The 56188-nt window shown below is 68.2% G+C and carries 58 protein-coding genes and 1 pseudogene (2 of these 59 running past the window's edge); 45 read left to right on the top strand and 14 right to left on the bottom strand.

Features of this window, described 5'->3' with window-relative positions; all coding sequences use genetic code 11:
- Positions 1-917 carry the 5' portion of a helix-turn-helix transcriptional regulator gene (locus LXM88_RS23955; protein ID WP_262544931.1) on the bottom strand. The gene continues 259 nt to the left of window position 1, outside the view, so 917 of the gene's 1176 nt are visible here — the first part of the coding sequence; its start codon is at positions 915-917; the stop codon falls past the left edge of the window.
- A gap of 224 nt (positions 918-1141) precedes the next feature.
- Between LXM88_RS23955 and LXM88_RS23950 the strand changes: the two genes are divergently transcribed.
- The gene (locus LXM88_RS23950) at positions 1142-1522 is read left to right on the top strand and encodes a DUF4377 domain-containing protein (RefSeq protein WP_262544929.1); all 381 of its coding nucleotides are present in this window, start codon (positions 1142-1144) and stop codon (positions 1520-1522) included.
- Between the two features lie 9 nt (positions 1523-1531).
- On the opposite strand, the gene LXM88_RS23945 is transcribed toward LXM88_RS23950, so the two are convergent.
- A complete protein-coding gene (locus LXM88_RS23945; RefSeq protein ID WP_262544928.1) occupies positions 1532-2920 on the bottom strand; it encodes a DHA2 family efflux MFS transporter permease subunit in 1389 nt (462 codons plus the stop codon).
- A gap of 232 nt (positions 2921-3152) precedes the next feature.
- Positions 3153-3503: a VOC family protein gene (locus LXM88_RS23940; RefSeq protein ID WP_262544926.1), complete on the bottom strand. Its 351-nt coding sequence runs from the start codon at positions 3501-3503 to the stop codon at positions 3153-3155.
- A 260-nt stretch (positions 3504-3763) separates the two neighbouring features.
- On the opposite strand from LXM88_RS23940, the gene LXM88_RS23935 reads away from it, so the two are divergent.
- The 30 genes from LXM88_RS23935 (at position 3764) to infA (ending at position 35144) form a co-directional block, all read left to right on the top strand.
- Positions 3764-4903, top strand: a complete 1140-nt coding sequence (locus LXM88_RS23935) for an LLM class flavin-dependent oxidoreductase (RefSeq protein WP_129515035.1) — start codon at positions 3764-3766, stop codon at positions 4901-4903.
- A gap of 165 nt (positions 4904-5068) precedes the next feature.
- On the top strand, positions 5069-6262 hold the full coding sequence (locus LXM88_RS23930) for an acyl-CoA dehydrogenase family protein (protein ID WP_262544924.1): 1194 nt from the start codon (positions 5069-5071) through the stop codon (positions 6260-6262).
- A 10-nt stretch (positions 6263-6272) separates the two neighbouring features.
- On the top strand, positions 6273-8030 hold the full coding sequence (locus LXM88_RS23925) for an FAD-dependent oxidoreductase (RefSeq protein WP_262544923.1): 1758 nt from the start codon (positions 6273-6275) through the stop codon (positions 8028-8030).
- Positions 8030-8548 carry a flavin reductase family protein gene (locus LXM88_RS23920; protein WP_262544922.1) on the top strand — a complete coding sequence of 173 codons (519 nt, stop codon included), beginning with the start codon at positions 8030-8032 and terminating at the stop codon, positions 8546-8548. Before LXM88_RS23925 ends, LXM88_RS23920 begins: the two co-directional genes overlap by 1 nt.
- Before the next feature lie 39 nt (positions 8549-8587).
- Complete coding sequence (locus LXM88_RS23915; RefSeq protein WP_262544921.1) at positions 8588-8815, top strand: hypothetical protein; 228 nt, start codon at positions 8588-8590, stop codon at positions 8813-8815.
- A 10-nt stretch (positions 8816-8825) separates the two neighbouring features.
- A complete protein-coding gene (locus tag LXM88_RS23910) occupies positions 8826-9869 on the top strand; it encodes a ferredoxin--NADP reductase (RefSeq protein ID WP_262544919.1) in 1044 nt (347 codons plus the stop codon).
- A 41-nt stretch (positions 9870-9910) separates the two neighbouring features.
- Entirely contained in the window at positions 9911-11497 is a 1587-nt protein-coding gene (locus LXM88_RS23905; RefSeq protein ID WP_318654714.1) for a FadD3 family acyl-CoA ligase, read from the top strand.
- A gap of 32 nt (positions 11498-11529) precedes the next feature.
- Complete coding sequence (locus LXM88_RS23900) at positions 11530-12303, top strand: SDR family NAD(P)-dependent oxidoreductase (protein WP_262544918.1); 774 nt, start codon at positions 11530-11532, stop codon at positions 12301-12303.
- Positions 12304-13379: 1076 nt separating this feature from the next.
- Positions 13380-13616, top strand: coding sequence for a FitA-like ribbon-helix-helix domain-containing protein (locus LXM88_RS23895; protein ID WP_262544917.1), 237 nt, complete (start codon positions 13380-13382; stop codon positions 13614-13616).
- The gene (locus LXM88_RS23890) at positions 13603-14019 is read left to right on the top strand and encodes a type II toxin-antitoxin system VapC family toxin (protein WP_262544916.1); all 417 of its coding nucleotides are present in this window, start codon (positions 13603-13605) and stop codon (positions 14017-14019) included. Before LXM88_RS23895 ends, LXM88_RS23890 begins: the two co-directional genes overlap by 14 nt.
- Before the next feature lie 268 nt (positions 14020-14287).
- A complete protein-coding gene (locus tag LXM88_RS23885) occupies positions 14288-15184 on the top strand; it encodes a VOC family protein (RefSeq protein WP_262544915.1) in 897 nt (298 codons plus the stop codon).
- A 9-nt stretch (positions 15185-15193) separates the two neighbouring features.
- The gene (locus LXM88_RS23880; RefSeq protein ID WP_262544914.1) at positions 15194-16087 is read left to right on the top strand and encodes a CoA transferase subunit A; all 894 of its coding nucleotides are present in this window, start codon (positions 15194-15196) and stop codon (positions 16085-16087) included.
- Between the two features lie 10 nt (positions 16088-16097).
- Positions 16098-16895: a CoA-transferase subunit beta gene (locus tag LXM88_RS23875; protein ID WP_262544913.1), complete on the top strand. Its 798-nt coding sequence runs from the start codon at positions 16098-16100 to the stop codon at positions 16893-16895.
- Positions 16896-16903: 8 nt separating this feature from the next.
- Positions 16904-17824 carry an enoyl-CoA hydratase gene (locus LXM88_RS23870; RefSeq protein WP_262544912.1) on the top strand — a complete coding sequence of 307 codons (921 nt, stop codon included), beginning with the start codon at positions 16904-16906 and terminating at the stop codon, positions 17822-17824.
- Positions 17821-18909 (top strand): NAD(P)H-dependent flavin oxidoreductase, encoded by a 1089-nt coding sequence (locus tag LXM88_RS23865; RefSeq protein WP_262544911.1) that lies wholly within the window; start codon positions 17821-17823, stop codon positions 18907-18909. Before LXM88_RS23870 ends, LXM88_RS23865 begins: the two co-directional genes overlap by 4 nt.
- A 25-nt stretch (positions 18910-18934) precedes the next feature.
- The gene (locus LXM88_RS23860; RefSeq protein WP_262544910.1) at positions 18935-19738 is read left to right on the top strand and encodes an enoyl-CoA hydratase family protein; all 804 of its coding nucleotides are present in this window, start codon (positions 18935-18937) and stop codon (positions 19736-19738) included.
- A complete protein-coding gene (locus tag LXM88_RS23855) occupies positions 19735-20904 on the top strand; it encodes an acyl-CoA dehydrogenase family protein (protein WP_262544909.1) in 1170 nt (389 codons plus the stop codon). Before LXM88_RS23860 ends, LXM88_RS23855 begins: the two co-directional genes overlap by 4 nt.
- Positions 20905-20939: 35 nt before the next feature.
- Positions 20940-22010: an acyl-CoA dehydrogenase family protein gene (locus LXM88_RS23850; protein ID WP_262544908.1), complete on the top strand. Its 1071-nt coding sequence runs from the start codon at positions 20940-20942 to the stop codon at positions 22008-22010.
- Positions 22007-23158 (top strand): acetyl-CoA C-acetyltransferase, encoded by a 1152-nt coding sequence (locus LXM88_RS23845; protein WP_262544906.1) that lies wholly within the window; start codon positions 22007-22009, stop codon positions 23156-23158. Before LXM88_RS23850 ends, LXM88_RS23845 begins: the two co-directional genes overlap by 4 nt.
- Positions 23159-23191: 33 nt before the next feature.
- Positions 23192-24070, top strand: coding sequence for an SDR family oxidoreductase (locus LXM88_RS23840; protein WP_262544904.1), 879 nt, complete (start codon positions 23192-23194; stop codon positions 24068-24070).
- A 3-nt stretch (positions 24071-24073) separates the two neighbouring features.
- Positions 24074-25411, top strand: coding sequence for an acyl-CoA dehydrogenase family protein (locus tag LXM88_RS23835; RefSeq protein ID WP_262544903.1), 1338 nt, complete (start codon positions 24074-24076; stop codon positions 25409-25411).
- A complete protein-coding gene (locus LXM88_RS23830) occupies positions 25408-26610 on the top strand; it encodes an acyl-CoA dehydrogenase family protein (RefSeq protein ID WP_262544901.1) in 1203 nt (400 codons plus the stop codon). Before LXM88_RS23835 ends, LXM88_RS23830 begins: the two co-directional genes overlap by 4 nt.
- Entirely contained in the window at positions 26607-27407 is an 801-nt protein-coding gene (locus tag LXM88_RS23825; protein WP_262544898.1) for an SDR family oxidoreductase, read from the top strand. Before LXM88_RS23830 ends, LXM88_RS23825 begins: the two co-directional genes overlap by 4 nt.
- Positions 27407-27892, top strand: a complete 486-nt coding sequence (locus LXM88_RS23820; protein ID WP_262546903.1) for a MaoC family dehydratase — start codon at positions 27407-27409, stop codon at positions 27890-27892. The genes LXM88_RS23825 and LXM88_RS23820 overlap by 1 nt, the downstream gene beginning before the upstream one ends.
- Before the next feature lie 17 nt (positions 27893-27909).
- Positions 27910-29115 (top strand): acetyl-CoA C-acyltransferase, encoded by a 1206-nt coding sequence (locus LXM88_RS23815; RefSeq protein ID WP_262544896.1) that lies wholly within the window; start codon positions 27910-27912, stop codon positions 29113-29115.
- 149 nt (positions 29116-29264) lie between these two features.
- Complete coding sequence (locus LXM88_RS23810) at positions 29265-30224, top strand: WD40/YVTN/BNR-like repeat-containing protein (RefSeq protein WP_262544894.1); 960 nt, start codon at positions 29265-29267, stop codon at positions 30222-30224.
- Between the two features lie 88 nt (positions 30225-30312).
- The gene (locus tag LXM88_RS23805; RefSeq protein ID WP_262544893.1) at positions 30313-32772 is read left to right on the top strand and encodes an efflux RND transporter permease subunit; all 2460 of its coding nucleotides are present in this window, start codon (positions 30313-30315) and stop codon (positions 32770-32772) included.
- Positions 32773-32840: 68 nt separating this feature from the next.
- Complete coding sequence (locus tag LXM88_RS23800; RefSeq protein ID WP_047903162.1) at positions 32841-33920, top strand: Rieske 2Fe-2S domain-containing protein; 1080 nt, start codon at positions 32841-32843, stop codon at positions 33918-33920.
- A gap of 282 nt (positions 33921-34202) precedes the next feature.
- The gene (locus tag LXM88_RS23795; RefSeq protein WP_006483056.1) at positions 34203-34406 is read left to right on the top strand and encodes a cold-shock protein; all 204 of its coding nucleotides are present in this window, start codon (positions 34203-34205) and stop codon (positions 34404-34406) included.
- 474 nt (positions 34407-34880) lie between these two features.
- Positions 34881-35144, top strand: a complete 264-nt coding sequence (gene infA / locus LXM88_RS23790; protein ID WP_034180178.1) for a translation initiation factor IF-1 — start codon at positions 34881-34883, stop codon at positions 35142-35144.
- On the opposite strand, the gene LXM88_RS23785 is transcribed toward infA, so the two are convergent.
- Entirely contained in the window at positions 35141-35719 is a 579-nt protein-coding gene (locus LXM88_RS23785) for an alpha/beta fold hydrolase (protein WP_262544834.1), read from the bottom strand. The genes infA and LXM88_RS23785 overlap by 4 nt on opposite strands.
- A 141-nt stretch (positions 35720-35860) precedes the next feature.
- Between LXM88_RS23785 and LXM88_RS23780 the strand changes: the two genes are divergently transcribed.
- Positions 35861-37108, top strand: coding sequence for an alkaline phosphatase family protein (locus tag LXM88_RS23780; protein ID WP_262544833.1), 1248 nt, complete (start codon positions 35861-35863; stop codon positions 37106-37108).
- Positions 37105-37353, top strand: a complete 249-nt coding sequence (locus LXM88_RS23775) for a hypothetical protein (protein ID WP_262544831.1) — start codon at positions 37105-37107, stop codon at positions 37351-37353. The genes LXM88_RS23780 and LXM88_RS23775 overlap by 4 nt, the downstream gene beginning before the upstream one ends.
- Positions 37354-37510: 157 nt before the next feature.
- Here the strand turns inward: LXM88_RS23775 and dmpG are convergent, their stop codons facing one another.
- From dmpG to LXM88_RS23745, 6 genes are all read right to left on the bottom strand, one after another.
- Positions 37511-38542, bottom strand: coding sequence for a 4-hydroxy-2-oxovalerate aldolase (gene dmpG / locus LXM88_RS23770; protein ID WP_175032380.1), 1032 nt, complete (start codon positions 38540-38542; stop codon positions 37511-37513).
- A gap of 16 nt (positions 38543-38558) precedes the next feature.
- A complete protein-coding gene (locus tag LXM88_RS23765; protein ID WP_262544829.1) occupies positions 38559-39458 on the bottom strand; it encodes an acetaldehyde dehydrogenase (acetylating) in 900 nt (299 codons plus the stop codon).
- A gap of 10 nt (positions 39459-39468) precedes the next feature.
- Positions 39469-40251: a 2-oxopent-4-enoate hydratase gene (gene dmpE / locus LXM88_RS23760; protein ID WP_262544827.1), complete on the bottom strand. Its 783-nt coding sequence runs from the start codon at positions 40249-40251 to the stop codon at positions 39469-39471.
- 94 nt (positions 40252-40345) lie between these two features.
- Positions 40346-41728: a DUF1329 domain-containing protein gene (locus LXM88_RS23755; protein ID WP_262544826.1), complete on the bottom strand. Its 1383-nt coding sequence runs from the start codon at positions 41726-41728 to the stop codon at positions 40346-40348.
- Positions 41729-41769: 41 nt separating this feature from the next.
- Complete coding sequence (locus tag LXM88_RS23750) at positions 41770-43335, bottom strand: DUF1302 domain-containing protein (protein WP_262544825.1); 1566 nt, start codon at positions 43333-43335, stop codon at positions 41770-41772.
- Positions 43336-43489: 154 nt separating this feature from the next.
- Positions 43490-44269: an SDR family oxidoreductase gene (locus tag LXM88_RS23745; protein ID WP_262544824.1), complete on the bottom strand. Its 780-nt coding sequence runs from the start codon at positions 44267-44269 to the stop codon at positions 43490-43492.
- Between the two features lie 138 nt (positions 44270-44407).
- On the opposite strand from LXM88_RS23745, the gene LXM88_RS23740 reads away from it, so the two are divergent.
- The 11 genes and pseudogenes from LXM88_RS23740 to LXM88_RS23690 form a co-directional block, all read left to right on the top strand.
- Entirely contained in the window at positions 44408-45244 is an 837-nt protein-coding gene (locus LXM88_RS23740; protein WP_262544823.1) for an alpha/beta fold hydrolase, read from the top strand.
- A gap of 85 nt (positions 45245-45329) precedes the next feature.
- Entirely contained in the window at positions 45330-46118 is a 789-nt protein-coding gene (locus tag LXM88_RS23735) for an SDR family NAD(P)-dependent oxidoreductase (RefSeq protein ID WP_262544822.1), read from the top strand.
- 38 nt (positions 46119-46156) lie between these two features.
- Complete coding sequence (locus LXM88_RS23730; RefSeq protein ID WP_262544821.1) at positions 46157-46906, top strand: electron transfer flavoprotein subunit beta/FixA family protein; 750 nt, start codon at positions 46157-46159, stop codon at positions 46904-46906.
- Between the two features lie 16 nt (positions 46907-46922).
- Positions 46923-47867, top strand: a complete 945-nt coding sequence (locus LXM88_RS23725; protein WP_262544820.1) for an electron transfer flavoprotein subunit alpha/FixB family protein — start codon at positions 46923-46925, stop codon at positions 47865-47867.
- Between the two features lie 2 nt (positions 47868-47869).
- Entirely contained in the window at positions 47870-48397 is a 528-nt protein-coding gene (locus tag LXM88_RS23720; protein ID WP_262544819.1) for an acyltransferase, read from the top strand.
- A 233-nt stretch (positions 48398-48630) separates the two neighbouring features.
- Positions 48631-48879, top strand: coding sequence for a hypothetical protein (locus LXM88_RS23715; RefSeq protein ID WP_262544818.1), 249 nt, complete (start codon positions 48631-48633; stop codon positions 48877-48879).
- A 309-nt stretch (positions 48880-49188) separates the two neighbouring features.
- Complete coding sequence (locus LXM88_RS23710) at positions 49189-49488, top strand: hypothetical protein (RefSeq protein ID WP_262544817.1); 300 nt, start codon at positions 49189-49191, stop codon at positions 49486-49488.
- 179 nt (positions 49489-49667) lie between these two features.
- Complete coding sequence (locus LXM88_RS23705; RefSeq protein WP_262544816.1) at positions 49668-50312, top strand: DUF1326 domain-containing protein; 645 nt, start codon at positions 49668-49670, stop codon at positions 50310-50312.
- Positions 50309-51100 carry a DUF2182 domain-containing protein gene (locus LXM88_RS23700; RefSeq protein ID WP_262544815.1) on the top strand — a complete coding sequence of 264 codons (792 nt, stop codon included), beginning with the start codon at positions 50309-50311 and terminating at the stop codon, positions 51098-51100. The genes LXM88_RS23705 and LXM88_RS23700 overlap by 4 nt, the downstream gene beginning before the upstream one ends.
- A gap of 374 nt (positions 51101-51474) precedes the next feature.
- Positions 51475-52650, top strand: a complete 1176-nt coding sequence (locus LXM88_RS23695) for a collagen-like triple helix repeat-containing protein (RefSeq protein WP_262544814.1) — start codon at positions 51475-51477, stop codon at positions 52648-52650.
- Positions 52651-52690: 40 nt separating this feature from the next.
- Positions 52691-52798: pseudogene (locus LXM88_RS23690) on the top strand (IS5/IS1182 family transposase); the annotation flags it as partial.
- A 17-nt stretch (positions 52799-52815) separates the two neighbouring features.
- Here the strand turns inward: LXM88_RS23690 and LXM88_RS23685 are convergent.
- Both LXM88_RS23685 and LXM88_RS23680 read right to left on the bottom strand, forming a co-directional pair.
- Positions 52816-53478 carry a DUF4410 domain-containing protein gene (locus LXM88_RS23685; protein WP_262544813.1) on the bottom strand — a complete coding sequence of 221 codons (663 nt, stop codon included), beginning with the start codon at positions 53476-53478 and terminating at the stop codon, positions 52816-52818.
- Positions 53479-53888: 410 nt separating this feature from the next.
- Positions 53889-54350 (bottom strand): Lrp/AsnC family transcriptional regulator, encoded by a 462-nt coding sequence (locus LXM88_RS23680; RefSeq protein WP_262544812.1) that lies wholly within the window; start codon positions 54348-54350, stop codon positions 53889-53891.
- A gap of 116 nt (positions 54351-54466) precedes the next feature.
- Between LXM88_RS23680 and LXM88_RS23675 the strand changes: the two genes are divergently transcribed.
- Complete coding sequence (locus LXM88_RS23675) at positions 54467-55099, top strand: LysE family translocator (RefSeq protein ID WP_262544811.1); 633 nt, start codon at positions 54467-54469, stop codon at positions 55097-55099.
- Here LXM88_RS23675 and LXM88_RS23670 read toward each other — a convergent pair.
- Both LXM88_RS23670 and LXM88_RS23665 read right to left on the bottom strand, forming a co-directional pair.
- Entirely contained in the window at positions 55096-55518 is a 423-nt protein-coding gene (locus tag LXM88_RS23670) for a DUF6331 family protein (protein WP_262544810.1), read from the bottom strand. The two genes, LXM88_RS23675 and LXM88_RS23670, sit on opposite strands and share 4 nt — an antisense overlap.
- A gap of 19 nt (positions 55519-55537) precedes the next feature.
- On the bottom strand, positions 55538-56188 hold the 3' portion of the coding sequence (locus tag LXM88_RS23665; protein WP_262544809.1) for an alpha/beta hydrolase. Its footprint extends 345 nt past the window's final position; the window shows 651 of its 996 coding nt (coding positions 346-996); the start codon falls outside the window, past its right edge; it ends in the stop codon at positions 55538-55540.

Here is a 56188-nt window from a genome sequence, read left to right as displayed (position 1 = left end):
GCGCACGCCGGCCGGCGCGGATTGTCCTCCGACCATTCGCTCAACGGGACCGCGCGGATCAGCACGCCGAGCCGCGCCTTGCCGGACGGGCGCGGCACCGCGATCGCCTGCACGACCGACGGCACGCCGCCCGCGCGTTCCGCGAGTACCTGGCGGATCAGCTTCTGCAGCTTGCGGTCCTCCAGCGGATACGACGCCTCGAGCGCGCCGCCGCGCACGCGCAGGCCGTCGCATTCGGCGAAGATCTCGTCCGCGACGGAATTGGTCTTCATGATCGTGCCGCGCTCGTCGAGAATCGCGGTGCCGACGAGCATGCGGTCGATCGTGCTCGCGTACAGCGTGCGCTCGGATTCGACCATCCCGAACTTCGCATGCAGCCGCACCGCGCGCTTCAGGTGCGGCAGCAGCGCGTTGCAGGCGGCCTTGTCGGTCGCCGAGAACGCATCGCCGCGATGCGGACGGCACACGCGGAAACGGCATTCGATGCCGTCGTGCGTGCGCAGGTCGGCGCCCATCAGATAACCGACGTCGTGCGGTTTCATGAACTCGCGATACATGGTGCTGCTGCGCCATACGCCCAGGCCGAGCAGCTCGTCGACGGTGACGACGTGGTCGGTCGGCAGGTTCACGAACGGATCGAGCGCGTAGTAATAATTGTTGTACGACGCGACGCCTGTCAGCGGCGCACTGTGCTCGGACGCATTGATCATCAGCCCCGCGTGGCCGCTGGCCGGCCAGCGCAGGATCATCGTCACGTAGTTCGCGTGCAGGTGCACGCGGATCTGCTCGAGCGCGCCACCCCACGGCACGTCTTCCAGCGGGCCTTCGTAAATGGTCGTGAGGAGCGCGTCGAACTGCTCGAGCGTCAGTTTCGATCGGGCGAGGTGCGGCGGAAGGGCCGGGGGCGCCGTGGTCATTCGGGTTGTCTCCTGTTGCGGCCGCCGGATCGCGAGGCGCCCGGCGTGCATGTGCGGACCGCCGGCGGCGATGCGCGCGGCTGAACCGGAACACGGTAACGTGTCGGCGCACGCGCGACATCGCACGAATGAGGGTGGCGGATCGCCTTCTGTAAGCTATTTGTGAACTTTCCCGGCGCGCTGTCCGTCTAAACGCCCCTCGAACGCTTCCAGAGGAACATCAGATGATTCGCCAATCCAGAACGTTGCTCGGCGCCGCCGTCATTGCCGGCAGCACGCTCCTCGCCGGATGCCAGACCGACGCGGCCGTCACGGCTCCGAACGCGGCCCGCCCGTCCGACGGCCGGCCGGTGACGAAGACCGTCTATGTCGCGCCGCAATCCGCGCGCTGCACGGGCGTCGTGCCGATGGAATGCCTGCAGGTGCGCAGCAGCCCGGGCGAGCCGTGGAGCCTGTGGTACGCGGGCATCGAGGGCTTCGCGTACCAGCCCGGTTACCTGTATACGCTCGAAATCGACGAATACCGCGTCGCGCAGCCGCCGGCCGACGGTTCGTCGATCCGCTGGGTGCTCAAGCGCGTCGTCGAGCGCCGCCAGACGAACTGACGGCCGCGCTCACGCGGACGATCGCGCCGCCGCACCAGCCGGCGGCGCGGCCGTATCGATCCGCCGGAACACGACGGACGACAGCAGCGTGACGGCGCCCATGCACGCGAACGACAGCATGAACCCGCGCCCCATCGAGCCCCACCACGCGGCGAACAGGTTGACGAGCCCGCCGCCGATCGACACGCCGAGCCCCATCGCCAGCATCTGCATCATCGTGAACAGGCTGTTGCCGCTGCCGGCGTCGGCATGCGACAGCCCCTTCAGCGTCACGCCGTTCATCGCCGCGAACTGCATCGAGTTCGCCGCGCCGAACACGACCAGCAGCACGATCTCCAGCACCGGCGCGGGCCGTACCGACACCAGCGCGAACCCCGCGATCGCACCGCCGACGATTCCCGTATTCACGACCAGAAACGTCGCGTAGCCGAAGCGCTTCACGAGCGGCGCGATCCAGCGTTTCGCGATGACGCCCGCGATCGCGGCCGGCAGCATCATCAGCCCCGACTGCAGCGGCGTATAGCCGAGCTGCACCTGCATCAGCAGCGGCAGCATGAACGGCACCGCGCTCGTGCCGATCCGGCACAGCAGGTTGCCGAGCAGCCCCGAACCGAAGTTCGGCTCGCGGAACAGCCCGAGCCGGAACAGCGGCTGCGCGCGCCGCCGCGCATGCGGCAGGTACGCGAGCGCGCTCGCCAGGCCCAGCACGGCGAGCCCGGCCGCCCAGGCGGCGCGATGCGCGGGCATCGGCGGGTCGATCGCGAGCGACAGCGCGATCATCGCGACCGACAGCAGCGCACAGCCGACGAAGTCGAACGGCGGCGGCTGCTTCGCCTGGTCGTGCGGCAGGTAGCGCTGCACCGCGATGAAGCCGACCACGCCGACCGGCACGTTGACGATGAACACCCAGTGCCACGAAATCGCCTGCGTGAGCCAGCCGCCGAGCGTCGGCCCGACGATCGGGCCGAGCTGGCCGGCGATCGACACGAACGCGATCGCCGCGACGTACTGTTCGCCCGGCACGCGGCGCAGCACGGCGAGCCGCCCGATCGGCAGCAGCATCGAGCCGCCGATGCCCTGCACGGCGCGCGCGACGACGAGCTGGCCGAGCGTATGCGATGCCGCGCAGCCGATCGACGCGAGCACGAACACGAGAATGGCGACCGAGAACACGCGGCGCGTGCCGAACCGGTCGGCGAGCCAGCCGGACGCCGGCGTGAGCATCGCCATCATCAGCGTGTAGGCGACCACGACGGGCTGCATCGCGAGCGGCGACGCATGCAGGCTTTGCGCGATCGAAGGCAGGGCGGTATTGACGATCGTCGTGTCGAGCGCCTGCATGAAGAATGCAGCGGCGACGATCCAGAGCAGCGCGGAGTGTGTGGGTTCCCGGGACATGGCGAAATGGTGGTGCGAAGGCCCGGCGCGGGCGGCGCCGGTGCGCGGTCGCACGGCGCCTGCCGGTCTTCAGGCACTCGATGGTACCGATTCCGGTGGTCATCGGGAAGCTGCCTGAAGACGTTTGCTGCCATCGGCCACGCCGACGACTATGCGCGATGCTCGATCCCGTCCGGCGTAGCGCACCCGCCACGCGTGATGCGCCCGCATCCTGCAAGCGCACCACGCTCCGTCATGCGGACCGTTTCTGCGAAAGCACGAGCAGCGCGCCGTTCCTGTCCTCCAGCACCGCGCGGTACTCGTGCGGGCCGGCCTGCACGGGCACGCGCACCGACGCGCCGGCCTTCACGACCCGCGCCATCGCTGCATACAGGTCGTCGTCCTCGTCGACGCGCAGCGTGAGCGCCGCGCGCTCGACGATCTGCTCGTCGCCGGCGACCAGCGCGATCGTCAGCGGGCCGCCGTCGAGCGCGCAATAGCGGTCGCCGTCGCGGAACTTCACGTTCAGGCCGAGTCCGTCGACGAACAGCGGCAACGCCGTGTCGATGTCGTCGACCGGATACAGCAGCATCGATACCTTCATCCCGGTTCTCCCTTGTCTTGATGTGGGCGGCGTGCAACGTGCCGCCGTTCGATGCTAGCGCGCCGTTCGCGCGCTCACGCAGTCCGATCGGATGACCGTGAAACCCCTCTGTCCCCGCAGGCCTGCCGTTACTCCAAACAGACGATGCCCGCGCCCGCCCGCGCGCCGACACTCCCATTCGTGGACCGTCGCTATTCGTCCGTATCGTGCGGGCGGGCCGCACGACCCCGACTCGTCCAACAAACATGGAGACGCACGCAATGAAGTTTTCCCTTATCTACGAAGCCCAGACCACCGACGCGTCGCGCGAGGGCGACCACCGGGTGTTCAAGGAGACGGTCGAACAGGCGTTGCTCGCCGAGCAGGTCGGCTTCGACACGATCTGGTGCGTGGAGCACACGTCGCTGACCAACTATGCGCACATGAGCGCGCCGGAAACCTTCCTTGCGTACCTGGCCGGCCGTACGACGCGCATCGGCCTGGGCCATGGCGTCGTGTGCCTGCCGCCGGCGATGAATCACCCGATCAAGGTCGCCGAGCGCGTCGCGCTGCTCGACATCCTGTCGGGCGGCCGCGTGCATTTCGGCGTCGGCAAGGGCGGCAGCCAGCAGGAAGCCGGCGCGTTCGGCTACGACCTCAACGAACTGCAGCCGATGATCGACGAATCGATGTACCTCGTGCCGAAGATGTTCGTGCAGGACGAGATCGAGCACGACGGCAAGTACATCAAGATCCCGAAGCGCCCGATCCACCCGAAGCCGTTCCAGGATCCGCACCCGCCGATGTACCTCGCATGTACCAACACCGACGCGCTGCTGCGCGCGGGCCAGCGCGGGATGGGCGCGCTGGTGCTCGGCTTCGGCGGGCCCGACGAAGTCGCGAAGAAGAACGCGGTCTATCGCGAAGCATGGGCGAACCGCAAGCCGGAAGACCAGGTCGGCTTCCGCCCGACCCAGCACCTCGCGGCGCTGTGCCCGACGGTCGTGATGGCCGACGGCCAGGCCGCCCGCAAGATCGGCATCCGCGGCCAGCGCTACTTCATGGAATCGCTCGCGTACTGGTACACGGGCGGCGAGCGTCCGGACCCGGCGAAGTGGGGCGACGACCTCGTGCAGGCCGACACCGGCGAGATGGTGATCCGCTCGCGCTTCGCGTCTGAAGAAGTCGTCGTGAACTTCGCCGACCCGGCGCTCGCGATGATGAACCCGAACCACGCGTACGGCACGGTGGACGACTGCATCGGCTATGTCGGCCGCCTGCAGGAAGCCGGCGTCGACGAAGTGCTGTTCCTGTGCCAGATGGGCACGGTGCCGCACGAAGCGCAGCTGGAGACGATCCGCAACATCGGCGAGCACGTGATCCCGTTCTTCAACAAGGAGAAGGAGCGCGCCTGCGCGTAACGCGGGGCGGGCCGCGCCCGTCGTCCCTTCGGACGATGCGGCGCGGCCGCGCGACGCCGACCATCGACGGTGGCGAGCATCGCCCGCGGCCAGGCCGCGCAGAACAACCATGAACGAGAGCGGGGCAGGCGCCGCGGCGCACGTCCCGTTTCACAGGAGACATTCGTGCATCGCGACAACGATTCGAACGCACTGGCCGCCTCGCTGATCGCCCGGGCCGAGGCACTGGCGCCGACGCTGGCCGGCCGCGCCGCGCAGGCGGAAGCGCAGGGCCGCATCCCGGCCGAGACGATCGCCGACATGCAGGCCGCCGGCTTCTTCAAGGTGCTGCAGCCGAAGCGCTACGGCGGCTACGAGCTCGATCCGCAGACCTTCTTCGACATCCAGATGGCGCTCGCGCGCGGCTGCATGTCGACCGCGTGGGTGTACGGCGTCGTCGGCGTGCACAACTGGCAGCTCGCGCTGTTCGACGAGCGCGCGCAGCAGGATGTGTGGGGCAACGACCCGGCGACGCTGATCGCGTCGACCTACATGCCGGTCGGCCGCGTGACGCCGGTCGACGGCGGGTTCCGCTTGTCGGGCCACTGGAAGTTCTCGAGCGGCAGCGAACTGTGCGAATGGGTGTTCCTCGGCGCGCTGGTGCCGGCAGCCGTTGCCGGCCAGCCGCCCGAATACCGGACCTTCCTGCTGCCGAAATCCGACTACCGGATCCAGCAGGACTGGGACGTGCTCGGCCTGCGCGCGACGGGCAGCCACGACATCGTCGTCGACGACGTGTTCGTGCCCGCGTACCGCACGCACAAGGCAATCGACGGGATGATGGGCACGAGCCCCGGCCTGGCCGTCAACGACGCGCCGCTGTTCAAGCTGCCGTTCGCGCAGATCTTCGTGCGCGCGGTGTGCACGTCGTGCATCGGCGCGCTGCAGGGCGCGCTCGACGATTTCACCGGCTATGCGGCGACGCGCGTGTCCGCGAACAGCGGCGCGAAGACGACCGACGATCCGGGCGCGCAGAACGCATGCGCGAACGCGGCCGTCGCGATCGACGAGATGAAGGTGCTGCTCAAGCGCAATTTCGCGGAACTGATGGCGTCGGTGACCGGCGGCCCGGCCGTGTCGATCGAGCGCCGCGTGCATTTTCGTTACCAGTCCGCGCAGGTCGCCGAGCGCTGCGCGCAGGCCGCGAACGCGCTGCTGCGCTACGCGGGCGGCAACGGCATCTATCACCGCAATCCGCTGGTGCGCCGCTTCCTCGACCTGCATGCGGCCCGCGCGCACTACGCGAACAACGTGGACCGCTTCGGCCAGAACCTCGGCGCCGTGATGCTCGGCCGCGAGAACACGGACTTCTTCATCTGACGGGGCCGAGATGAACGACACGCAAGCACAGCAATACGTGTTCGACGTCGTGGTCGTCGGCTCGGGCGCGGGCGCGCTGCTCGCGGCGTGCCGCGCGGCCGACCGCGGCCTGTCCGTCGTCGTGATCGAGAAGACGGCGTTGTACGGCGGCACGTCGGCCGTGTCGGGCGGCGGCATCTGGGTGCCGTGCAACCACCATATCGCCGAGCTCGGCGCGACCGATTCGCGCGAGGCCGCGCGCCGCTACATCGATGCGTGCGTGGCCGGCGCGTCGACGCCCGACAAGCTCGACGCGTATCTCGACCACGCGCCGGAGATGCTGCGCTACCTGGAATCGAAGACGCCCGTGCGCTACCAGTCGCTGCCGAAGTACGCGGACTATTACCAGAAGGTGCCGGGTGCGATGCCGGGTTATCGCGCGCTCGATCCGCTGCCGTTCGACGGCGGGCTGCTCGGCGACGAGTTCGACCGGCTGCGGCCGCCGTCGCCCGGCACGTTGATCGGCGGGCGCGTGGCGGTGACGTCGAAGGAGGCGCATACGCTGTTCTCGCGCGGGCCCGGCTTCATGAAGCTCGCGATCGCGCAGTTCGGCCGCTACTGGCTCGATCTCGGCATGCGCCGCCGCACGCGGCGCGACCGGCGCCTGACGCTCGGCAACGCGCTGATCGGCGGGCTGCGCCGCGCGCTGCTCGAGCGCAACGTGCCGGTGTGGCTCGACACGCCGATGCGCGACCTGCTCGATGCGGACGGCCGCGTGACGGGCGTGCGCGCGCAGCGTTTCGGGCAGCCCGTGACGATCGTCGCGCGGCGCGGCGTGATCCTCGGCGCGGGCGGCTTCGAACGCAACCAGCCGATGCGCGAACGCTACCTGCCGCAGCCGACGCAGGCGCAGTGGAGCGCGACGCCGCCGTCCAACACCGGCGATGCGATCGCCGAAGGCCACCGGCTCGGCGGCGCGCTGGCGCTGATGGAGCACGTGTGGGGCGCGCCGACGGTCGGTGTTGCCGGCGAGGAGAAGCAGCGTGCGCTGTTCGTCGAACGCAACCTGCCGGGCTGCGTGATCGTCAATCGTCTCGGCAAGCGCTTCGTCAACGAGGCCGCGCCGTATTCCGAATTCGTGCCCGCGATGTATCGCGACCATGCGCGCACCGGCGCGAGCGTGCCGGCGTGGATGGTGTTCGACGCGCGCTTTCGCCGCAAGTATCCGTGCGGGCCGATCATGCCGGCGTCGATGATGCCCGACTCGCGGATTCCGGACGCGTTTCGCGACGTGCTCGTGAAGGCCGACACGATCGACGCGCTTGCCGCGCGAATCGGCGTCGACGCGGCGGGCCTGCGCGACACGCTGCGCGACATGGCGCGTTACGCGGTCACCGGCATCGACGAAGCGTTCGGCAAGGGCGACAACGCGTTCGACACGTACTACGGCGATCCGCGGAACACGCCGAACCCGTGCCTCGGGCCGGTCGACCAGGCGCCGTTCTATGCGGTGCGGATCGACGCGGGCGACATCGGCACGAAGGGCGGGCTCGTCACCGACGCGCTGGCCCGCGTATTGCGCGCCGACGGCGAGCCGATCGCCGGCCTCTATGCGATCGGCAACACCAGCGCATCGATGATGGGCGCGAGCTACCCCGGCGCGGGCTCGACGCTCGGTCCGGCGATGACCTTCGGTTTCATCGCCGCCGACCACCTGGCCGCGCAGGCGGCCGACGCCGGCGGCCGGCCAGCCCGGCCATCCACGACTGAACTTGACGGAGTCCAATGATGAGCGATCTCACCACCCATCCGCTGCGCACCGACATGCTGCTCGCGATGCGCCGCCTCGCGCGCTCCGTCACGGTCATCAGCAGCGCGCACGACGGCCGGCGCTACTCGATGTCCGCGACGGCGGTCGATTCGCTGTCGACCGATCCGCCGTCGCTGCTGATCTGCATCAACCGCACCGCGTCGCTGTATCCGCCGCTCGATGCGGGCGCGCCGTTCTGCGTGAACGTGCTGTCGGCGCGCCACGAAGGCATCGCGATCGACTGCAGCGGCCGCCTGAAGGGCGAAGCGCGCTTCACGACCGGCGACTGGCACACGTCGCCGCACGGCGTGCCGTATCTGCGCGACTCGCAGGCGAGCCTCGTGTGCGAGCAGGACGGCCGCTTCGAATACGGCACGCATACGGTGTTCATCGGGCGCATCCGCGAGGTGCTGATGAGCGGCGACGTCGATCCGCTCGTCTACCTCGACGGCGCCTATACGACGCCCGGTGCGCCCGCGAATCGCGTGGCTGCGTGACGGCCGCACGAGTTTTCCAGCATCCGCAAGAGACGATCCATGACACGCAGACTGAACGGCAACACCGCGAACGTCGACGAGACCCGGCGCGACGCCGACGCGTCGGCCGCGCGCGAGATCGTGCGTACGCTTGGCAGTGCTGCATCGCATGTGCTGAACGCGTTCGCGTGCGTCGCGCCGGCGCTGGCGTCGAACGAAGCCCAGGTCGTCGCCGGGCGTGATGCCGGCCGCGGCGCGGGCGCCTGGCACATCGACGGCGCAGCATGAGGAGCCGGCCATGAGCGATTCGCGCTTCCACCGGCTGACCGTTGCCGAAGTGATTTCCGAAAGCGACGACGCGTGCTCGTTCGTATTCGATGTCCCCGCAACATTGCGCGACGCATTCGCGTACCGGCCCGGGCAGTTCCTGACGCTGAACGTGCCGTGCGCGGACGCGACCGTCGCGCGCTGCTATTCGCTGTCGAGCGCGCCGGGCATCGACGCCGCGCCGAAGATCACCGTCAAGCGCGTGCGCGACGGCCGCGCGTCGAACTGGCTGTGCGACCGCGTGCATGCGGGCGACACGCTCGACGTGCTGCCGCCGGCCGGCGTGTTCACGCCGCGCTCGCTCGACGGCGACCTGCTGCTGTTCGCGGGCGGCAGCGGCATCACGCCCGTGCTGTCGATTGTGAAATCGGCGCTCGTGCACGGACGCGGGATGCTGACGCTGATCTATGCGAACCGCGACGAACGCTCGGTGATTTTCCGCGACGAACTGCAGCAGCTCGCGCAGCGACATCCGGGCCGCGTGCGCGTGATCCATTGGCTCGACAGCGTGCAGGGCATCCCGCAGCAGCGCCATCTCGAGGAGCTCGCGCGGCCGTTCAGCCAGCAGGAGACATTCATCTGCGGGCCCGCGCTGTTCATGGAGAACGCGCTGGCCGCGATGCTCGGCCTCGGGCTGCCGCGTGCGCGTGTGCATGTCGAGCGGTTCGCGTCGCTGCCCGATGCGCCGGCGCAGGCCGATACGGTGGCGTCGGCCGCGGTAACGGCGGCATCCGGCGACGGCGCGGCGATCGAGACGGTGCTCGACGGCGACGCGTTCGCGTTCGACAGCGTGCCCGGCGAAACGCTGCTCGACGCGATGCTGCGCGCGGGCGTGCCGGCGCCGAATTCCTGCCGGATGGGGCAATGCGGCGCGTGCATGTGCCGGATCGAGCGCGGCGAGGTCGCGCTCGACAGCAACCACGTGCTCGACGCCGACGAAATCGCGGCCGGCTGGACGCTCGCCTGTTGCGCGCGGCCCGCGAGCGACGCGCTGCGCGTGGTGTTTCCCGATTGAGCCGTACTGCGCCCGCGGCGCGCACGGCAACCCTGATGCCTATGACGATGGACAATGAAATCCTGACCACGCCCGCGCTGATCGCGCGGGCTGCCGCGCGCCACGGCGCGCATCCGGCGATCGAGTCGGAGCATGGCCGGCTGACCTACGCGGAACTCGACGCGGCGCGCCTCGAAGCGGCACGTTCGCTGCTTGCGAGCGGCATCGACGCCGGCGACCGGATCGCGGTCTGGGCGCCGAACCTGCCGCAATGGATCGTCGCGGCGCTCGCGATCCACACCGTCGGCGCGATCCTCGTGCCGGTCAATACGCGGATGAAGGGGATGGAGGTCGGCGGCATCCTGCACGACGGCGGCGCGCGGCTGCTGTTCTGCTGCGGCACCTTCCTCGGCGAATCCTATCCGGCGATGCTCGCGCCGCACCGGCCCGCGACGCTCGAGCGCGTGGTCGTGTTCGACGGCGAACCGCCCACCGGTGCGCGCGACGAGACCTGGAACGCATTCCTCGCACGTGGTGCGGCGGTGCCGCTGGCCGCGGTGCGCGATCGTGAGGCACAGGTCACGCCCGACACCGTGATGGACCTGATGTTCACGTCCGGCACGACGGGCCGCCCGAAGGGCGTGATGACCGCGCACGGCCAGAACCTGCGCGCCGCGCAGGCGTGGGCGGCGATCGCGGGCGTGCGCCACGACGACCGCTACCTGATCGTCAATCCGTTCTTCCACACGTTCGGCTACAAGGCGGGCTGGCTCGCCGCGCTGTCGAGCGGCGCGACCGTGCTGCCGCATCTGGTGTTCCAGCCGGCCGACGTGCTGCGGCGCGTCGCCGACGACCGTGTGTCGGTGCTGCCCGGCCCGCCGACGCTGTACTACGCGCTGCTCGACGCGCCCGATCGCGCGACGCGCGACCTGTCGTCGCTGCGGATCGCGGTGACGGGCGCGGCAGCGATCGCGCCGAGCCTGATCGAGCGGATGCGCACCGAGCTCGGCTTCGAGACGGTGCTGACCGGCTATGGGCTGACCGAGTCGTGCGGCTTCGCGACGTTGTGCCGGCACGGCGACGACGCGGAGACCGTCGCCTGTACGTCGGGCCGGCCGATGCCCGATGTCGAGCTGCGTATTGCAGGGCCGGGCGGCGCGCCGCTCGGGCCGGACGAGACCGGCGAGATCTGGGTGCGCGGCTACAACGTGATGCGCGGCTATTTCAACCAGCCGGACGCGACGCGCGAGACCGTCGATGCGGACGGTTGGCTGCATACCGGCGATCTCGGCTGCGTCGATGCGAACGGCAACCTGAAGATCACCGACCGGATCAAGGACATGTTCATCGTCGGCGGCTTCAACTGCTATCCGGCGGAGATCGAGCGGCTGCTCGCTGCCCATCCGGCGATCGCGCAGGTCGCGCTGGTCGGCGTGCCCGACACGCGGCTCGGCGAGGTCGGGCACGCGTATGTCGTGCTGCGGCCGGGCGCGCACGCAGATGCCGACGAACTGAACGACTGGGCGCGCCGCAACATGGCGAACTACAAGGTGCCGCGGCATTTCACGTTCGTCGAGCAACTGCCGACGAGCGCGGCGGGGAAGGTGCTGAAATACCGGCTGCGCGCGGGGACCGAAGCGGCGGCCTGAGCGCCGCCGCGATACACGAACGGGAAGAACGCATGAACGACAACGGATTTCCGCAGGGCGCGGTGCTGGTGTTCGGCGGCAGCGGCGGGATCGGGCAGGGCGTCGCGCTCGAGTTTGCGCGCGCCGGCGTGCCGGTTGCGGTGGGCTACCGCAGCAAGGCCGACGTGGCGGAGCGTGTCGCGCGCGACATTCGCGGTGAAGGCGTGGCGGCCACCACGCACCGTGCGGACGTCACCGATCCCGCGCAGGTCGACGCTGCGCTTGCGGCCGCGATCGCCGCGCATGGCCGCGTGCATACGGTTGTCTGGGCGGCCGGGCCGTTCGTGAACCAGCGCCACATCGGCGACATGACGCACGACGACTGGCGCCGCGCGATCGAGGTCGAGACGATCGGTTTCTTCGTCGCGGCGAAAGCCGCGCTGCCGCACTTCCGTGCGTCGGGCGGCGGGTCGTTCGTGACGCTCGGTTCGGCCGGGCATCTGCGCTGGCCCGATCGCGACGGGCTGTCGGTCGCGCCGAAGGCCGCGAACGAGGCGCTGGTGAAGGGGCTCGCGCGCGAGGAGGGCAGGTATAACATTCGCGCGAATTCGATCCTCGTCGGCGTGATCGAGGCCGGGATGTTTCCGGTGCTGCTCGAACAGGGGCAGTTCGACCAGGCGTGGATCGACGAGACGCAGAAGATGCTCGCGCTCAAGCGCTGGGGGAAGGCGCACGACGTGGGGCGGGCGGCGGTGTTTCTGGCGTCGGACCGGGCGGATTACGTGACGGGGCAGCAGTTGAATGTGTCGGGCGGCTACGGGTTGTAGTGGCGTGTAGAAGTGCACGTTTGGGCGATTGCGCTTGCGTGCCGGTTGTCCTGGTCGCTGACATAGCCCGCTTTTCCCGCTTCTTCAGACCGTCGACGACGTTGGCCGATTTGCCGATCGGCTCGCGTATCGCTTCCGTGCGCGACACGGACAAGATGCATGCGCACGCATCGGTATTCATCCTGCCTCGTCTCGCACGATTGCGTATCGGCATCGCGTGCGCCAGGTGCGAGGTCACACTTTTGCAACGTTTCTTCAACGTGTTCGCGTGATTCGATTGACCACAACGGTGCCTTGCACGCGCTGACGGCTGTCCAGCCTCGTTCGGCATGCGTCCCGATCTCGATGCGCGATGGATCAAATCGCGTGTTCCCGCGTGTCCCGCCGAGTACGGATACGTTCCTGAAACATTTCCCCACAATTGAGACCCGCGTGACCGCCCGTGCCCGGCGGTGACACTTTTCCCGCTCCGGTTTGCGCCGCATGGCACGCGCTTTGCGGTTGACCCGGTGCCGCTGGCGCGAACGAATTTCGCCAGAACGACGAGCGCATCTGCGGCATGCAACGACATCGATGGAAACGGGGAATCGGATCGGGTCGCGGGCGCCGTGTGTTGCGGCGCTGCGCCGCGCATGTCGTATCGGTCATGCGCACGGCGCAACGCGTTCCCGGTCCGTCGAACAGCACGCTTGCTTGCTGGATGTCGTGCCGGGGTTCGTACCGCGCATCGCGACGGAGGCCACGTGCGTCCGGGGAGACGCGCCCGGCACATGTCGGGGGAGGCTACGTTGCGTGATCGACCGGGAGGCGGTGAATGAAGCCACCTGCGCGGGTCTACGCGTGCCGCCCATCAGCGAATAGCCATTCGGCCGTCTTTTCCGTCGTTCCGATCCGCCTTACCTTGCGGACAGCAGTTCGACGTGTCGGGCGAGCGGCGGAAGCTGGAGAGATTCATGCCGGCCGCCGCCGTTCGCCGACGCCAACCACCGTCTTCCGTTCATGCATGGCGATGATTGCAATGCTTGCAATTCACCGCCATGGCGCTATCATTGATAGCAACCTGGATGGAGGGACCTATGGCAAATCTTCTGGTGCGTAACGTGGATGACATTCTCGTTCAGAGCCTGCGCGAGCAGGCTGCGGCAAATGGCAGGAGTGCCGAGGCCGAACATCGGGCCATTCTGGCCGATGCGCTCGGCCGGCCGAAGCGAAGGACATTCGCGCAAGTGCTGATGAGCATGCCCGATGTTGGCGAAGACACGGATTTCCAACGTGTTCAGGATTCCGGCGAGGTCAGGCGTGTTTTTGATTGATACGAACGTCATCAGCGAAATCAGGAAGGGCAAGCGAACCAACCGCGGCGTGCGAGCGTTCTTCAGGCAGGCCGAGGCCGACGCGAGCCCGCTTTACCTGTCCGTTGTGACAGTGGCCGAACTTCGGCGCGGCGTCGACCTGATCCGTCATCGCGGCGATCACCGCCAGGCGTCGGCGCTCGAGGCTTGGATGGCGACGATCCTGTCCGGCTATGCGCCGAACCTCCTGCCGGTCGATATCGAGATCAGCCAGATGTGGGGGCATTTGCGTGTGCCCGATCCGACGCACGAACTCGACAAACTGATCGCGGCCACTGCGCTGATCAACGATCTTACGGTCGTCACGCGCAATGTCGACGATTTCGCTCGCACCGGTGTCCGGCTGCTGAACCCGTTCGACTAGCGTAGCCGCGGCGGTCAGCCGTCGCGCGCAGACGATGCGGGCGGCGGCTGGCGAGCCGGCTCAGGCGCCACGCCGGCTCCCGTGATCGTGCGCGACACGACCGGCGCATGTCACCCGCCGCCAACGAATCCCCCTCCGGCACACCCCCCGCACCGCAACCCCCGCCTTTTCCCGCCCGTCCTCTCGTCCCAACAGACGATGTAACACCACCCCCGACCGGCCAGAATCCTTTCACGAACAACGGATTCTGAACCAGGAGGAGGCCGACATGATCGATGTCCGTGCGCTTGGCTATGTCGTCGTCGAGGCGACGCGCGTCGATGCGTGGCGCCGCTACGCGGAAGACGTGCTGGGCATGCAGGCGCTCGACGCGCCCGACGGCGCGCTGTACCTGAAGATGGACGAGCGCGATTTCCGCTACGTGATCGTCCCCGGTACGACCGACCGCTATTTCGCGTCGGGCTGGGAGCTGCCCGACGGCGCAGCGTTCGACGCCGCGTTTGCGGCGCTGCAGCGAGCAGGCGTCGAGCCGATCCGCGCGACGCCCGCCGAAGCCGAGCTGCGCCGCGTGCAGGCGATGGCGTGGTGCACCGATCCGTCCGGCAACCGCCACGAACTGTACTGGGGCGCGCGCTGCGACTTCCGCCGGTTCGTGTCGCCGCTGGGCGTCGCGCGTTTCGTCACCGGCGACATGGGGCTCGGCCACGCGGTGCTGCCCGCGCCGCAGTTCGACGCGACCGACGCATTCGTGCGCGGCGTGCTCGGCTTCGAGCTGTCCGACATCTTTCGGGTGAAGTTCACGGCCGATCCGGCCGAACCCGAAAAGCGCATCCATTTCATGCACTGCCGCAACGCACGCCATCACAGCCTCGCGCTGTTCGAGATGGCCGTGCCGTCGGGCTGCGTGCACGTGATGGCCGAAGTCGACTCGATGGACGAAGTCGGCCGCGCGCTCGATCGCGTCGCCGCGCACGACGTGAAGATGTCCGCGACGCTCGGCCGGCACTGCAACGACCAGATGATCTCTTTCTACATGAAGACCCCCGGCGGCTTCGATCTCGAATACGGCTTCGGCGGCCTTACGGTCGACTGGTCGAAGCACGCGGTATTCGAGGCCACCAAGGTGAGCCAGTGGGGCCACGATTTCAGCATCGGATACCGGTAAGCCAGCACGATGACGATGAAACCTCTCGACAAGGCGATGTCCGCGCGCGACGTGATCGCGCAACTCGCCGACGGCATGACGATCGGCATCGGCGGATGGGGACCACGGCGCAAGCCGATGGCGCTGGTGCGCGAAATCGCGCGCTCGAACCTGAAGGACCTGACGGTCGTCGCGTACGGCGGCGCCGATGTCGGCCTGCTGTGTGCGGCGGGCAAGGTCCGCAAGGTGGTGTTCGGCTTCGTGTCGCTCGACGTGATCCCGCTCGAACCGCATTTCCGCCGTGCGCGTGAACAGGGCCGTATCGACGTGCTCGAGCTCGACGAAGGGATGCTGCAGCTCGGCCTGCGCGCGGCCGCCGCGCGCCTGCCGTTCCTGCCGACGCGCGCGGGCCTCGGCACCGCGCTGCTCGATCACGCACCGCAATTGCGCACGGTGCAATCGCCGTACGACGACGGCGAGACGCTGCTCGCGATGCCCGCGCTCGAACTCGACGTCGCGCTGCTGCACGTGAACGCGGCCGACCGGATGGGCAACACGCGCGTCGACGGCCCCGATCCGTTCTTCGATGCATGGATGGCCCGTGCCGCGCAGCGTTGCTACGTGTCGGCGGAACAGGTCGACGCATCGATCGCGACGGAAGACCTCGACGCCGCGAAACGCAACCCGTTCGAGCGCTCGCTCGTGACTGGCGTGGTGCATGCGCCGGGCGGCGCGCATCCGACGTCGTGCGGGCCGGCCTACGGCTGGGACCTGCCGCACCTGCGCGCGTACTGCGCCAGCGCGGAAGACGATGAGAAAACGGCGGCGTACCTGCGCGACGTGGTCGGCCAGGACGAACGCCAGTACCTCGAAGGCGTCGGCGGCCTGCCGCATGTGACGACGCTGCCGTTGCCGATTCTGTAAAGGAGCGCCTGTGAGCGAATCTCTCGACCATTCCCTTGCGGAACTGATGATCGTCGCGTCCGCGCGACTCTGGCGCGACGACGGCGAAGTGCTGGCGACGGGCATCGGCACGGGCCCGCGGCTCGCGGCCGGCCTCGCGCGGCTCGCGTACAACAACGGGCTGATGCTGACCGACGGCGAAGCGTATCTCGTCGAGGAGCCGGTGCCGCTCGGCCCGCGCCCGGACGGCTATCGCGTGAAGGCGAGCGGCTGGATGACCTACGAACGCGTGTTCGACTGCCTGTGGCACGGCCGCCGCCATGCGCTCGTGATGCCGACGCAGATCGACCGCTTCGGCCAGGCCAACATTTCGTGGCTCGGCGACGACTACGCGCAGCCGAAGACCCAGCTGCTCGGCGCGCGCGGCTTCCCCGGCAACTCGACGAACCACGCGAACTCGTTCTTCGTCAGCGGCCACGGCAAGCGCACGTTCGTCGCCGGCGAAGTCGACATGGTGTGCACGGTCGGCTACAACCCGGCGCGCCGGCTGCCCGGGATGAAGACCTTCGTCGACCTGCGCAGCATCGTCACCGACCTGTGCGTGATGGATTTCGGCGGGCCCGACCACGCGATCCGCGTGCGCTCGCTGCATCCGGGCGTGAGCTTCGACGAGGTGCAGGACGCGACCGGCTTCCCGCTGATCGCGCATCCGGAACTCGGTACGACGGCCGCTCCGAACGCGGAAGACCTGCGCATCGTGCGCGCGCTCGATCCGCACAACCTGCGCGCGACGATCGTGCGCAACAATCCGGCGCCGCGCCGGGGATGAGGCTCGACATGGAAGCGACCCAGGTGACGTTCGGCGACGGTGTCGTCGACTACGCGGTCGAGGACGGCATCGCGACGATCACGATGAACCGCCCCGAGTATCACAACGCGCAGAACTCGAAGATGACGTATGCACTCGACGCGGCGTTCCGGCGCGCGGCGCACGACGACGCGGTGAAGGCGATCGTGCTCGCGGGCGCCGGCAAGCATTTCTCGGCGGGCCACGACATCGGCACGCCGGGCCGCGACATCCACGAGTCGTTCGAACGCGCGTCGCTGTGGTACGACCACGTCGACAAGGAGGGCGGGGAATTCCTCTATGCGCGCGAGCAGGAGGTGTACCTCGGGATGTGCCGGCGCTGGCGCGACCTGCCGAAGCCGACGATCGCGATGGTGCAGGGCGCGTGTATCGCGGGCGGGCTGATGCTCGCGTGGGTGTGCGACCTGATCGTCGCGTCGGAGGATGCGTTCTTCGCCGATCCGGTCGTGCGGATGGGGATTCCGGGCGTCGAGTATTTCGCGCATGCATACGAGCTGAACCCGCGCATCGCGAAGGAGTTCCTGTTCCTCGGCGAGCGGATGCCGGCCGAGCGCGCGTACCAGATGGGGATGGTCAACAGGGTGGTGCCGCGCGAGCGGCTGCGCGACGCGACCTATGCGATCGCCGCGAAGATCGCGACGATGCCGCGCCTCGGGCTCACGCTGACCAAGCAGGCGCTGAACCACGTCGAGGAACTGCAGGGCAAGCGTGCGGCGATGGACGCGGCGTTCGCGTGGCATCACTTCGCGCATGCGCACAACGAGCTCGTCAGCGGTGACCGCCTCGGCGGCTACGACGCGCGCAGCATGGCCAGTTCGCAGCGCCAGCCGAACGGCGCGGACCGCGCCGACGCGGCGGCGCCGGTCGCCGTCAACGGAGCCGCCGCATGAGCACGACGCTGCATACGCCGCTCTGCGATCTGCTCGGCTGCCGCTACCCGATCGTGCAGACCGCGATGGGCTGGGTGGCCGACGCGCGGCTCGTCGCGGCCACCTCCAATGCGGGCGGTTTCGGTTTCCTGGCCGGCGCGACGCTCGAGCCCGAGCAGGTCGAGGCCGAGATCCTGAAGGTGAAGTCGCTGACGGACCAGCCGTTCGGCATCAACTTCCACATGTTCCAGAAGAACGCCGCACAGGTGGTCGATCTCGCGATCAAGCACCGGCTGCGCGCGGTCAGCTACGGCCGCGGGCCCGACGCGAAGACGATCCGCCGCTTCAAGGAGGCCGGCATCGTCTGCATGCCGACCGTCGGCGCGCCGAAGCATGCGGCGAAGGCGGTCGAGCTCGGCGCGGACATCGTGACGGTGCAGGGCGCGGAAGGCGGTGGCCACACGGGCTCGGTGCCGACCACGCTGCTGCTGCCGAAGGTGCTCGACGCGGTGCGGGTGCCGGTCGTCGCGGCCGGCGGCTTCTTCGACGGGCGCGGGCTGGCCGCCGCGCTCGCGTACGGCGCGGCCGGCATCGCGATGGGCACGCGTTTCCTGATGAGCGCCGAATCGCCGGTGCCGCGCGAGACGCTCGAACGCTATGTCGCGGTCGGCGACCCGGCGCGCATCCGCGTGTCGGACGCGCTCGACGGGCTGCCGCAACGCATGATCGACAACCCGTATCTGCTGAAGCTCGAACGCTTCGGCCCGCTGCGCCGCACGCTGTTCGCGCTGAAGACGGCCGAAGCATGGCGGCGCCAGAACGGGCTGAGCACGGGCGACATGCTCGGCCTCGCGATCAAGGCGCTGCGCTCGCACGACTACACGGCAAGCCAGACGCTGATGGCCGCCAACGCGCCGTTCCTGATCCAGCGCGCGATCGTCGAGGGCCGCCCGGACGAAGGCGTGCTGCCGAGCGGCCAGGCGGCGGCGATGATCGGCGCGATCGAATCGTGCGACGCGCTGATCGCGCGGATCGTCGCGGAAGCCGGCGAGCGGCTCGATGCACTGGCCGCGCTGCGCGGCGCGGCAGCGGCGCAGGCCGCGTAAACAACATCACAGGGAGGCAGAGGAGATGACAGCACCCAATCAACCGGCCGGCGCGATGCCGTTCCGGATCGACCGCGCAGACGGCATCGCCGAGCTGGTGATCGCCCATCCGCCCGTGAACGCGCTCGACGCGCAGGGCTGGCACGCGCTCTCCCGCGCGCTCGACGCGCTCGGCGACGACGACGACGTGCGCGTGATCGTCGTGCGCGGCGAAGGCCGCGGCTTCTGCGCGGGCGTCGACATCAAGGAACTGGCCGCACATCCGGAACGGATCGTGGCGGTCAACGCGGGCAACTACGAGACGTTCCGCGCGGTGCACCGCAACCCGAAGCCGGTGATCGCGGCCGTGCACGGGTTCGTGCTCGGCGGCGGGATCGGCATCTGCGGCGCGGCGGACATCGTCGTCGCGGCCGATTGCGCGCGCTTCGGCGTGCCCGAGATCGACCGCGGCGCGATGGGCGGCGGCGCGCACCTGCAGCGGCTGTTCGGCGTGCAGAAGGTGCGCACGATGTATTTCACCGGCGACATGATCGACGCGGCCGAAGCGTACCGGCTCGGCGCGGTCGAGCAGGTCGTCGCGCGTGACGCATTGCGCGACGCGGCGCTCGCGATCGCCCGCAAGATCGCGGACAAGAGCCCGGCGATGGTGCGGCTCGCGAAGGAGGCGCTGAACGGCGTCGAGGACGGCGATCTCGAGGACAAGTACCGCTGGGAGCAGGGCTTCACGCTGCAGGCGTACATGACGAACGACTCGACGGAAGCGCGCGCCGCGTTCGTCGAGAAGCGCGATGCGCGTTTCGACGCCCAGGCCGAGGAGGCACGCGCATGAACCTGACCTACACGCCGCAACAGCAGGCGTTCCGCGCGGAGATCCGCGAATGGCTCGCCGCGCATGTGCCGCGCGAGCGGCTGCCGAGTTTCGACACCGAGGCAGGTTTCGCCGCGCACCGCGAATGGGAGCGCACGCTGCACTCGGGCCGCTGGAGCATGGTCACGTGGCCGCGCGAGCTGGGCGGGCGCGGCTGCGACCTGATCGAGTGGCTGATCTTCGAGGAAGAGTACTGGCGCGCCGATGCGCCGATGCGCGTGAATCAGAACGGCATCTTCCTGCTCGGCCCGACGCTGATGGATTTCGGCACCGCAGAGCAGAAGGCGCGCTTCCTGCCCGCGATGGCGGCCGGCGAGCACGTGTGGGCGCAGGGCTGGTCGGAGCCGAACGCGGGTTCGGACATGGCCGCGATCCGCACGACGGCGGCCCGCATCGGCGACGAATACGTGCTGAACGGCCAGAAGATCTGGTCGACCCGCGCGGTGTGGGCCGACTGGCTGTTCGGGCTGTTCCGCAGCGATCCCGAATCGTCGCGCCACCACGGGCTCACGTTCCTGATGGTGCCGCTGTCCGCGCCGGGCGTTACGGTGCGGCCGATCCGCCAGTTGAACGGGCAGACGGGCTTTGCGGAAATCTTCTTCGACGACGTGCGCGTGCCGGTCGAGAACCGGCTCGCGGCCGAAGGCGCGGGCTGGCAGGTCGCGATGGCGACGGCCGGTTTCGAGCGCGGGCTGATGCTGCGTTCGCCCGCGCGTTTCCAGCGCACCGCGCAGGCATTGCGCGACCTGTATCTCGCGCATCGCGACAGCGCGGATCGCGACCCGACGCTGCGCGAGCGCGTGGTGTCGGCATGGATGGACGCGCAGGCGTATGCGCTGTCGACCTACGCAACCGCGAGCCGGCTGCTGAAGGGCGGCCACATCGGCGCGGAGTCGAGCACCAACAAGGTGTTCTGGTCGGAGCTCGACCTGCGCATGCACCAGACCGCGCTCGACATCCTCGGCGCGCACGGCGAGGTCGTCCCGCAGACGGCCGCGCAGCACGCGACGCTCGGCCACTGGCTCGACGGCTTCCTGTTCGCGCAGGCCGGCACGATCTACGCGGGCACCAACGAGATCCAGCGCAACATCGTCGCCGAACGGATGCTCGGCATGCCGCGCGCGTAACGGCGCCGGCGACTCCCTCACTGAACGGACATCGTATGGATTTCGTATTCGATGAAGACCAGGAAGCGCTCGCGGACAGCGTGAAGCGCCTGCTGATGACCGAGATGACGCCCGAGCTGATCCGCGAGCTTTGGGCCACGCCGACCGGGCGCTCGGACGCACTCTGGGCGCTGTTCGCGTCGCAGGGGCTGACCGCCGTGTCGGTGCCCGACGCGCACGGCGGCCTCGGCCTGACCGAGGTCGAATGGGCGCTGCTCGCGCAGACCTACGGTTATTTCGGCAGCCCCGAACCGCTGCTCGACACGGCGCTCGTGTCGGCCGGCGTGCTCGCGCGGCTGCCCGCGAGCGACTGGCGCGACGCGCTGCTGCGCGACATCGCCGAAGGGCGTGCACGTGTCGCGCTCGTGCATCCGGTGAACCCGTATGCGGCCGACGTGCACGTCGCGCAAACGCTGTTGTGCGAACACCGCGGCGAGCTGCACCGCGTCGATCCCGCGCAATGCGCGTGGCGTGCGGTCGACAGCGTCGACCCGTCGCGGCGGCTGTTCACGCTCGACTGGGAACCGTCGCCGGCCACGCGCATCGCGGGCGCGGACGAAGCCGCGCCGCTGCTGGCACGTGCGCTCGACCACGGCGCGTTCGCGGTCGCCGCGCAGTTGCTCGGCCTCACGCAGCGCGTGCTCGACGTCGCGATCGACTACAGCGCGCAGCGCAAGCAGTTCGGCAAGGCGATCGGCTCGTACCAGGCGCTCAAGCATTTGCTTGCCGACGTCGCGATCCGCTACGAGTTCGCGCGGCCGGTGGTCGCGCGTGCCGCGCAGGCGATCGCCGACGATCACCCGCAGCGCGCGGTGTTCGTGTCGCACGCGAAGCTCGCGGCGACGTCGGCCGCGCAACTGGCCGCGCGCCACTCGATGCAGGTGCACGGCGCGATCGGCTACACGTGGGAGCTCGACCTGCAGATCTTCATGAAGCGCATCTGGGCGCTCTCCGGCAGCTGGGGCGACAGCGCGTTCCACAAGGCCCGCGTGGCCGACGCGATCCTCGGCGACGCGTTGCCGATCGGCCCCGCGCAGACCTTCGACCTCGAGGAAACGAACGGATGAAACAAGCCTATATCGTCGACGCGCTGCGCACGCCGACCGGCCGCCGCAAGGGCGGGCTCGCGCACGTGCATGCGGCAGACCTCGGCGGCTTCGTGCTGAAGACGCTCGTCGAGCGCAACGCGATTCCCGCCGACGAATACGACGACGTGGTGTTCGGCTGCGTCGACACGATCGGCCCGCTCGCGGGCAACATCGCGCGCACCTGCTGGCTCGCGGCCGGATTGCCGCTGCAGGTGCCGGGCGTGACGGTCGACCGCCAGTGCGGCTCGTCGCAGCAGGCCGTGCACTTTGCCGCGCAGGCCGTGATGAGCGGCGTGCAGGACGTCGTCGTCGCGGGTGGCGTGCAGACCATGACGCAGATCCCGATCTCGTCCGCGATGACCTGCGCGGCGCCGCTCGGTTTCACCGATCCGTTCTCGGGCAGCGCCGGCTGGCGCGCGCGCTTCGGCGACGCGCCGGTGTCGCAGTTCGTCGCCGCGCAGCGCATTGCCGATCACTGGAACCTGTCGCGCGACGCGATGGAGCGTTATGCGCTCGAAAGCCACCGCCGCGCGGTCGCGGCGATCGAGGCCGGCCATTTCAAGCGCGAAATCGTGCCGTTCGAAGGCGTGCTGCACGACGAGACGCCGCGCCCCGACACGTCGCTGGAAAAGATGGCGACGCTCGAACCGCTGATGCCCGGCGGCTCGCTGACGGCCGCCGTCGCGAGCCAGACCTGCGATGCTGCCGCCGCGCTGCTGATCGTGTCGGAGGATGCGCTGAAGCGCTACGGCCTCACGCCGCGCGCGCGCATTCACCACCTGAGCGTGCTCGGCGACGATCCGCTGTGGATGCTGACCGCGCCGATCCCGGCGACGAAGGCCGCGCTCGCGAAGAGCGGGCTCGACTGGTCGCAGATCGACGTCGTCGAGATGAACGAGGCGTTCGCGTCGGTCGCGCAGGCCTGGCTCGCCGACACGCGCTTCCCGCACGAGAAGACCAACCCGAACGGCGGCGGCATCGCGCTCGGCCATCCGCTCGGCGCGACCGGTGCACGGCTGATGACGACGCTGCTGCACGAGCTGGAACGCACGGGTGGCCGTTATGGGCTGCAGACGATGTGCGAAGGCGGCGGTCTCGCGAACGTCACGATCATCGAGCGCCTGTGAGCGCGTCACTTTCACGATCCACGAGGCACCAGCATGGGAATCTGTAACGAACGCACCGTCATCATCACCGGCGCGGGCGGCGGGCTCGGGCGCGAATACGCGCTCGCGTTCGCGGCCGAAGGCGCGGCGGTCGTCGTCAACGACATTCGGCATGACGCCGCGCAGGCGGTGTGCGACGAGATCGCACAGCGCGGCGGGCGCGCGCTCGCGAATTCGGACGACATTACGCGGACCGATACCGCGCAGCGGATCGTCGACGCGGCACGCGAAGCGTTCGGCGACGTGCACGTGCTCGTCAACAACGCGGGCATCTGCCGCGACAAGATGTTTACGAGCATGACCGAGCAGGACTGGGACGACGTGATGCGCGTGCACCTGCGCGGCCACTTCTGCCTGTCGAGCGTGCTGGCGCGCATGTGGCGCGATGCCGCGAAGGCGGGCCGCGCGGTCGACGCGCGGATCGTCAACACGAGTTCGGGCGCCGGGCTGCAAGGCTCGATCGGCCAGTCGAACTACGGCGCGGCGAAGGCCGGAATCGCCGCGCTCACGCTGATGCAGGCGGCCGAGCTGCAGCGCTACGGCGTGCGCGTGAACGCGCTCGCGCCGGCCGCGCGCACGTCGATGACCGAAGGCGTGTTCGCCGACATGATGAAGAAGCCCGAAGACGGCGGCTTCGATTATTTCGATCCGGCCAACGTCGCGCCGCTGGTCGTGTGGCTCGGCAGCGCGCTGTCGGCCGACGTGACGGGCCAGGTGTTCGAGGTCGCGGGCGGGATGATCGCGGTTGCGGAAGGCTGGCGCACGGGCCCGCGCGTCGATCGCGGCGCGCGCTGGGCGGCGGTCGAGATCGGCCCGGCAGTCGCGCAATTGCTCGCCGATGCGCGCCCCGCGCAGCGCGTGTACGGGAGCTGACCGATGGATCTGGCGCTCACCGACGAACAGGCGATGATCCGCGACGCGGCGGCCGACGTGCTCGCGGAACGCAGCGCGTCCGCCGACGTGCGCCGCGCACTCGAGCAATCGGCCGGCCGCGACGACGCGCTGTGGGCCGCGCTCGCAGGCGAACTCGGCTGGAACGCGCTCGCGCTGCCGGAAGCGGCGGGCGGGCTCGGGCTCGGCGCAGTCGAGCAGACGGTGCTGATGGAACAGCTCGGCCGGCGTGTCGCATGCGTGCCGTATTTTTCGACCGCGTGCCTCGCGGCGACCGCGCTGGCCGGCTGCGGCACGCCGCAGGCGACCGGCTGGCTCGCGAAGATCGCCGAAGGCGCGTGCAGCGCGACGCTCGCGCTGCCGTTCGACTGGCCGTTCGGCGAGCCAGGTGGCGCGCGCGTCGGCCGGCCATATGGCGGGCCGGGCGCCAATGCGTTCGGCGCATCTTGCGGCGACTCGTTCGGCGAACCGGCCAGCGCGCGACCGCTTCCGTTCATCGCGGAAGAAACCGCGGCTGGCTTCGCGTTGTCCGGCGTCGCGGCACACGTGCTCGACGGCGCGCGCGCCGACCTGCTGCTGGTTCCCGCGCGGATCGTGAACGAAGGGCAGTCGGTCGGCCTGTTCGCGATCGACATGACCGCCGGCGCGGCCGGCGTTGCGGTGACGCCGCTCGACACGCTCGACGCGACGCGGCCGCTCGCACGGATTGCGCTCGACGACGTGCGCGTGAGCCGCGACGCGCTGATCGCGGGCCGCGACGCGGCGCAGGTGCTCGAACGCACCGCATGGTTCGCGGCGCTCGCGCTGGCGGCCGAACAGCTCGGCGGCGCACAGCAATGCCTCGACCTGACGCTCGACTACACGAGCCAGCGCGTGCAGTTCGGCCGCGCGATCGCGTCGTTCCAGGCCGTCAAGCACCGTTGCGCACAGATGATGGTGCTGATCGAATCGGCGCGCTCGGCTGTACTCGGTGCCGCACATGCGTGGGACGCGGAAGCGGGCGGCAAAACGCCGGGCGCCGCGTTGCGCGCCGACATCGCGGCCGCGAAGGCCGCCGCGAACGACGCGTATGCGTTCTGCGCGCAGGAAGCGATCCAGCTGCACGGCGGTGTCGGTTTCACGTGGGAATACGACCCGCATCTCTACTTCAAGCGTGCGCAGGCGTCGGGCGCGCAGTTCGGCAGCACGCCGCAACTGCTCGAATGGATCGCATGCCATGCGATCGACGGCGGCGCCGCGTACCGCGACGACACGCCCGCAGCCGGGGCGGTGCCGACGGCGGCCGCCCGCCCGTCGGCCGCGCGCTCAGGAGCCCTTCAATGAACAGCGAAACGCGTGAACAGCAATTGCGGCACGAAGTGGCCGACTGGGTGAAGTCGCACCTGAGCGGCGAATTCGCATGCCTGAAATATCGCGGCGGCCCCGGCGACGAGGAAGCGTGGCCCGAACTGCGCAAGGCGTGGGAACGGGAACTGGCGCAGGGCGGCTGGACCGGGCTCGGCTGGCCGACCGCTGCCGGTGGGCGCGGCTTCTCGGTTGCCGAACAGGTGATCTTCCACGAGGAATATGCGCGTGCGGGCGGCCCCGGCCGGATGGGCCATATCGGCGAAGGGCTGCTCGGGCCGACGCTGGTTGCGTGCGGCACCGACGACCAGCGCGCGCGCTTCCTGCCCGGCATCCTGGCCGGCACGCAGTTCTGGTGCCAGGGCTATTCCGAGCCGGGCGCGGGTTCGGATCTGGCGAATGTCCGTACGCGCGCCGAACCGGATGCGGACGGCACGTGGCGTGTGTACGGCCAGAAGGTCTGGACGTCGCTCGCGCACGATTCCGACTGGATCTTCGTGCTCGCGCGCACCGATCCGGCGTCGAAGGGCAACAAGGGGCTGTCGTTCCTGCTGATGCCGCTCGACCAGCCGGGCATCGAGATCCGGCCGATCAAACAGCTCAACGGCGGCGCGGAATTCAACGAAGTGTTCTTCGACGGCGCGCGAGCGCAAGCGCGCGACATCGTCGGCGCGCCGGGCGACGGCTGGCGGATCGCGATGACGCTGCTCGGCTTCGAGCGCGGGATGTCGACGCTCGGCCAGCAGATGCAGTTCGTCCGCGAGCTCGAATGGGTGATCGACGCCGCGCGCGAATCGGGCGCGGATCGCGATCCCGTGCTGCGCCAGCGGATCGGCCGCGCGTGGGCCGGGCTGCGCGTGATGCGCTACAACGCGCTGCGGATGCTGTCCGGCGCGGACGACGCCGACGGCGGCGCCGGCGCGCCGCTGCGCCGCGAAGCGCTGATCTACAAGTACTACTGGTCGAACTGGCACCGCGACCTCGGCGAGCTCGCGATGGACGCGCTGGGGCCGCGCGCGAACGTGATCGATCCGGCCGACGAGAAGCTCACCCATCTGCAGCGCGTATTCCTGTTCTCCCGTGCGGACACGATCTACGCCGGCACCAACGAAATCCAGCTCAACATCATGGCCGAGCGCGGGCTCGGCATGCCCAGGGAACCCCGAGGTAACGCATGACCGAACCCCAGATCCAGAAAGCACCGGCGTATGTACCGGGCCACCAGCTGCTCGCCGGCAAATCGGTGCTGATCACGGCCGCCGCCGGCGCAGGCATCGGCTTCGCGGCCGCGCGCCGCTGCGCGGAAGAAGGCTGCCGCGCGCTGTTCATCTCCGACATCCACGAAAAGCGTCTCGAACAGGCGGTTCAGACGCTGCGCGCCGAAACGGGGCTGCAACAGATCTACGGCCGCCTTTGCAACGTCTCGGTCGAGGCCGACGTGCAGGCGCTCGTCGCCGACGCGCAGGACAAGCTCGACGGCGTCGACGTGCTGATCAACAACGCCGGGCTCGGCGGGTCGACCCGCATCGTCGATATGGACGATGCCGAATGGTCGCGCGTGATCGACATTAGCCTTACCGGGACGTTCCGGATGATGCGCGCGATGTTGCCGCACATGCAGGCCCGCGGCCGCGGCGCGATCGTCAACAACGCATCGGTGCTCGGCTGGCGCGCGCAGGCGGAACAGGCGCACTACGCGGCCGCGAAAGCGGGCGTGATGGCGCTCACGCGCTGCGCGGCGCTCGAGGCGTCGCCGTACGGCGTGCGCATCAACGCGGTCGCGCCGAGCATCGCGATGCACGATTTTCTGAAGAAGTCGGCGCCGGCCGACTTGCTGAATCAACTGGCGTCGCGCGAAGCCTTCGGGCGCGCCGCCGAAGTCTGGGAGGTCGCGAACGTGATGGTGTTTCTTGCAAGCGATTACGCGTCGTACATGACGGGCGAAGTGCTGTCGGTCAGCAGCCAGCACGCATGATGGACACGACCCTCGACTCCGCGCGCGCGACACCCCGCGTGTTCGCGCATCCCGGCGAGCTCGCGGCGGCCGTCGGCGACACGCTCGGCGCGAGCGCGTGGCTCGCGATCGACCAGATCCGCATCGACGGCTTCGCCGACGCGACGGGCGATCACCAGTGGGTGCACGTCGACCCGATACGCGCGAAAGACGGCCCGTTCGGCGCGTGCATCGCGCACGGCTACCTGACGCTGTCGCTCGTCAACCATTTCCTGCCGCAGATCGTGCGCATCGACGGCGCGCGGCTCGGCGTCAACTACGGCTGCGACAGGATCCGTTTCCCGGCACCGGTGAAAGTCGGCGCGCGCGTGCGCGGCGTCGGCGAGCTGCTGCGCGTCGAGCCGCTCGAAGGCGGCGTGCAGGCGTGGATACGCGTGACCGTCGAGATCGAAGGCGAAGGCAAGCCCGGCTGCGTTGCCGACACCATCAGCCGTTACTACTTCTAGAGTCAGAGAGCCAGCCCATGGAAGACGCAGTCATCGTTTCCGTCGCACGCACGCCGATCGGCAAGGCGTTTCGCGGCATGTTCAACGACACCGAGGCGCCCGCGCTGGGCGGCCACGTCGTGCGCGCGGCGCTCGAGCGCGCGGGCGTCGCGCCGGCCGACGTCGACGACGTGCTGATCGGCTGCGCCGCGCAGCAGGGCACGCAGGGCTACAACATCGGCCGCCTGTCGGCCGCGGCGGCCGGGCTGCCGGCGTCGGTGCCCGGCATGGCGATCGACCGCATGTGCTCGTCGGGCCTGATGTCGATCGTGAGCGCCGCGCGCAGCATCGGCGCGGGCGACGCGCGGATCGTCGTCGCGGGCGGCGTCGAGTCGATCTCGCTCACGCAGAACAAGCACAAGAACGCGTATCGCGCGCGTTCGCAGGCCGTGCTCGACCACCAGCCGGCCGCGTACATCGCGATGATGGAAACGGCCGAGATCGTGTCGCGCCGCTACGGCATCTCGCGCGCGGCGCAGGACGCATTCGCGCTGCAGAGCCACCAGCGCACGGCCGACGCGCAGGCAGCCGGCCGCTTCGAAGCGGAAATCGCGCCGCTCGACGTGCGGCGCGCGCTGTTCGACAAGGAAGGCAACCCGGCCGGCCACGAGGACCTGCGCGCGGCCCGCGACGAAGGCGTGCGCGCCGACACGACGGCCGAACGGCTCGCGGGGCTGAAGCCGTCGTGGAGCGGCGGCAAGGTCGTCGAGCAGGGCGAGTTCGTGACGGCCGGCAATGCGTCGCAGCTGTCGGACGGCGCGGCGGCCGTGGTCGTGATGTCGCGCAGCGAGGCGACGCGCCGCGGGCTGACGCCGCTCGGCGCGTTCCGCGGCCTCGCGGTGGCCGGCTGCGAGCCGGACGAGATGGGCATCGGCCCGGTGTTCGCGATTCCGAAGCTGCTGGCGCGCTTCGGGATGACTGTCGGCGACATCGGGCTGTGGGAGCTGAACGAGGCGTTCGCGTGCCAGGCGCTGTATTGCCGCGACATGCTCGGGATTCCCGACGACCGGCTGAACGTGGACGGCGGCGCGATCGCGCTCGGTCATCCGTTCGGGATGTCGGGCACGCGGATGACGATGCACGCGCTGCTCGAAGGCGCGCGGCGCGGCGTGCGGCATGCGGTCGTGACGATGTGCATCGGCGGCGGGATGGGTGCCGCCGCGCTGTTCGAAGTCGGCGCATAGCGGCACGCGGTTTGGCGGCCGAAGACGGCCGCACACCCATCAGGACGATTCGAGGCCGCGGCAACGACCGACGGCCCGGAGACGTGCGTTCGACGGAGGCTGGCGCCTGGGCGCGAACCGCCGTCGAACGCAGACACAGGAGACAAGCGATGAAACGAACTTTGCCCGGACTTGCGATGTCGGCGCTGGTGCTCGGCGCCGCGCTGTTCGCATTTTCGCCGCGCCCGCTGCCGGCGTTCCCGGTCACCGCGATCCATGCGGACCGGCTGCAGATCAACGGGCTCGCCAAGGCCGGCGCGCGCATCGTCGCGGTCGGCGAGCGCGGCGTGATCCTGCTGAGCGACGACGCGGGCGCGCACTGGCGGCCGGCGTCCGCCACGCCCGACCAGGCGTCGACGCTCACGCAGGTGCGCTTCATCACGCCGACGCTCGGGATCGCGGTCGGCCACGACGGCAGGATCCTCCGCAGCGACGACGCGGGCATGCACTGGCGCGAGGTGCACATGGACCGCGCGCATTCCGATCCGCTGCTGTCCGTGTGGGGCACCGTTGACGGCCCGCTGTTCGCGGCCGGCAGCTTCGGGCAACTGCTGCGCTCGGACGATGCGGGCATCAACTGGCAGATCGTGAAGACACCGGCCGGCGACCGCCACCTCAACGCGATCGTCGGCGACGGCCACGGCAACCTGCTGATCGCGGGCGAGAGCGGCACGCTGCTGCGCTCGACCGACAACGGCGCCACGTGGGACAAGCCGCCGTCGCCATACGCAGGCTCGCTGTTCGGCGCGCTGATGCTCGCGAACGGCGACTGGGTCGCCTACGGGATGCGCGGCAACGTGGTGCGCAGCACCGATCGCGGCACGACGTGGACGCATGTCGACAGCCACGTTCCGGTGTCGTACTTCGGCGCGACCCAGCTCGGCGACGGCGAACTCGTGCTGGTCGGCCAGGGCGGCGCGATCGTCGCGTCGCGCGACGGCGGGCTGACCTTCGACGTGCGCAAGCTCGGTGGCGTGCAGAGCCTCGCGGCCGTGCTCGACATGGGCCACGGCGCGCTGCTGCTCGGCGGCGAGGCCGGCGTCGCGCCGCTCGCCGCGTCGCCGTCCTGATGCGCGGCCACGGCGGCCGCCGCGGCCGCCGGTTTTCGACCGCTTTGGTTCGTTTCGCATCGCCAGTCCGCACCGACAAGAGAATCCCATGAACGACCTGTCACGCCCCCCTGAAGCCGTTCCCGCGTCGCGCCTTGCCGCGTTTGTCGAGCGCTGCGCCAACACGATCATTCGCCGGCGCCGGCTGCTGATGCTGTTCTGCGTCGCGGTGACGCTCGCGCTCGGGCTTTCCGCGACGCGCCTGAAGCTCGATCCGGGCTTCAACAAGATGATCCCGATGCAGCACCCGTACATGCAGGTGTTCGAGCGCTATGCGGGCGCGTTCCCCGGCGCGAACACGATCCTCGTGAGTTTGCGCTGGAAGAGTGACGGCGATATCTACAACCAGACGTTCATGGACGCGCTGCGCCATGCGACGGACGACGTGTTCTTCATCCCCGGCGTGAACCGTTCGCGCGTGTTCTCGCTGTTCACGCCGAACGTCCACTACACCGAGGTGACCGAGGCCGGCTTCCGCGGCGACGTGGTCGTGCCCGGCCAGTTCTCGAGTGCGAACCCGGACGATCTCGCGAAGGTGCGCCGCAACGTCGCGCGTTCCGGGCAGATCGGCCGCCTCGTCGGCAACGACCTGAAGTCGGCGCTGATCCGCGCGGAACTGCGCGAGACCGATCCCGCGACCGGCAAGCGGCTCGACTACAGCGCGGTCGCGCGCCAGCTCGAGGAGATCCGTGCGAGGTACGCGAAGCAGGGCATCGACGTGAACATCATCGGCTTCGCGAAGCTGGTCGGCGACGTCGAGAGCGGCATCGCGGGCGTGATGGCGTTCTTCGCGCTCGCGTTCCTCGTCACGGCCGCGCTGCTGTTCGCGTACACGCGCTCGTTGAAGACCACCGTGCTGGCGCTCGTCGTCGCGCTGCTGCCGGTCGTGTGGCTGCTCGGCGCGCTGCCGCTGCTCAGGCTCGGCATCGATCCGATGTCGATCCTCGTGCCGTTCCTGATCTTCTCGATCGGCGTGTCGCACGCGGTGCAGATGACCAATGCATGGAAGCAGGCGCTGGTGCGCGGCGCGTCGTCGGCCGACGCCGCGCGCGACGCGTTCCGCAAGCTGTTCGTGCCGGGCACCGTTGCGCTGCTGACCAACGCGCTCGGCTTCATGGTGATCATGCGGATCAAGATCGACATCGTGCGCGAGCTCGGCATCACCGCGTGCCTCGGCGTGCTGCTGATGATCGTCACGAACAAGGTGTTCCTGCCGATCCTGCTGTCGTACACGCGCCTCGAACGCGGCACGCTCGCGCGTGCGCAGCGCACGGCGGCGGCCGGTGGCAGCCCGATGTGGTCGCGCTTCGCGGTGTTCGCGCGGCCGGCGCCCGCGCTCGGCGTGTTCGCGGTGGCGCTCGCGCTGCTCGCATACGGCACGCTCGAATCGCGCAAGCTGGAGATCGGCGACATCGGCACCGGCGCACCGGAACTGCGCACGAACTCGCGCTACAACCTCGACAACGCGGCGATTACGCACCAGTACAACATCGGCGTGGACGTGCTGTCGGTGATCGTCGAGACGACCGGCTTCGACGACGCGTGCCTGCATTACCCGGTGATGAGCGCGATCGAGAAGTTCGAGATGAACATGCGCGGCGTGGCCGGCGTGCAGTCGGTGACGAGCGTGTCGTCGCAGGGCAAGGTGTTCATCGCTGCGTTCAACGAAGGCAACCCGCGCTGGGCCGCGCTGCCGCGCTCCAGCGACGGGCTCACGCAGGGTTCCAACGCGTTCGACCCCGACAACGGGATGAACACCGCGAACTGCAAGGCGATCCAGGTGCTGATCTACACGAAGAATCACGAGGGCACGACCATCGCGCACATCGTCGACGAGATCAAGCGCTTCGCGGCCGAGAACCCGACGCCGAACGTCGCGTTCCGGCTCGCGGGCGGCAACGTCGGCGTGATGGCCGCGACCAACGAGGCCGTCGGCGACGCGGAGATCGCGATGCTGCTGTCGATCTTCGGCGCGATCGCGCTGCTCTGCGCGGTCACGTTCCGCTCGTGGCGCGCGGTGCTGTGCATCGTCGTGCCGCTCACGCTCGTGTCGATCCTGTGCAATGCGGTGATGGCCCGCCTCGGCATCGGGCTGAAGGTCGCGACGCTGCCGGTGATCACGCTCGGCGTCGGCGTGGGCGTCGATTACGGGATCTACCTGTACGAGCGCCTGCAGCACGACCTCCGCCACGGCGCGACGCTGCCGGACGCGTTCGCCGACGCGATGCGCCAGCGCGGCACGGCGGCGCTGTTCACGGCCGTCACGATGTTCATCGGCGTCGGCACGTGGGCGTTCTCCGCGCTGAAGTTCCAGGTCGACATGGGCGTGCTGCTCGCGTTCATGTTCCTCGTGAACCTGTTCGGCGCGGTGTTCCTGCTGCCCGCGCTCGCTGCGTGGCTCGGCGTCGAGCGTGCCGAGCGCCGCATGCAGCGGTCGCAGCCGCAGCCGGTGGCCGCGCCGCAACTGAAGCCGGCGCGTGCGCTCGAGCACGGCAATCCGATGCGCTGAACGGCGCCCCCCATTTCCCCCGCGCGCGGCGGGCCGCCGCGCGCTCTCCACAAGAGGAGTCAACCCACATGTCCGCACGCCCTTACAAGATCGAAGCCCAGCCGCTCGCGCAGCGCTATGCGCGCGGCTGGCACTGCCTCGGGCTCGCCCGCGACTACAAGGACGGCAAGCCGCATACGCTGAACGTGTTCGGCCGCAAGCTTGCCGCGTTCGCCGATTCGACCGGCAAGGTCAACGTCGTCGACGCGTATTGCCCGCACATGGGCGCCGACCTGAGCCTCGGCACGGTCCAGGGCGACAACCTCGTGTGCCCGTTCCACGGCTGGGCCTGGAGCGGCGAAGGGCAGTGCGCATCGATCCCGTACTGCAAACGGATTCCGCCGAAGGCGCGCATCGGCGCGTGGCCGACCTGCGAGGAAAACAACCTGCTGTTCGTGTGGAACGACCCGGAAGGCAATGCGCCGCCGGCCGACGTCGCGATTCCGCGCCTCGACGTGTGCTTCTCCGACGAATGGTCGGACTGGGTCGTCGACAAGATGGTGATCCAGGCCAACTGCCGCGAACTGGTCGACAACATCTCCGACGTCGCGCACTTCGCGACCGTGCACCGCGCACCGATCGACTATTTCGCGAACCTGTTCGAGGACCACAAGGCGACGCAGCTGATGGTCGGCCGCAGCGAGAAGCTCGGCGGCGACAGCCTGACCGCGCTGTCGACGTATTTCGGGCCGGCCGTGCACATCACGCAGATGACGGGGCAGAGCAACGGGCAGCCGATTCATTCGGTGCTGCTGAACTGCCACGTGCCGATCGACATGAACAGCTTCGAGCTGCGTTACGGCGTGATCGTGAAGAAGGTGGCCGGGCTGACGGACGAGCAGAACCTGGAGATCGCGAACGCGTACGTGAAGGAAGCGCAGCGCGCGTTCTACGAGGACGTCGACATCTGGCACAGCAAGACGCGGATCGACAACCCGCTGCTGTGCGAAGGCGACGGCCCGCTGTACCAGATGCGCGACTGGTATTCGCAGTTCTATCTGGACGTGGCCGACGTGCGGCCGACGAGCGTCGCGCGTAAGGCATTTGAAATGCGGATTCGCGACGGCGCCGAGCCGCCGGTGCTGCATCACGTGTTCGAGCCGCAGTAAAAACCGGCGGGCCGGCCGAAAATCGGGGGCGTATCGAAATGGGCTCCGTCGGCCGGCAACACCCGCCACATAAGGCGCGCGCGCCGCCCGTGCGCGCGCGTCGCACCGAAAGAGCTTGACGGAACGGCTGCTACCGCGTAGTGTCCGTGACCGAAGTCTTCAAGAAGTTCGATTGCTCATCATTGGCCGCACTCCGTGCGGCGGTCGTTGGTCTCTCCCTCTTTGATTCTTTCTGTGCCCGTCACGGGCGCATGTTCAATTATTCGTATTAAGGAAGTATTTGTGGATACCGGTACCGTCAAGTGGTTCAACGAAACCAAGGGCTTTGGTTTCATTTCCCCGGACAACGGCGGCGACGATCTGTTCGCCCATTTCTCCGAAATTCGCGGCACGGGTTTCAAGACCCTGGCCGAAGGCCAGAAGGTCAGCTTCGAAGTGAAGCGCGGCCCGAAGGGTCTGCAAGCGTCGAACATCACGCCGCAGTAAGCCGCATCGGCACCGGCCGCCGATCGGCGGCGGGTGCCGGATGGAGTTTCGCGCGGGGCGCCGCTGTTCCGGTGGCCTGCGCGTTCCGATGCGCACGACCGATGCATCGCGACATTCTCGATGCATCGGTCGTGACGCCTCCCTCATCGCATGCGTGACCCGCGTGCGACACAACGCCCTCGCGAAGCGCCCGCCGCTTCGCCAGCGCATCACCGCTTCAACGCATCAACCCGAGCAGACCGACGCCATGCCGTAGCAGCCGGCGCGGTCCCGACTACTTGCGCGGCGCTTATCGCGCCGCCGCCACCGACCGCCCGAACGCCGCAACGCGCCGGGCTCCGATCGCAAGACAGGCCCGTGGCCCGTCTGAACGAACCGATACCCGGCAGCCTGCCGGCCGCCGTCCCGTTACGGGAAACGGCGCCGCGCAGATCGCCGCGGCCGCGGTCAATCACCTTGTCTGGAGGAATTGGTTTGGCAAAAGAAGAACTGCTGGAACTGGACGGAATCGTCGACGAAGTGCTGCCGGACAGCAAATACCGTGTCACGCTGGAGAACGGCGTGGTGGTGGGCGCGTACGCGTCGGGCCGCATGCGCAAGAACCACATCCGCATTCTCGCGGGTGACCGCGTGACGCTGGAACTGTCGATGTACGACCTGACCAAGGGCCGCATCAACTTCCGGCACAAGGACGCGAATTCGCCGCGTCCGCAGCGCAACAGCGGGCCGCGTCGCTAAGCGGCCGCGATCGGCGCGCAGCACCGCGCCGATCGACTCCCGTCCGGCCATACGGCCGGACGAACCGGATGGACGGCACGTTGCGTGCCGTTCGTCGGGTCGCCGGCGGCGTCGTCACGCCGCGGCGGCCAACACCGCCTTCTCCGGCCGCCGCGCGTGCGTAGCGCCCAGGCAGCCGCGTCTCGCAGGAAAGCCTCGACGATCGTCGCGAAATACGGCGGACATTCCTGCATCGGGCAATGCCCGCCATTCGGGATCGTCACGAGCCGCTCGTTCGGGTGCCGGGCCAGGAAGGTCGCCTGCATCGTAGCGGCGTCGAGCCCCGGGTCCTTGTCGCCGACGATCACCAGGTAACGCGTATCGAGCCCGCGGATGTCGTCGACGAAATCCGTGCCGGTCAGCATGTCGAGATAGGCAAGCCGGCAACCCGGCGTCACGCGCGCGCAGTTCTGCCGCAATTTCATGTCGGCGCAGCGCGCCGACAATCCCCCCGTCACGAACCGCACCAGCCGGCGAAACGCATCGTCATCGACGGTCGTGCTCGCGAAGAACGCGCGCGGCGACACGGTTCGCATGCCGCTTTACGTGCGGGCCGGCGCGGTCGTACACTCGTCGGCAATTCGCGGCCCGCGCGCAGCTTTCAATCCCTGCAGTCGCTTTCAACGGGCCAACGACCGTGCCAGCCGGACATTCGTCGCGCGACGCCAGGAGGCGCCATGAGTGCAGACGCAGCCCCCGCAGCCCCGCCGGTTCACGACCGCATCCAGCACGTGTTCGTGCTGATGCTCGAGAACCGCTCGTTCGATCACCTGTTCGCGCTGTCGGGCATCGCCGACATCGTCGCCGCGTCGCCGGGCGACAGCAACGCGCATGGCGGCGCGGTCTATCCGTTCGGCGGCGGTGCGCCCGACCGGATGCCGACCGACCCGTGCCACGAATTCACCGACGTGCTCGAACAGCTCTGCGGCGCAGGCGTGCCGTTCGTGAAAGGGCAGGCCTATCCGCCCGTCGTCAATTCGGGGTTCGTGTCGAACTACTCGACGTCGCATTCCGAAGGCACGCCGCCGCAACCGGCCGACGCGGGCAAGATCATGCAGGGCGCCGACGTGCAGACGAACGCGCCGTCGCTGTACGCGCTCGCGAATGCGTTCGTGCTGTGCGACGCGTGGCATGCGTCGATGCCGGGGCCGACCTGGCCGAACCGCTTCTTCCTGCACGGCGCGTCGTCGGCCGGGCTCGACCATTCGCCGACCAAGGCGGAAATGGGCGGGTGGGATGCGTTCAACGGCTTCCCTTATCCGAAGGGTTCGATCTTCGGCGCGCTCGGCGACGACAACTGGCGCATCTACCAGGACCAGACCGGCGATCCGCTCGGCCACGTACCGCAGGTCGCATCGCTGAAGGGCATCAGCTTCTTCGACGTCGACGATCTCGCGCACTTCGAAGCCGATCTCGCGGCCGGCTACACGGCGCGCTACACGTTCATCGAGCCCGGCTATGGCGACATCGTGCACGGCACCTACCAGAACGGCAGCTCGCAACACCCGATGGACGGGCTGGCCGGCGGCGACCAGCTCGCCGCGCGCGTGTACAACGCGATCCGCAATTCGCCGGTGTGGAACAACAGCCTGCTCGTGATCGTCTACGACGAGCACGGCGGCTTCTACGATTCGGTCAGGCCGGGCGCCGCGCCGCCGCCGAACGACGGCGCGGCCGCGACGCTGAACGCGAGCGGCTTCGGGTTCGACGTGTACGGCGTGCGCGTGCCGGCGATCGTGATTTCACCGTGGGTCGCGGCCGGGCAGGTCGACCACACGCCGTACGATCACGCGTCGGTTGCCGCGACGCTCGAACGGCTGTTCGGCCTCGCGCCGCTGACCGACCGCGACCGCCTCGCCAACGACCTGCTGGCGCTCGTGACGACGACGTGCCGCACGGACTGCCCGCAAAGGATCGGCTCATGAGTACGACTCCGGTACAAGACCCGCGCGATGCGCTGCCCGTGCGCGACGGCACGAGCCTGATCGCGTATCTGCACATCCTGAAGAAGGCCCATGCGGCGCTGGTCGGTCACGACAAGGCCCATCAGCGCTTCAGCGAGGTCGTCACGCGCGGGCAGGCGCGGCAATATATCGAGGAACTGATGCCGTCGCTGCAACAGGCGCGTGCGGAGCATCGGCGACGCCGGCACGGCGGGAAGCATCGCTGACGGGTAGGGCGGTGCGCGGTCGGGGCGGTGTAACGCCGGTGAGCGGGGCCGCGACGCGTCACGCGGGCTGCCGCGCTGTTCGCGTCCACCCGACAAAAGAAAACGGGGCTTTGCGCCCCGTTCACACCGCTTCCGGACGGATGCCGGCCGCATTCGGTTACGCCGCCACCTCCCGCGCCCGCACCATCGTCAGCGCCGCGTCCTCGATCATGTCCTCCTGGCCGCCGACGAGCCGCTGCCGGCCCAGTTCGACGAGGATGTCGCGCGCGGGAATCCCGTACTTCGCTTCCGCACGCTTTGCGAACAGCAGGAACGACGAGTAGACGCCCGCATAACCGAGCGTCAGTGCATCGCGGTCGAGACGGATCGGCGCGTCCATGATCGGCACGACGAGATCCTCGGCGACGTCCGAGATCGCGAACACGTCGACGCCCGTCTCGATCCCCATCCGGTCGCACACCGCGACGAACACTTCCATCGGCGTATTGCCCGCGCCGGCGCCGAGCCCGGCCGCGGCCGCGTCGATCCGGTTCGCGCCGGCGGCGACCGCCGCGACCGAGTTAGCGACGCCCATCGCGAGGTTGTGGTGGCCGTGGAAGCCGAGTTCCGTCTCCGGCTTCAGCGCGTCGCGCACCTGGCCGATCCGCGCGGTCACGTCGTCGGGCAGCATGTGGCCGGCCGAGTCGGTGATGTAGATGCAGTTCGCGCCGTACGACTCCATCAGCTTCGCCTGCACGACGAGCTGTTCCGGAGACGACATGTGCGCCATCATCAGGAAGCCGACCGTGTCGAGCCCGAGCGTGCGCGCGAGGCCGATATGCTGCTCCGACACGTCGGCCTCGGTGCAGTGCGTCGCGACGCGGATCGTGCCGACACCGAGCTCGTGCGCCATGCGCAGGTGCTCGACGGTGCCGATGCCTGGCAGCAGCAGCGCCGATACCTTCGCCTGCTTCAGTTCCGGAATCACGGCGCTCAGGTAGGCCTCGTCGGTGTGCGCGGGGAACCCGTAGTTGACCGACGCGCCGCCGAGCCCGTCGCCGTGCGTGACCTCGATCAGCGGCACGCCGGCCGCGTCGAGCCCGCGCGCGATGTTGCGCATCTGGTCGAGCGTGATCTGGTGGCGCTTCGGGTGCATCCCGTCGCGCAGCGACATGTCGTGGACGGTGATCTTCTTGCCTGCAAGTGACATCGCGTGGCTCCTCAACTCAAGCGGTGGCGGCCGTCGCGGCCAGCATCTGTTCGGCGAAACGCTCGGCCGTGGCGGCCGCGGCGGCGGTCATGATGTCGAGGTTGCCCGCGTACTTCGGCAGGTAGTCGCCGAGCCCTTCGACTTCCATGAACACCGACACGCGATTGCCGTCGAACACCGGCCCGTTCTTCAGCGTGTAGCCGGGCACGTAGCGCTGCACTTCCTTGACCATCGCGTGCACCGACGCGGTAATGGCCTCGACGTCGGGCGGCCCGTCGGTCAGGCAGTGGATCGTGTCGCGCATGATCAGCGGCGGCTCGGCCGGGTTGATCACGATGATCGCCTTGCCCTTGCGCGCACCGCCGACCTGTTCGATCGCGCCGGACGTCGTGCGCGTGAATTCGTCGATGTTCTTGCGCGTGCCGGGGCCGACCGAACGCGACGACACCGTCGCGACGATCTCGCCGTACGCGACCGGCTGCACGCGCGACACCGCGTACACCATCGGGATCGTCGCCTGGCCGCCGCAGGTCACCATGTTCACGTTCATCTGCGCGCTGTCGAGATGCGCGTCGAGGTTCACCGGCGGCACGCAGTACGGCCCGATCGCCGCGGGCGTCAGGTCGATCATCCGCACGCCGAGCGCGGTGAGCTTGTCGGAGTTGTCGCGGTGCACGTAGGCCGACGTCGCGTCGAATGCGATGCGGATGTCGTCGGCGGCCACGTGCGGCAGCAGCCCGTCGACACCCTTGTCGGTGGTCTTCAGGCCGAATTCGCGGGCGCGCGCGAGGCCGTCCGACGCCGGGTCGACGCCGACCATCCACACGGGTTCGAGCACCGCCGAGCGGCGCAGCTTGTACAGCAGGTCGGTGCCGATGTTGCCGGGACCGATCAGTGCGCATTTGATTTTCTTCATCAGGGTTCCTTTAGATAAAGCGGACGTCGCAACTGCCGATGCCGGAGATCTGCATCGACAGCGCGTCGCCAGCCGTGACCGGAATCAGTTTCGCGAGCGAGCCGGACAACACGATCTCGCCGGCAAGCAGCGGCACGTCGTACGCAGCGAGCGTGTTCGCGAGCCACGCGACCGCATCGGCGGGATGGCCGAGCGCCGCGTCGCCGCGCCCTTGCGCGACGGGCTCGCCGTTCTTCTCGATCGTCATCTCGCATGCGGCGAGATCGAGCGTGCGCGGGTCGACGCGCGCATCGCCGAGCACGTACACGCCGCACGACGCGTTGTCGGCGACGGTGTCCTCGATGCGGATCGCCCAGTCGCGGATGCGCGAATCGACGATCTCGAAGCAGGGTGCGACGGCGGCCGTCGCGGCGATCACGTCGGTGCGGTCGATGCCGGGGCCGCGCAGGTCGTGCGACAGGATGAACGCGATCTCGCCCTCGGCGCGCGGCGCGATCAGCGAGTCGGCGGCAATCGCCTCGCCGGCCGCGTAGTGCATGCCGGACAGCAGGATGCCGAAATCGGGCTGGCGCACGTTCAGCATGTCCTGCACGGCCTGGCTCGTCACGCCGATCTTCTTGCCGACGACCGTTTCGCCCTGTTCGACGCGGCGTTCGATGAAGCGCTGCTGGATGCGGTACGCGTCGTGGAGCGACAGCCGGCGCGGGCGGCTCGACAGCGGCGCGACCGGTGCGCGCGCGTGCCACGCGGCGTACAGCTCGTCGCCGAGCGTCGTATGCAGGCGGGAAGACATGAAAGGGCCCTCGAATGGAACAGGCCGCCGTCGCGGGCGGCGTCGTGCGCCGGAGCGAGGCTCCGGCGCGTGGGTCGCGGGTATTCCGCGTCGCTTAGTTACCCGAACTGCGGATCGCGTCCGGCGAGAAGTACGCCTCGTTGAACTGCGGGCTGTTGTCGAGCTTCGGCATCGGGCCTTCGTTCGTCAGGCGGTCGGCCATGTACGCACCCGAGATCAGGTCGTGGAAGAACACCGCGCTCGGGTAGAACACCTTCGCGTCATACGCGTACAGCGATGTCGCGACGTTGGTGCGCCAGAGCTGGCCGCGTGCGTCGTAGTTGTCGGCGAGCAGCGATTGCCACGAATCCTCGTCGATGTACAGCACGCGCTTCGCATACTGGTGGCGATAGCCGCTCTTCAGCGTCGCCTGCAGCACCCACACGCGATGCAGTTCGTAGCGGATATATGCCGGGTTCTCGTGGCCCTTGGTCAGCAGGTCGCCGTACTTCACCGCGCTGTCCATCACCTTGTAGTTGTCGTAGGGCACGTAGATCTCGCGCTTGCCGACGATCTTCCAGTCGTAGCGGTCGCCGGGGCCGTTGTACAGGCGGTCGTCGTCGACGGTGCGGAAGCCGCCCGGGCCCTGCGGCTGGTCATAGCCGTATTCGGGCGCCTGGCGCACGCGCCGCGTGCCGGGGTTGTACATCCACGTGCGCGACGAGTTGTCCGCGCCGGCCTTGTCCCAGTTCGTGAAGCCGACGATCAGCGAGCCGCGGTCGGACAGCGGCAACTCCGTCGCGTTGCGGTAGTAGGTGCGGTTGTTCAGGTCGCTCTTCACGTCGTACTTGCCGACGTTGCGCGGCGAGTAGATGTCGTAGCGCACCTTGCCCCACGCGATGTTGCCGTCGGAGTACACGACCGCCTGGTCGTAGGTGGCCTGCTCGGTGCCGATCGACGACGAGAAGCGCTGGTTCCACAGCAGTTCGGCGGCGGTCTTCGGGATCGGGTAAGGCACCGTCGGCGGCGCGTTCGTGAGGCCGTTCGCGTCGGACGTCATCGTCGATTCGGGCGCATACGCGCGGATGTCCTTGTAGACGGCGTCCGGGTAGCGGAAGTCGCGGTGGCTCGGGTAGACGATGATCTTGAAGCTGGCCGGATAGCGCTTGAACATCGCCTTCTGGCCGTCGGTCAGGTGCTCGGCGTATTGCGCCATGTTCTCCGCGGTGATCGTCGCGACCGGCTTCTCGCTGGCGAACGGATCGGGGTAACGGCTGCCGCGCTTGTATTGCACATCCGACGGCGTGCCGAGCCACTTGCCCGACCACTCGGGCACGCTGCTGTCCTTGCTCGCGGCGCGCACCGCACCCATCGGGGTCAGCTGGCCGTCGAGCGCCTTCAGGTCGTCCGGCGTGACCTTCGGGTACGACGCCGTCGCAACGAGCGCGCATGCGGCCATCACCGACGCGCGCATGAGGGGGAGACGAATTCGCTTCATGACTAATCCTCTTCTTGCTGAGTGACGAGCGGCCGGGCCGCTCAGAAGTGGTAGGTCGCCGTGGCCAGCACGTAGTCGCGATCGGCGAGCGGCCGCGTGACGGGGTTCGGCGAACCGAGGAACTTTGCGTAGACGAGCGACAGCGACAGGTTGCTCAAACGCGTGAAGGTCACGCCGGCCGTCACGCGATGGTCGCCCTGGCCCGTCAGCGAGCCGAGCGCGCCGGCCAGCGGCGACGTGCCCGTCAGGTCGTGCGTGTAGGTCAGCGGCACGTCGAGATCCCAGCCGTTGAACACGTTCTTGTAGCTGAGCGTCCACGCGATCTCCATCGCGAGCGCATTGCGCGAATTCGCGAGCGTGGTCGACCCGCCTTGCTCCGAGATACTGCCCGCGTGCACGTACGTGAGTTCGCCGACCAGCGACTGCGAGTTCGCGAGGAAGCTCGGCCCGATCGAGTAGATGCCGGACAGGTTGGTCTGCACGACGTTCGCGCGCGTCGACTGCGGGCCCGTCGCGGTGTTGACGAGTACGGCCGCGCCCTGGCGGTACGACACTTCGCCCGCGACGTTCACGGGGCCGACCTGTGTCGAGAAGCTCGCACCGGTCAGCTTGATGTTGCTGAAATACTTCTGTTGGTACTGGAGTGTCGGGAAGAACGTCGTGACGACGCTCGGGTTCATGTCGTTGTAGTGCAGGTGGTACAGGCCGAGCTCGGTGTCGCCGAGCACGCGGAAGCGCGCGCCGATCCCCCACTGGTTGCGTGCGCTCGGCTTGTCGTCGGGCCCGCGCGGAATCTGCATCCCGCCCGGGCCGATGATGAACTGCGCGCCGGGGCCAACCACGTCCGAATAGCTCCAGTAGGTGCCTGGCGCGGTCAGGCGGTTTTGCTGGAACGAGAACTGGTAGTACGCAAGCAGGCTCAGGCGCGGCGTGATCTGCCACTGCGTCGAGATCTGCGGCACCGGCAGCAGGATGTCCTTCACCTCTGCGCCGGCCATATACGACTTGGTCGCGTCGGCGGGGCCCTGCGCGCCGGCGATGTTCGGGAAGAACAGGCTTTCGCCCCACGCGACGACCTGGTCGCCGACCTTCACGTTCAGGCTCGTCGAGCCGATGTGGAACGTGTTGTACGCATACGCGGCGAGCAGCGTCGTGTGGCCGCCCGACCAGTAGCGCGCATCGCTCGTGAAGTTGTTGAACTGGCCCGAGTGGTTCACGGTGCCGGGCGCATCGTTGTAGTTCGGGCGGTGATACGCCTGGTCGTAGAACGTGTCCGCGCGGACGAACACGCCCCAGTCGTCGTGCTTCAGGTTAACTTCGCCGAGCAGGCTGACCTGGTTCTCGATCAGCTTGTTCTTCGCGAAGTTGCGATCGCCGTCGTCGCCGTTGATGTTCGCCGGCGTCAGCAGATTGCCGCTCGGCGCACGCGTGCGCATGCCGAGGCCGTAACTGAGCGTGAACGTGTAGTCCAGCGTCGTGTCGGCGCCAAGCTCGATCGTGCTGCCGGCGTGCGCGTTGGGAACGGCGCACGTCAGCAGCGCGGCGGCCAGCGTCGACAGCGTGGCGGTTGCCCGCTTGTCGGTACGGCGCGAAATCCGTTGATGCATGGTGTCTCCTCTTGGGGGTATCGACGACGGTCGACTATGTGTTGTCGTGAGAGGCAGAGTAGGGAGATCGCGGTAGCAGGGAATCGTCAAAATGAACTAGATGACTTCCCTAGGACTGGCAACGATCGGCCCCGCATCGCGTGCATCGCATGGTTCAGCGCGCGGCCGCCTGCGCGGCGCTCAGGAACGCGGGCCGCTCGCCGCCGCCGTCGAGTCGCAGGTTCGCGCCCGACGTGTACGACGCGTCAGGCGACGCGAGGAACAGGCAAGCGGACGCGACGTCGTCGGGCGTCGCGAGCCGTCCGGCGGGAATCGTCGCGCGAATCGCGTCGAGCGCTGTGTCGTCGCCGTAGTGGCCTTCGGTGGCAGATTCCGTCTGCACGAGGCTCGGGCTGATCGCGCACACGCGCACGCGCGGCGCCCACTCGACCGCGAGCGACGTGACCGCGTTGACGAGGCCCGCTTTCGCGGCGCCGTATGCGGCCGTGCCGGGCGACGGCCGCGACGCGCTGACGCTTGCGATGAACAGCATCACGCCGCCTTCGGGCTGCGGCTGCATGATCGCGTTCACGCGCTGCGCGAGTTGCAGCGGCGCGATCAGGTTCAGTCGCACGATCGATTCGGTGAAGCGCGGCGACGCGTCGGCCGCGAGCGCGAACGGCGAGCCGCCCGCGTTGTTGACGAGCACGTCGAGGCCGCCGGCTGCATCGCGGATCGTCGCGAGCATCGCGTCGACCTGCTCGATGTCGCGCAGGTCGGCCGCGACGAACGCCGCCGTGCGGCCGCCGGCCGAAGGCGGTGTGTCGGGCGCGCTGCGTCCGCAGACGAACACGCGCGCCCCCGCCGCGAGAAACCGTTCGGCGATGCGCCGCCCGATGCCCTTGGTGCCGCCCGTCACGAGCACCGTCTTGCCGCTGTAGTCGAATCCGTTCATCGTCAGCCTCCGTTTCGGTGGGCCGATGATAGGAAGAAGCGCGCGCGGCTTCGTAGTCTGAAAGGATGATGCCGGCCGGCGCCGCCGGCGCAATCATCGTGGCAGACATCCATCGAACGACGAAGGAGACAACCCGCGATGACGATCCCCACGACGCCGCCGGCCGGCATCTTCACCGACGTGCCGGGCGGCTTGCGCCTGCACCATTACGAGGCTGGCGAGGGCCGGCCGGTGGTGTTCATCCACGGCAGCGGGCCGGGCGCCAGCGGTTTCAGCAACTTCAAGCACAACGTTCCGGCGTTCGCGGCGGCGGGCTATCGCGCGATCGTCGTCGACCTGCCCGGCTACGGGCAGTCGTCGAAGCCGTCCGACGTTGCGTATACGCTCGATTTCTTCGTCGGCGCGCTGCATGCGCACCTGGCCGCGCTCGGGATCGGCCCGGCCGTGCTGCTCGGCAACTCGCTCGGCGGCGCGATCGCGCTGAAATATGCGCTCGACTATCCCGAAGAGGTTGACGGGCTGATCATGATGGCGCCGGGCGGCGTCGAGGATCGCGACACTTATTTCCGGATGGAAGGCATCCAGCGGATGGTGAAGCTGTTCACCAATCGCCAGATGAATGACGACACGATGCGCGAGCTGCTGACGCTGCTCGTGCACGATCCGGCGATCGTCACCGACGCGCTCGTGGCCGAGCGGATGAAGGTGTGCGTCGAACAGCCGACCGAAGTGCTGTCGACGATGAGCGTGCCGAACCTGACCGACGCGCTCGGCGACCTGCGCAGCCCGGTGCTCGGTTTCTGGGGCACGGACGACCGCTTCAATCCGGTCGGCGGCGCGCTGAAGTTTCTCGAACGCTGCCGCGACGCGCGCTTCGTGCTGATGAACCGGTGCGGCCACTGGGTGATGGTCGAACACGCCGATTACTTCAATCGGGAATGCCTCGATTTTCTTGCGACGCGGATTGCGCGATAACGCCGGATGCCCTTGAAGGCCGCCCCGCACGCGGGCGGCCCCGGCATGGGCCGCCCATCTGAATACACGAATACACGGAGACACCATGAAACTCATCGAAGAACTGTTCGACCTGCGCGGCAAGGTGGCCGCGATCACCGGCGGCGCGCGCGGCATCGGCGCGGAGACGGCCCGCACGCTGGCCGCGGCCGGCGCGAGCGTCGCGATCCTCGACGTGCTGTCGCAGCCGGCGGAGGCGCTGGTCGAGGAAATCCGCGCACAGGGCGGCCAGGCCGCGTTCTGGTCGCTCGACGTGACGCAGGAAGACGACGTGTCGCGCGTGTTCGGCGAGATCGTCGCGTGTTTCGGGCGCCTCGACGTGCTCGTGAACAACGCAGGCATCGAAGGGCACAACGTGCCGACGCACGAGCTGACGCTCGCGCAATGGCAGCGCGTGCAGGACGTGAACGTCAACGGCGTGTTCCTGTGCACGCGCGCGGCGATTCCGCACATCGACGCGGCCGGCGGCGGGTCGATCGTGAACCTGTCGTCGATGTACGGGATCGTCGGCGGCCCCGACGTGCCCGCGTATCACGCGTCGAAGGCCGCGGTGCGGATGATGGCGAAGGTCGACGCGATGCTGTATGCGGCGAAGAACATCCGCGCGAACTCGGTGCACCCCGGTTATATCCGCACGCCGATGCTCGAGGAGGCGTTCCGCCAGATGGGGCAGGATCCCGACGACGTGTTCGGTTACCTGCAGACGCACGTGCCGATGGCGAAGATCGGCAGCCCGCGCGACATCGCGGCCGGCATCCTGTATCTCGTGTCGCCGGCAGGCCGTTACGTGACCGGCGCGGAGCTCGTGATCGACGGCGGGTACACCGCGCGCTGACGCGACACCGTACGCGCAATGGAACAGGAGACAGGCAGTTGAAAGTGCTCGTGGCAGTGAAACGCGTGGTCGACGCGAACGTGAAGGTCGGTGTGAAATCCGACCGGACGGGCGTCGATATCGCGAACGTGAAGATGTCGATGAACCCGTTCGACGAGATTGCGGTGGAAGAGGCCGTGCGGCTGAAGGAGGCCGGTGTCGTGACCGAGGTGATTGCCGTGTCGGTCGGCGTCGCGCAGGCGCAGGAAACGCTGCGCACGGCGCTGGCGATCGGCGCGGATCGCGCGATCCTCGTCGAATCGAATGAAGGTGTCGAGCCGCTCGGTGTCGCGAAGGTGCTGAAGGCGCTGGTCGACCGGGAGCAGCCCTCGCTCGTGATCCTCGGCAAGCAGGCGATCGACGACGATGCGAACCAGACCGGGCAGATGCTGGCTGCGCTCGCGGGCCTGCCGCAGGCGACGTTCGCGTCGAAGGTGGTGATCGCCGACGGTCGCGCGACGGTTGCGCGCGAAGTCGACGGCGGCGCGGAAACGCTGTCCCTTCGGCTGCCGGCCGTGGTGACCACGGACCTGCGTTTGAACGAGCCGCGCTACGTGACGTTGCCGAACATCATGAAGGCGAAGAAAAAGCCGCTCGAAGTCGTGAAGCCCGACGGCCTTGGCGTGGATGTGACGCCGCGTGTGAAGGTGCTCCAGGTGAACGAGCCGCCGAAGCGCGCGGCCGGCGTGAAGGTGCCGGACGTGCAGACGCTGGTCGGGAAGCTGAAGACCGAAGCCAAGGTGCTGTGACAGGGAACGCAACGAAATGACGATTCTGGTAATGGCGGAACACGACAACGCGTCGCTCAAGGCCGCGACGCTGAATGCCGTGGCAGCAGCGCAGGCGCTTCACGCTGCAGGCGGTGGTGACGTTCATGTGCTGGTCGCGGGACACCATGCGCAAGCAGCAGCCGATGCCGCGGCGAAGATCGCCGGTGTGTCGAAGGTGCTGCTGGCCGACGCGCCGCACCTGGCCGACGGTCTGGCCGAAAACGTCGAAGCGACGACAATGAACATCGCGAAGGGCTACTCGCACATCGTCGCGCCGGCCACGGCGTACGGCAAGAACATCGCGCCGCGCATCGCGGCGAAACTGGACGTCGCACAGATCTCCGAGATCACGGCCGTTGTGTCGGCCGATACGTTCGAGCGGCCGATCTACGCGGGCAACGCGATCGCGACGGTGCAGTCGAGCGATCCGGTCAAGGTCATCACGGTGCGTGCGACGGGTTTCGATCCGGTGGCAGCGGAAGGCGGCAGCGCGGCGGTCGAGAAGATCGACGCGGCGGCCGATACAGGCGTGTCGCGGTTCGTGAGCCGTGAAGTGACGAAGCTGGATCGTCCGGAGCTGACGTCGGCCAGCATCGTCGTGTCGGGCGGCCGTGGCCTCGGCAGCGGCGAGAACTACACGAAGGTGCTGGAGCCGCTGGCCGACAAGCTGCAGGCCGCACTCGGCGCCTCGCGCGCGGCAGTCGACGCGGGCTACGTGCCGAACGACTACCAGGTCGGCCAGACCGGCAAGATCGTTGCGCCGCAGTTGTACATCGCAGTGGGCATCTCGGGTGCGATTCAGCACCTTGCAGGCATGAAGGATTCGAAGGTGATCGTCGCGATCAACAAGGATCCGGAAGCGCCGATCTTCAGCGTGGCCGACTACGGTGTCGTCGGCGACCTGTTCACGCTCGTGCCGGAAGCGGTCGCGGCGCTCTGACGATGCCGCTGTTCGAATTCAACGGGATGCGGCCGCGCGTCGATCCGTCCGCGTATGTCGATCCGAGCGCGGTCGTGATCGGCGACGTGACGATCGGCGCGCGCTGCTACATCGGCCCGCATGCGAGCCTGCGCGGCGACTTCGGCGCGATCGTCGTCGCCGACGGCAGCAACGTGCAGGACGGCTGCGTGCTGCATGTCGGGATCGGCGAGACGTGCCGGCTCGGTGTCAACAGCCATGTCGGCCATGGCGCGATCGTGCATGGCGCGACGCTCGAACCGGACACGATGATCGGAATGAACGCGGTCGTGATGGACGGCGCGACGATCGGCGCGACGACGATCGTCGCCGCGTGCGCGTTCGTGAAGGCCGGGTACGACGTGCCGCGCGGCGTGCTGCTCGCGGGCGTGCCGGGGCGCGTCGTGCGGCCGCTGAGCGACGCGGAGATCGAAGCGAAGGCGAACGGCACGCGGATTTATCAGCAGTTGGCGGCGGATTGCTTGAGGACGATCAGGCGGATCGACGGGTGAGCGGGGCGCCGGCGGACCAGGGTGCGTTGCCCGCGCATCCGGCCCGTCACTCGCGTTCGGGATCGACGATCGGTGCGATCGTGTCGTGCTTCGTCATGCGCGTTCTCCGTTGTTCCGGCGATGTCGCCGGTCGATTGTGCTCGCCGGTCAATCGGGACGATACCGGATCGATTGCGTCATGCATCGCCGTTGGCTTAAGATCGGCGGGAGTTCATCCCACGCCTTCAGCGACAATGAAAACGAGCATACGCCTGCGGGTCGCCGTCATTACCTCCGCCTTTGCGGTCTTCAACGTCTACATGCACGTTGAGCAGTTCATCAGCGGCTGCGTGTGGGTCAGGGGCCAACACCGCTGCAGTTTCGAAAACAGCGCGAATTTCGAAGGCTGGATGGATCTCGACCTGCTGATCACGTGTTGCTGGGTCGCCGCCGCCGTGATGGGCTGGCTGGCCGTCGCTCAGGCGGCGAAGAAACCGGGTTAGCGGTGCGAAACCCGTGTTCGACGGAACGGCCGCGACTTGGCGTTCGATTGGCATGCGATCGAATCGACGCTGTCAATCGGTGACAACGTGTATTCGCTGGTTGGCGGCGAAGCTGTTCCGAATCCATTCGAACCGGGAATGAACTTGCGAGCGGCTGTCGGCGGAAGCGATCATCGCGATCCTCGGCGGCAGAAGCCGGTCAGCACGGCACGCGCGACCCGATCGGACCGGTCGTCGATCGTTGTGCTTGTTCCTTCCTTGCCCGGATAATTGTCCGGCGTCGCGCGCGATGCGCGAGGGGAGGTTTCCATGCAATTTCCGACGGGATCGGTGGTCGCGCTCAGTTCGGCAGCCGCGACGATGTTTTCGATAGGCATGCTGTTTCTCGGCTACTGGGGATTGCACGAGCCGTTGCCCTGGCGGTTCGGCGACTACGTCGTCATCGTGGCCGCGCTGTCGGGTTTCGCATGCCTCGCCAGCGTGCCGTTTCTCGCGACGTCGCCGATGAAGACACCCGACGACGAGTCGCGGATGTTCGTCGCACGGCGCGTATTCCTGTGCGGCGCGAGTGCGGTGTGGTGTGCGATCGTCGCTTCGCTGTTCGTGTGAGATCCGGGTGTGACCACGGTGGCCGGAACCGCTTGCTGCGAGCGGTTCGAAACGTCATGCGTGGGGCCCGAACGCACGGGTTCTACGCGTCGAACCGGGCCACCGTTCCGGCTTTGATTTCCCCGATGCCGTGCACTAGATTCGAAGCGTTCATGTGTCAAAGAGCGCGAGGTGTAGCCATGACCCCATGGGAGATTCAGGGCACCGAAATGATCTGTTGCAATTGCTCATACGGTTGTCCTTGCCAGTTCAATGCGCTGCCGACCTACGGCAATTGCGAAGCGATGGGCGCGATTTCGATCGACAGCGGCCACTACGGCGACGTGGTGCTCGACGGCGTCAGGATCGCGGTCGTGTTTCAGTGGCCGGGGCCGATCCACGAAGGCAAGGGCAAGTGCCAGCCGATCGTCGACGAGCGCGCGAGTCCGGCACAGCGCGAAGCGATTCTGAAGATCATGACCGGTCAGGATACCGATCCATTTGCGACGATGTTCTCGGTATTCGCGTCGACGCTCGAGCACGCGTTCGAGCCGATCTTCACGAAGATCGATTTCGACGTCGATGTCGATGCGCGGCGCGGCCGGATTCACGTCGACGGCGTGTTCGACGTCGCGGGCGATCCGATCCGCAACCCGGTGACGGGCGCCGAGCATCGCGTGCGGATCGACCTGCCGCACGGCTTCGAATACGAGCTTGCCGAGATCGGTTCGGGCACGGGGCGCTCGCAAGGCAACATCGCGTTGAATCTCGACGGAACCTACGCGCAGTTCGCGCGGCTGCACCTGAACAACCACGGGCTGATCCGGCATCGCGCCGCCGCATGACTGCTTTCGACACCTGGCTCGGGCACGAGCGCGTCGTCACGCTGCTCGGCATGGCCGCGCTCGTCGGCGTGTGCTGGTTCTACCTGTGGACGGGCGCGGGAACCGGCATGTCGGCGCTGGAGATGACGACGGTCGCGCTTTTTCCGCATCGGCTGGCGGACGACATGGGCAGCATGGATCCGTCGCTGCCGACCGTGATCGTGATGTGGTGGGTGATGATGATCGCGATGATGACGCCCAGCGCGGCGCCGCTCGTGATGCTCTACCGGCGCGTGCTGCGGCATCACGGCGCGGACGGTTCGGGGGCCGCGTTCACGTCCGCGTCGCTGCTGGCCGGTTATCTGACCGCATGGCTCGCGTTCTCGATCGGCGCAGCGTTGCTTCAGGTGCTGCTGCAGCCGGCCGGGCTGATCTCCGCGATGATGATGTGGTCGAAGAGCGCCGTTCTTTCCGCGGTTGTTCTCGCGCTGGCCGGGCTCTATCAATTCTCGCCGCTGAAACGCGCGTGCCTTCGGCAATGCCGCGCGCCGGCCGGCTTTCTTGTCGCGCACTGGCGTCCGGGCGTCGTCGGCAGTTTCCTGCTCGGTGCACGCCACGGCATGTATTGCGTGGGCTGCTGCTGGTTGCTGATGGCGCTGCTGTTCGTCGGCGGCGTGATGAATGTCGTCTGGATTGCCGCGCTGTCGCTGTTCGTGTTCGCGGAAAAAATCCTGCCGGGCGGCGATCTTGTCGGGCGCGTGCTGGGCGTCGTGCTGATCGCCTGGGCCGGTGTGACGTTGTTCGTTTGAACGGCCAATCCGGGTTCGCCTGTCATCCGCGATACGCGACTTTCACTCGCAACGGAAACGTCTTCGGGGCAACCGGAGACTTTCGATGAGGCGGCGGCATGTGCGAGGTGCCGGGGCCGGAGCAAGCAACGTGCGGTCGCGGCCGGCTTTTCACCATTCATGCTACGTAACGCAGGGCCGATGTTACGTCAGCGTCGCGGGGACGCAAGGGCGGATCGAACGGCAGGGCTGGGCCCGCATGCGATGCGTCGCGCCGGAAAGCGCCGTCGGCAAAGCCGCCGCGGCTCGATTGCAGGATTGTTAACGAAGCCGATGAAGATGGCACGGTAGATGCTTGCTGGAATGATTGCGCTGAATAGCTGACGGGGACTTCCATGCAAAATCATTTCATCAAGGCGAACGTTGCGCTCGCCGCCATTGCTGCGGCGTGTGCGCTGGCAGCGTGCGGCGGCAGCGACGTTACCGCGCCGAAGCTGGCCGGTAACAACATCGGGGCGAGTACGAGTGGCGCGAGCGGGACCAGTGGTACGAGCGGGAGCAGTGGCACGAACGGAACCAGTGGCACGAGCGGGACCAGTGGCACGAGCGGGACCAGTGGCACGAGCGGCACGAGCGGAACCAGCGGCACAAGTGGAACCAGCAGCGGCACCAGCGGAATCGGCGGCACAAGCGGAACCAGCGGCACGCCTGGCACGAACGGCCTCGTCACCTCGGCCGGCTCGGTGGTCACGGACGTGGGCGTCACGATGGCAGGCGCGAGCCTGCCCGGCGGCGTCAGCAGGGGCGTGACGGCAGGGCCGGCCGACGCGGTCATGGGTGTCGGCACGATCGTCCGCGATACGTCGAACGCCGTGAGCAACGGCATCGGTCAGATCGGTTTCGCGTCGAACCCGGTCGGCACGACGGTCGCCGGCCTCGGCACCGTTGTCGGCTCGACCAGCAACCCGGTCAGCGGTCTCGGCGAAACGGTGAAGGCGCTCGGCTCCGGCCCGCTGTCGCCGCTGGCGCCGATCACGACGCCGGTCGGCAGCTTGCTCGATACGGTGGCCGGCGGTCTGACGTCGGGCGGCACCATGCTCGGCTCGGCCCTGTCGTCGGGCCCGGTCCAGCAGGCGACGCAGCCGCTCAGCACGGCGATCACACCGCTCGTGACGACGGCCGGCCAGCTCACGCAACAGGTCGGCACGGCAACCGGCCTCGGCCAGCCGGTTGCCGGCCTGCTCGGGCAAATCGGCGGGGCAATCACGTCGGCCGGATGGAAGGTGACATCCGCGTCGCCGCAGCCGGTCGTTAGCGGTGCCGGCGACCTCGTCCGTGCAGTCGGCAATACGGTGACCAACGTGGGCGGTCTCGTGAACCCGAGCGGCGCGAACGGCGCGGTGCCGATCGCCGGCCTGGTGACGAGCGTGGCCGGCGGTATCCCGGCGACCGTGCACGGCGGCTCCGCGACCGGCCCGGGCGGCACCACGCCGTTGGGCAGTCTCGCCAATCCGCTCGCGCCGGTGACGTCGCTGGTGGGCGGCCTGCTCGGCGGCGCGGTCGGCAAATAACTGATCGGCGCCAACGTCACGGAGGCAACCGGCCGATTGTCTGCGCATTGGTTTCGAGCGACGTGCCGACATCCGCGAAGCGCTTCTTGAACTCGGCTGCTGCATGATCTGCTGGAACACCTTGCAGTGCAGTCAGCAGTCTTCATGAAACCGTCTTTCAGCCCGTCATTGCGGCCGTGCCGCGGCATGCTGCTGCAATGCCTCCAGGTGCCCGATGATCTGATTGGCGATTTCCTTCGCCAACGAATCAACCGCGGTCGTCCCCTCGACCTTCTTCACGACGAACTTCGCTGCAACGACGTACGGATTCCAGCTCGCCACCGTGCCCTGCGCCTTGATCGCATCCTCCACGCCGATGATCGCAAACGGCACATTGGGGTCCGTTGCCGCGTCGGCGATCGTCACCGAGACTTCCGTGTTGGGGCTGCCGTCGCCGGAGCCGCCTTGCAGCAGCGATTGAATGCGGCCGCTCGGGACGCGTGAATAGAAAACGCCGCCGATCAGCCAGCCCGATGCGGGCATCGGCAATGGCTCGCCGGGTGCAAGATAACGCGCGGTGACGCCCGCGTTGCTCAGCTGCTGGACGATGGCCTTCGCCAACGCACCTGCATTCTGGTTAGCCGACCTCCCGTGAGCGGTTGCGCGCAAACGGGTCAGCACACGTCCCGAGTCGTTGCTTTCCTGGACGGCCTGGAAGGCCCGCACGTACATGACCGGTGTGCCAGGCGCGACGTCCGAGCCGCTCGCGGCCGGCTGCTGCGCATGCACGAAACTCGTCGCAAACCAGATGACGAGCGCGGCAAAAGCTGCCTGATTCAGCTTTCTCACGGTTTTCGTTTTTTTCAAGATTGGAACGAGGGCCAGCTTATGGCCGTGGATACGGGACGTCAACCTTGCAATTACCCACAACCTGCGAGAGCGAGTTAATAAGTGTTTTGAGTAAACGATTTTGAAGGTCGAGCATTATGGATACCCGCGCCTGGAGCTGCCGGATGGATTTTTTTCCGTCCTGTTTCAAACACGGCGCTGCAACAATTCGCAGCGCTCGCATGTCTCGATGACGACAAGTTGAGCGATATCCAAGCGGTTCAATGAAAACCCCCAACGGTCGGATCTATGTCCAACGCTTGCGATTCAGTTCACATCGGGCCTTTTTTGAAACCGTCCCTTGGTCGGCCGGCACTGGCCGCCTGAAGTTCTGACCGGGATCTGTCGAACGGCCATCAAAACCCGGCCAGCTACTTGCGGCCGTCATCGAACTTCGACGGCGGCCGGGCCAGCCCGCGCGCCGGCAGCGGCGTCGACATCACGATCGACGTGCGCGTTTCGCCGTACAGGTTGATGCGTTCGATCAGCTGTTCGAGGTGGGTCATGCTGGTGGCGGCGAACCGCATCACATACGAGTCGGCGCCCGTCACGTGATGGCATTCGACGACTTCGGGAATCGTCTCCAGCAACTTGAGGAATTTCGCTTTCGCCGGTTGCGGCACCGTGATGCCGATCAGCGCGCTCACCGGATAGCCGGCCGCGGCCGGATTGATCCGGGCCGTGTAGCCTTCGACGACGCCGGCCGTTTCAAGACGCTTCACGCGTTCGGTCACCGCCGGCACCGACAGGTGAACCTGGCGGGCCAGCTCCGTATAGCTGATGCGGCCGTTGGCCTGTAACAGCGCCAGTACCTTCCAGTCCAGATCGTCCATCGCGGCAGGATTTTTTAAGGAGGAACGGCTATTTTTCCTTAAAAACCGCATTCAGCGGTGACCGGACTTTCCCTACGATGCCTGTTCAACCCGTTGCATGTCGCAAGGAGCAGGCGATGCTGTTCATCAAGTCCGTCGTGATGGGGCTGTCGATCGCTGTGCCGGTCGGCCCGATCGGCATGCTGTGCATTCAACGCAGCCTGAGCCGCGGCTTTCAGGCGGGGTTCGCGACGGGTGTCGGCGCCGCGTGCGCCGACGCGATCTACGGTCTGCTCGGCGCACTGGGCATCGCGGGCATCGTCACCGCATTCCCGATGCTGACCGTCGCCCTGAAGATCGGCGGCGGCGCGTTCCTCGTGTGGCTCGCGTGGAGCATCGCGCGCCAGGCGCCGGCCGCATCGGCGCTGCAACGCGAGTTGCCGCGCACGACCGTCCTGCGCGATTTCCTGACGACGTTCGGCCTCACGCTGTCGAACCCGATGACGATCCTGTCGTTCGTCGGGATTTTCGCGGCGTTGGGCCCGCTGTCGGGCTCGCGGGAAGGCTCGATGTGGCCGGCCGTGGCGCTGATGGTCGCCGGCGTGTTCATCGGTTCCGCGACCTGGTGGCTGTGCCTGAGCAGCGCGACCGCCGCGCTGCGCACGAAGATGTCGTTCGCATTCATGCACGGGCTGTCGCGCGTGTCGGCCGTCGTCATCGCGGCATTCGGCGCGATCCAGCTGGTCGCAGGCGTACGCGGCCTGGTCTAGTCCAGAAGCGGGGCATCGCTTTTCGACCGGATGTCGTCGACAACCGTCCGCAGATGCGCCAGCAGTTCAAGCATCACGGCTTTGCGACAGTACTGGTTCATTCGCGTGCTGACGACGATATCGGTCGGCAGCGTTTCGATCGCCTGTCGGACCGACAACAGATCGTCGGCGAGCCGTACCAGTGCATCGCGATGCCACGTACCCACCGCAACCGCGATCTCGTCCGGCCAGAAACCGAACGCGTCGATGCCGCAGCATGCGGCGACACAATACGTCTCCAGCGCGTCGATCAACGGCATGACCGTCGCCAGATACGGATCGATCGCGACCGCATGCCCCTGGCCGTCCGCCAGATCACCGAATTCGATCCAGCGATCCTGGCCGATGCTGATGTCGTCCTTGTGCGGTTTTCGGTTCATCGTTCGATCCTCGCCGGGCTCAATTCAACGCCCGCAAATGCGCACGCACGAAGCGTGCGATCTCCTGGCTCAATTCCCTATCCTCCGGCGCGCCCATGAACCCGCCATGCGGCATCCCTTCGAACACGTGAAGCTCGGTCGGCACCTGCGCGCGCCGCAATGCGCGATGCAGGCGCACGGCGTTCGACAGGAACAGGTCGCGCGTGCCGCTCTGGATGAACGTCGGCGGAAAGCCGGCGGAAAAGTCGCCGAACAGCGGCGACAGATACGGATGCGCGAGATCGGCGCCGTTCGCGTAGAGCAGGTTGTTCGACATCAGCGACGCGGGCAGCACGACATCGACGAGCCGGTTGGTCTCGAAGCTGTCGCCGGATTCCGTCAGGTCGGCTTCCGGCGACAGCAGCACGAGCGCGGCCGGCAGCGGCAAGCCTTCGTCGCGGGCGCGCAGCACCATCGCGGCGGCGAGATTGCCGCCCGCCGAGCGGCCGCCGATGACGATGTTTTCCGGCGCAAAGCGTTCGAGCACATGCGCATACGCCGCGATGCAATCGTCGAGCGCGGCAGGATACGGATGCTCGGGCGGCAGGCGGTAGTCGACGCCGTAGCATCGAATGCCGAGCCGGTCGGCCTGCATCCGCGCGCCGGCGCGGCACGCGTCGCCGCCGCCGAA

The sequence above is a fragment of the Burkholderia sp. S-53 genome (genome assembly GCF_025560745.1).
Classification (GTDB): Bacteria; Pseudomonadota; Gammaproteobacteria; order Burkholderiales; family Burkholderiaceae; genus Burkholderia; species Burkholderia pyrrocinia.
Note: the sequence above shows the minus strand (reverse complement) of the source record. Positions and strands in the feature narration are given on the sequence as shown.

Coding starts and splice junctions, on each gene's coding strand:
- LXM88_RS23950 (WP_262544929.1), top strand. CDS start 1,142: ATGATTCGCCAATCCAGAACGTTGCTCGGCGCCGCCGTCATTGCCGGC.
- LXM88_RS23945 (WP_262544928.1), bottom strand. CDS start 2,920: ATGTCCCGGGAACCCACACACTCCGCGCTGCTCTGGATCGTCGCCGCT.
- LXM88_RS23940 (WP_262544926.1), bottom strand. CDS start 3,503: ATGAAGGTATCGATGCTGCTGTATCCGGTCGACGACATCGACACGGCG.
- LXM88_RS23935 (WP_129515035.1), top strand. CDS start 3,764: ATGAAGTTTTCCCTTATCTACGAAGCCCAGACCACCGACGCGTCGCGC.
- LXM88_RS23925 (WP_262544923.1), top strand. CDS start 6,273: ATGAACGACACGCAAGCACAGCAATACGTGTTCGACGTCGTGGTCGTC.
- LXM88_RS23920 (WP_262544922.1), top strand. CDS start 8,030: ATGAGCGATCTCACCACCCATCCGCTGCGCACCGACATGCTGCTCGCG.
- LXM88_RS23915 (WP_262544921.1), top strand. CDS start 8,588: ATGACACGCAGACTGAACGGCAACACCGCGAACGTCGACGAGACCCGG.
- LXM88_RS23910 (WP_262544919.1), top strand. CDS start 8,826: ATGAGCGATTCGCGCTTCCACCGGCTGACCGTTGCCGAAGTGATTTCC.
- LXM88_RS23905 (WP_318654714.1), top strand. CDS start 9,911: ATGACGATGGACAATGAAATCCTGACCACGCCCGCGCTGATCGCGCGG.
- LXM88_RS23900 (WP_262544918.1), top strand. CDS start 11,530: ATGAACGACAACGGATTTCCGCAGGGCGCGGTGCTGGTGTTCGGCGGC.
- LXM88_RS23895 (WP_262544917.1), top strand. CDS start 13,380: ATGGCAAATCTTCTGGTGCGTAACGTGGATGACATTCTCGTTCAGAGC.
- LXM88_RS23885 (WP_262544915.1), top strand. CDS start 14,288: ATGATCGATGTCCGTGCGCTTGGCTATGTCGTCGTCGAGGCGACGCGC.
- LXM88_RS23880 (WP_262544914.1), top strand. CDS start 15,194: ATGACGATGAAACCTCTCGACAAGGCGATGTCCGCGCGCGACGTGATC.
- LXM88_RS23870 (WP_262544912.1), top strand. CDS start 16,904: ATGGAAGCGACCCAGGTGACGTTCGGCGACGGTGTCGTCGACTACGCG.
- LXM88_RS23865 (WP_262544911.1), top strand. CDS start 17,821: ATGAGCACGACGCTGCATACGCCGCTCTGCGATCTGCTCGGCTGCCGC.
- LXM88_RS23860 (WP_262544910.1), top strand. CDS start 18,935: ATGACAGCACCCAATCAACCGGCCGGCGCGATGCCGTTCCGGATCGAC.
- LXM88_RS23855 (WP_262544909.1), top strand. CDS start 19,735: ATGAACCTGACCTACACGCCGCAACAGCAGGCGTTCCGCGCGGAGATC.
- LXM88_RS23850 (WP_262544908.1), top strand. CDS start 20,940: ATGGATTTCGTATTCGATGAAGACCAGGAAGCGCTCGCGGACAGCGTG.
- LXM88_RS23845 (WP_262544906.1), top strand. CDS start 22,007: ATGAAACAAGCCTATATCGTCGACGCGCTGCGCACGCCGACCGGCCGC.
- LXM88_RS23840 (WP_262544904.1), top strand. CDS start 23,192: ATGGGAATCTGTAACGAACGCACCGTCATCATCACCGGCGCGGGCGGC.
- LXM88_RS23835 (WP_262544903.1), top strand. CDS start 24,074: ATGGATCTGGCGCTCACCGACGAACAGGCGATGATCCGCGACGCGGCG.
- LXM88_RS23830 (WP_262544901.1), top strand. CDS start 25,408: ATGAACAGCGAAACGCGTGAACAGCAATTGCGGCACGAAGTGGCCGAC.
- LXM88_RS23825 (WP_262544898.1), top strand. CDS start 26,607: ATGACCGAACCCCAGATCCAGAAAGCACCGGCGTATGTACCGGGCCAC.
- LXM88_RS23820 (WP_262546903.1), top strand. CDS start 27,407: ATGGACACGACCCTCGACTCCGCGCGCGCGACACCCCGCGTGTTCGCG.
- LXM88_RS23815 (WP_262544896.1), top strand. CDS start 27,910: ATGGAAGACGCAGTCATCGTTTCCGTCGCACGCACGCCGATCGGCAAG.
- LXM88_RS23810 (WP_262544894.1), top strand. CDS start 29,265: ATGAAACGAACTTTGCCCGGACTTGCGATGTCGGCGCTGGTGCTCGGC.
- LXM88_RS23805 (WP_262544893.1), top strand. CDS start 30,313: ATGAACGACCTGTCACGCCCCCCTGAAGCCGTTCCCGCGTCGCGCCTT.
- LXM88_RS23800 (WP_047903162.1), top strand. CDS start 32,841: ATGTCCGCACGCCCTTACAAGATCGAAGCCCAGCCGCTCGCGCAGCGC.
- LXM88_RS23785 (WP_262544834.1), bottom strand. CDS start 35,719: ATGCGAACCGTGTCGCCGCGCGCGTTCTTCGCGAGCACGACCGTCGAT.
- LXM88_RS23780 (WP_262544833.1), top strand. CDS start 35,861: ATGAGTGCAGACGCAGCCCCCGCAGCCCCGCCGGTTCACGACCGCATC.
- LXM88_RS23775 (WP_262544831.1), top strand. CDS start 37,105: ATGAGTACGACTCCGGTACAAGACCCGCGCGATGCGCTGCCCGTGCGC.
- dmpG (WP_175032380.1), bottom strand. CDS start 38,542: ATGTCACTTGCAGGCAAGAAGATCACCGTCCACGACATGTCGCTGCGC.
- LXM88_RS23765 (WP_262544829.1), bottom strand. CDS start 39,458: ATGAAGAAAATCAAATGCGCACTGATCGGTCCCGGCAACATCGGCACC.
- dmpE (WP_262544827.1), bottom strand. CDS start 40,251: ATGTCTTCCCGCCTGCATACGACGCTCGGCGACGAGCTGTACGCCGCG.
- LXM88_RS23755 (WP_262544826.1), bottom strand. CDS start 41,728: ATGAAGCGAATTCGTCTCCCCCTCATGCGCGCGTCGGTGATGGCCGCA.
- LXM88_RS23750 (WP_262544825.1), bottom strand. CDS start 43,335: ATGCATCAACGGATTTCGCGCCGTACCGACAAGCGGGCAACCGCCACG.
- LXM88_RS23745 (WP_262544824.1), bottom strand. CDS start 44,269: ATGAACGGATTCGACTACAGCGGCAAGACGGTGCTCGTGACGGGCGGC.
- LXM88_RS23740 (WP_262544823.1), top strand. CDS start 44,408: ATGACGATCCCCACGACGCCGCCGGCCGGCATCTTCACCGACGTGCCG.
- LXM88_RS23735 (WP_262544822.1), top strand. CDS start 45,330: ATGAAACTCATCGAAGAACTGTTCGACCTGCGCGGCAAGGTGGCCGCG.
- LXM88_RS23725 (WP_262544820.1), top strand. CDS start 46,923: ATGACGATTCTGGTAATGGCGGAACACGACAACGCGTCGCTCAAGGCC.
- LXM88_RS23720 (WP_262544819.1), top strand. CDS start 47,870: ATGCCGCTGTTCGAATTCAACGGGATGCGGCCGCGCGTCGATCCGTCC.
- LXM88_RS23715 (WP_262544818.1), top strand. CDS start 48,631: ATGAAAACGAGCATACGCCTGCGGGTCGCCGTCATTACCTCCGCCTTT.
- LXM88_RS23710 (WP_262544817.1), top strand. CDS start 49,189: ATGCAATTTCCGACGGGATCGGTGGTCGCGCTCAGTTCGGCAGCCGCG.
- LXM88_RS23705 (WP_262544816.1), top strand. CDS start 49,668: ATGACCCCATGGGAGATTCAGGGCACCGAAATGATCTGTTGCAATTGC.
- LXM88_RS23700 (WP_262544815.1), top strand. CDS start 50,309: ATGACTGCTTTCGACACCTGGCTCGGGCACGAGCGCGTCGTCACGCTG.
- LXM88_RS23695 (WP_262544814.1), top strand. CDS start 51,475: ATGCAAAATCATTTCATCAAGGCGAACGTTGCGCTCGCCGCCATTGCT.
- LXM88_RS23680 (WP_262544812.1), bottom strand. CDS start 54,350: ATGGACGATCTGGACTGGAAGGTACTGGCGCTGTTACAGGCCAACGGC.
- LXM88_RS23675 (WP_262544811.1), top strand. CDS start 54,467: ATGCTGTTCATCAAGTCCGTCGTGATGGGGCTGTCGATCGCTGTGCCG.
- LXM88_RS23670 (WP_262544810.1), bottom strand. CDS start 55,518: ATGAACCGAAAACCGCACAAGGACGACATCAGCATCGGCCAGGATCGC.